The organism is Tuberibacillus calidus DSM 17572 (assembly GCF_000430685.1).
Lineage (GTDB): Bacteria > Bacillota > Bacilli > Bacillales > Sporolactobacillaceae > Tuberibacillus > Tuberibacillus calidus.
In genome coordinates, this window is sequence record NZ_AUMM01000003.1 from 114,830 (window position 1) to 172,500 (window position 57,671).

Sequence of the window (57,671 nt, forward strand, 5' to 3'; positions counted from 1 at the left end):
GTTTTCATTCCCTTTAGAAGCGGGGACTCTTTACGGGCTGCGCGAAAAGCGATAACGATTTCATGTTATAATAGATCTATTAAAAGAGAATACTATAGTAAAAGAAAATAGGGGGATTTATTTTGGATTTGTTTATCCCAGAGCAGGTTAATTTATATGACGAAATGCGAAAAATGGCGAAACGCCATCCGAATTCCGTGATTATTGAAGACTTAAGCGGGACGCTGACCTATGAAAAATTTTTGCTTGCTGTTAACGTGCTCAGTCGAAAAATCAAAGTGATGACGAGCCATGAAACGCGCGTCGGACTCTATTTGCCGAATGTGACGGGAACTGTTATTGCTCTATTTGCACTATTTAAAAACGAACAAGACCCGTGTATTCTAAATTTTTCGATGGGCGCGGAAACGATCGTCGATTGTTTGGAAACAGCGTCTTTGCGGACAGTGATCACCTCTCGGGAATTTATTAAGGTGGCTAATTTATACTCCGTGGTCGACGAGATGGAAAAAATTGTACGAGTTATTTATCTCGAAGACCTTAGGGATCAACTCACCTTAGGTCAAAAACTCGGCGGTTTAGCTGAAAGCAAGCTACCGATTTCGAAAAAACGGAAACAGGGTCATGTGATATTATTCACATCCGGAACAGAAACAAAACCCAAAGGCGTCATGTTGACGCATCGAAACATTTACGCCAATATCAAACAGGCAGTATCAACCGTCGATCTCACAGAGAAAGATCGTATTTTCAATCCATTGCCGTTGTTTCATTCATTTGGCTTGACTGTCGGGGCGGTATTACCTTTCATCACTAATATTAAAAGCTTTCTTTATCCATCACCGCTTCATTATAAAGAAATACCGAAAATGATTGGACAGGATAAAAGCACCATCTTTGTTGCCACCAATACCTTTTTTAAAAACTATGCCAAATTTGCTTCTCGTGAAGATCTTAAAACACTTCGAATTGTGGTGGCTGGCGCTGAGAAATTGACGAAGGATGTTAAAGATCTGTATGAGCGCGAGTTCGGTGTGACCCTTTTACAAGGCTATGGCACAACGGAGACCTCACCGATTGTCTCACTGAATACACCGACCCATCACAAAGAAGGATCGGTCGGCAAACTCATTCCACTAATGGAGTATAAATTGGAGAAAATTGAAGGGATCGACCACGGCGGCGTCTTACTATTAAAAGGGCCAAATGTCATGAAAGGGTATTTAATCCATGGAAAAGGTTTTGTGCCGTGCGGGGAATGGTATAATACGGGAGATATTGCTGACGTCGATGAAGACGGCTATCTTTATATCATATCGCGATTAAAACGCTTTGCCAAAATCGCTGGTGAAATGATATCGCTCAATAAACTCGAAGAAATGGCTTTGGCGTGTTACCAGCAGTCCGGCTTCTACGCTGTGAGCATCCCTGATCCTAAAAAGGGAGAAAAAATTATTTTATTTACGACTCACAGCGATTTGAGCGATAAACCGCTTAGAAAATATATAAAAGAACAAAAAGTCTCATCCTTATACATCCCTTCCAAGATTGAACCGATTGATGAAGTGCCGATTCTTGGAAGTGGGAAAGTCAACTATCGCGAATTGGAAGTCCGCGCCAAAGCAATGTTTTCTTAAAAAAGGCATGAAAACAGGTGCCCTAGTGAAGGCACCTGTTAGTTTTTTATTACCAAACATAAGCTGTACCGACAATAATCAAGAGGATAAACAGGACGACGATTAAGACGAAGCTATAGCCCCCGCCAAAGCCGCATGTTCCGCCAGCAGCACCAAAACCCATGAACAATCACCTCCTTCTGGAAGCGATAGTTCATCATACGCGAAAAAGACAACAGTGTGATGGACAGATGGTTCATTATGATCAAAATATATCTTTACCTAAAAGGCGTCTTACCGATGAAACGAAAATAGGTTTTTAAGTTCCAATCAATTGTTATCAAATGGAAAACGGGACGCCTGGTTGAAATAGCGTCCCGCAGTTTTTGAAATTAGGTTTTACATCTGACTAGAAAAAATCACCGATATCCATAAGCTCTTAAAATGATCCAAGATCGTATCGGCTGAGCCCATAATCTTTAATTATGGTTAATAGTTTTATAGCATACGTTGGGTCGGTAGAATAGCCGCCGTCTTGGATGCCATAGGCATACTCTTCCAGTGAGTGAGCATTTTTTAAATAGGTTTGATATCGCGGCTTCAAAAGTACATTGGCATGGTCGACTAAGCATTCGTAATAATTGTGATAGCGTTTAAAGCCAGCTTCAACGGTAATCTCTGTTCCATTTATGACCTCATGTGTGGTTAAATAAATGGTGCCAGCAGGGCCTGTCCCTTTAATGCCGAATAAATTTTTCCCTTCCCTAGCCAGTTGAGAAAGGCTTTGGCTTCCGCTTTCCAAAATAATTTGCGCAAGTGTAATCGAGGTCGGGATGCCCGTTGATTTTTCAAGCTGTTGGGCAGGGGCAACGAATAGGTGAATGACTGAGGGGATGTTTTTATCTTGTTTCAGCTGTCGTTCCCATTCGGCTAATTCCGCCCGATGTTGAGCTTCCAGTTGCTTGTAATGCTCGGCTTGTTTTAGATTGGACGATAACGCCTGAGTAATTTGGCCGGCTTGTTCTTTAAGCTGACTCAGCAATATTTGTTGTTTCGCTTGTTTACTTTTGAGGGTAGCCATAAGTGCTTCGAGATTTTGGAGATCTTCGTTCAGTTTGGCTAAAGTTTCCTTAAGTACCTTTTGATTTTTTTCTAGCTCTTTTTGATCTTTCATTTGTTTTTGTAAAATCGCGCGGTCTTGTTCGGCAATTTTATTGATGAAAACCATGCGGTTGATAAAATCGTAGAAATTTTGAGCATCAACGAGTAACTCCAGATAATCAATCGAGCCGCCGTTCATGTAGGCTGTGCGAGCGCGTTCTTTAATTAACTCTTTTCGATCTTGAATGCGCTTCTCAAGCATGGCAATATTATTTTTTAGCGTTTCAAGATTCTTTTTTTGAGTTTCGATATCATGACGTTTACTTAAAATTTGGTTATTAGATGCCTGAATTTGAAGTTCAAGCTCCTGAACTTGATGGCTGATGACTGATTGTTGGTTTTGATTGGCATTTAGTTCAGCTTTTTTATCTTGAACCTTATTCAGTGCTTCTTGGCGATGTTGTTGATCTTTCCGGATTTGTTGTTGCAGTTCACTGCCTGTGTCGGCAAATGCAGTCGGAGGTTGCAATAATAAAAGAGAAACAGAGGCGGCTAAACCAATTTTGACGAGTGAGCGCCCGTTCATGCGCAATACCTACAACCTTCTTGTAAATGACATCCGACTGCCGCCCCGACCGGAATACGGGAAAAATGGATCATGTTTATCACTCCCATTTCAAAGCCCATCCACGCTAATTATAACAAAGCCTTATTAACCAGCAGATTGAAAAACGGTAACATTTATATTGCAAAATGATGACGTTTAATAGATTAATAGGAAGTAAACTAGCAGACTGATCTGAAAAGCGTAAGGCATTCACCCTTAAAAATGAGAGGAGATCTGACACCGTTTCGGTTTATAATCTAGACGCAAAAACTTCATTGAAGAATAAAATGGGTCTAACCCTTAAAAGCTAGGGCAGACCCTACTTAAACATATGGTGATGAAAAACTGAGCGACTAACTATACGAATCGGGATGATAGATTTTTTCTTTTTTTGTCAAAATGGGACTCAGGGGTTTCCACTTCGGACGATTCCGTATCATTTGCCGGGCTTCCAGCTCATGAAATGATATGCTTTTTCAAATTGCGTATCATTTGGCTGATCGAACGGCCTCAATATAATATGCTTTTTAAATTTTTGGCCGAAATGCCGCCCAGTTATTACCATTTCTCGTGATTGCGTATCATTTGCGAGACCTCCGGCTCATAAAATGATATGCTTTTTCAAATTGCGTATCATTTGGCTGATCGAGTAGCCTCAAAATAATATGCTTTTTCTGTTTTTGGCTAAAATGCCACCCATTTATTACCATATCCTGCGACTGCGTATCATTTGCGCGTCCTCCAGCTCATGAAATGTCACGCATTTTCGTTATTGTTTGAAATATGGCCTCATTTTTCCTGTTTCCTGCCATTTCGTATCATGGTCAGGCCTCAATCTCGATTTATAATTCATCAAAACCATTTAAATCGCTGACTTTCGTGTATTGCCGTGATTTTTGCTCAAAGAAATCGGTTTTGGTATCTTCAAAATTATCGACATAGGCGCGAATCCATTTCATCGGATTTTCTGTTTTTCCTTCATAAAGGTCGCTCAATCCAAGTAATCTAAGCATTTTATTGGCACGGTATTGAATATAGCCTGCCATTTCGTCCATGTCGATGCCGGGAATTTTCGATAAAAGGTTCTGACTCCACGCCGTTTCTTGTTCAACGGCGTTAGCAAATTCCGCATAGATCCATTCGGCAAAAGCACTTGTATTATACGAAGGATTTTCGGCCAGTGTCGCTCGGAACAGGTCACTGATAAAGCGACCATGCTGGAGTTCATCTCTATTAATATAAGAAATCATCGTTGAGGTGCCGACCATTTTCTGATGTCTTGCTAGATGATAGAAAAAGGCGAAACCGGAATAGAAAAAGAGCCCTTCGAGGATGGCGCTGTAAACCATCGCTTGTAAAAGATGGGGGATGGACGGTTCTTGAGCAAAGGCATTATAGACCTCCATAAGGCGCGCGTTCCGGCGCAGTAAAATCGGATCGGTTCGGCCCAATTCAAAGGTTTCCACTTGTTTTTCGAAAGACACGACTGAAGAGAGCACATAGGCATAGCTATGATTATGCTCGCTTTCTTGATCGGCAATCGTCGCCATGATCGATTTCACCGAAGGATCGGATGCATAATCGGCGATGCGCATCGCAAGATCCGTCTGCGGTCCATCCAAGGTGGCAAGAAGCCCGATTGTTTTTAAAAATGCTTCTTGTTCCTCATTTGTTAACGCAGGGAATTGCTTGATATCATGTGTCATATCCACTTCGCCGGCCCGCCAAAATAACGAGCGGATCGTCTCGCGAAAATCATAAAAATGCGGATAGCGCAGGTCATTCCAGTTTAATATGCCGCTCGCCTTGCCGCCGAATAGGGCGGTGGCGCGATTTGGATTTTCAGGTGCTAAGACGCGGACACGATCAAGTTTTGTCGGCAATAGTCAGCCACTCCTTTCGTCCATTCATCGACAATCATCTCTTGGTCACCGCGCGGGCTTTGTTCGATTTTTAATGGCGGGAAGGGGGATGCGTAAAAACGTGCCAGTTTGTCGGCGGCGCGGCAAAAAAGCCCATCACCGCCGAATTGCGTATCCCCGGTTCCGAAAACAAAGACGGGATGGGGTTTGATACCGAGCTTTGCCACAAAGTCTTTGACGAGCTTTGGCGTCGAGCCTTTTACCCAAGTAAAACTGCCGATGACAAACGCATCGTATTCCGACGGATTAGGAAGATCCGTCAAGCGGGGGCGAATGCGATATAGGTCCCCATCCATCCCCATTTCAAGTAAACGTTTTTGAATGCCCTCTGCCACTTCCTCTGTATTTCCGCTGTAACTGGCATAACAAATCAAGACGCGCACCATTCACACTCCTCAATATCCGTTGCAGTAGAACGGACATAATATGTGGATTTTAAACCCGATTTCCAAGCTTCTAGATGAAGATCGAGTAAAATCTTTGCCCGAATGTTATGAGGCACATAAAAATTGAAAGAAATCGCCTGATCGATATGGCGTTGTCGTGCCGCATTTTGTCTGATGGATGCCCGTTGGTCAACGATATAGGCCGAACGCCGGTACACGTCATAGGTTTTATGGTCAAGGTCAGGTGCCGTGACGGGCAGCTTAAAATCTTTCTTTTCTTCATAGTAAAAAGGTTTAAAGATCGGATCAATCCCTGCTGTTGATCCGGCAATCACGGCGGTGCTTGAATTTGGGGCAACGGCCATTAAATAGCCATTGCGCATACCGCTTTTTTGGATAGCTTGCGCCAATTTTGTCCACTGTTCACGGTTTTTCCCGGTAAGATAGCCCCTTTCGCTGAAATACTTGCCGGTTTGCCAATCGCTTCCTGAAAAAGCGGGATAGGCGCCTTTTTCCTCGGCTAAGTGATGGCTTGCCCGGATGGCAAGATAAGCGATGCGTTCATAGAGTTCATCGGCAAGCTCGACAGCTCTTTCAGATTCCCAATGAATGCCTTTCAGCGCTAACAAATGGTGCCAACCGAATGTGCCAAGTCCAACCGCTCGGTATTTTCGGTTCGTCGCCATGGCTTGGCCGACTTCGATGGTATTTAGGTCAATGACATTGTCGAGCATCCGCACTTGAATCGGGATCAGCCGTTCGAGAACGCCATCGGGGACGGCCCGTCCTAAATTAATCGATGATAGATTGCAAACGACAAAATCTCCCGCCTTTTTATAAGTAATAATCGTGTCACCATCATGCTGTTCTTTGTATTGAATGGTGGGGGACATATTTTGCATAATCTCTGTACATAAATTGCTCGAATAAATCATCCCTAAGTGTTTATTTGGATTTTTGCGATTGGCTTCATCCCGGTAAAACATAAACGGGGTGCCGGTTTCCAGCTGGGATTTCATGATTCTTGCCATAATTTGAATCGCCGGAACCTTTGCTTTGGATAAACGCTTGTCACGGACGCACTGCCAAAATTTTTCCCGGAACGAACCTTCGCCTTTTTCCTCATCGTAAAAATCTTCCAGTCGAAAGCCCATGACACGCTTGACTTCATGGGGGTCAAATAAGTACCAATCCCCGCGGTTTTCCACTTGTTCCATAAACACATCCGGCAGGCAAACACCGGTGAATAAATCGTGGGCGCGCTGACGTTCATCGCCATTATTGAGTTTTAAATCTAAGAAAGCTAAAATGTCGGCATGCCAGACGTCCAGATAAACGGCAATCGCACCTTTCCGTCGCCCGAGTTGATCGACGCTGACAGCGGTATTGTTCAATTGCTTGATCCACGGGATGACGCCGGAAGAAGCGCCTTTAAATCCTTTTATCGCACTGCCGCGTGCGCGAATTTTTCCTAAGTAAACGCCGATGCCGCCGCCGCCTTTTGAAAGTCGGGCGACGTCAGTATTACTGTTATAAATGTCCACTAAAGAGTCCTCAACGGTATCAATGAAGCAACTTGATAATTGGCCGAATGAAAGGCCCGCATTGGCTAAGGTCGGTGTGGCTACTGTCATATAAAGGTTAGAAAGTGCCCAATACGCTTCGGAAACAAGAGCCGCCCGTTTTTCTTTAGGCTCGTCCTGCATTAAAAAGAGGGCGATGGTCAACCACCGTTCTTGCGGCAGTTCATAGACGTTTTTGTCATAATCCGTGGCGAGATACCGATTCTTCAGTGTGTGTAACCCTATGTAATCAAAAAGATCATCGCGCTCGGGTTTGATGAGTTGCGAAAGTTTTTCTATTTCTTCCCGGCTGTATTTTTCTAAGATGTTCGGGGAATAAATGCCTTTTGCGACCAACATTTTTTGCAGTTCATAGTAATCGCCGTATTTTTGGTCTTTATGATATCCTCGATTCTTGCTCGCTTCGGTATATAAGCGGTGAAGTTCGATGCGAGAAGCGACATACGTCCAATCTCGGCCCGCTTCATCGACGTTTTCCAGCGCCGTCAAAATGAGGTGATGCATCAGCTCGTCTTCGGATATGGTTTCATTCGCCGACAGCGCGCGCAAGTTTTTTTCCAAATACAATTCTTTGTCCAAGGCCGGAAAAGGGGCTGTCACTTCTTCAATAAAACGGGTAAGGCGCGCTTTATCCCAGCCATGTATCGGTCGGACTTCCATTACCATGATCTTTTCACCTTCCTCATCAATGGATCAAATAAAAAAATCCGCCTGGGGGAGGCGGATCAAACGATAATGAGAGGTATAAAAAGACACCGGTCACTATCGTTTCACCTTCTCAATCCCCGAAGAATGGAAACTCAGCGCAAACCAGGCAGGTCTCCTGACTCATGCTTCATCCTACTCGGAAGCCTTCCCACATCACGCGTGATGCAGTGGCGCCATCCTTTCGTCCGCATTGACAGTTGCGGGGACAGTTTCGGATTTTCACCGAATTCCCTATTAAGCCTTTAGCAGGCACCTGATTTGCTAGAATTCAATATATTGAGTTTTGTTTCGAAATAAGGCACTACATGTAGTGTGCTTTTATCTTATCATTAAGATCAGCGGTTGGCAACTCTTTTTTTCGTCTAGACGAGAGAAAGGTCGCGTTTAGCATTTTTGAGAAATCGTTAACTAATTGAGGATTCACAGGTCCGAAAGTTTAAACCCTTTTTGTTTTTCCCCATACCGTTTTTCAACATGTTACCAAACTTGATATCAATCTTATCGATGAAGGATAATATAAACTTAAGAGAAAGTGGGGTGATCTAATGACCAATCATAAGAAACCCAATCGATTAATCGCCGAAAAATCTCCCTATTTGCTTCAACACGCCTTTCAACCAGTAGATTGGTATCCTTGGGGAGAGGAAGCTTTTGCCAAAGCCAGAAGGGAAGATAAACCTGTATTTGTCAGTATCGGCTATTCAACATGTCATTGGTGTCATGTGATGGCGCGGGAATCCTTTGAGGATGAAGAAGTGGCGCAGCTTCTCAATGCGCATTTTGTCTCCATTAAATTGGACCGGGAAGAGCGCCCCGATATTGATGCCATTTATATGTCGGTTTGTCAGGCGCTGACCGGGCATGGCGGTTGGCCTTTAAGCGTGTTTTTAACGCCGGATCAAAAACCGTTTTATGCGGGTACATATTTTCCAAAGGAAAGCCGGTACGGACAGCCGGGATTTCTAGACGTGCTCGGAACGGTGGCGAGTGCGTACCACAAACAAAAAGAAGAAATAAACCGTTCAGGTGACAAAATCATCCATACATTAAAGCAAATGAAGGCCGACCATGCCCCAATAAAAGAAGATATCATCGACAACGCCTTTAGCGCGTTTCAAACCGGCTTCGATCCACTTTATGGCGGATTTGGTGAGGCACCGAAGTTTCCAGCACCGCATCAATTATTGTTTTTATTGCGTTACGGACGTTGGTATGAAAATCGCCGCGCCGTTGAGATGGTTGAAACAACATTAGAAGGCATCGCGAATGGCGGCATTCATGACCACATCGGCGGGGGATTTGCCCGTTATGCCACCGATCGTAAGTGGCTCGTTCCGCATTTTGAAAAAATGTTGTATGATCAGGCCATGTTGATGCTCGCCTACACGGAGGCTTGGCAAGTCACTGGGAATCCTCGCTGGCCGCGCATCGTTGAACGCATCCATCAATATGTCGTTCGTAACATGCAGGATGAAAAAGGCGGTTTTTATTCGGCGGAAGATGCCGATTCGGAAGGGGTTGAAGGAAAATTTTATCTTTGGACACCTCAGGACATTGCTTCTGCCCTCGGTGAAGAAAAGGCTCGTTTTTATTGTCACGTCTACGGCATCACTGAAAAAGGGAATTATAAAAGCGCCAATATTCCGAATCGTATCAGCCGGTCATTAACCGAAACGGCTCAAGAACAAGGGATGACGGTGGCGGAATTAGAGAAGAAACTGGACGTACTGAACGAAAAGCTTTTTCAAGTTCGGGAAAAACGCGTGCGGCCGCATAAAGACGATAAAATTTTGACAAGCTGGAACGCATTAATGATTGCGGCGTTGGCCACCGCAGGGCGCATTTTTAAAGAAAAAAAGTATGTTGACACTGCGCAGCAAGCCTTTCATTTTATTGAAAACACGATGTGGCGGAAGGACGAACTTTTTGCCCGCTATCGGGACGGTGATGTCAATATCCAAGGCTATTTGGATGATTATGCTTTTCTCATGTGGGCTTGCGATGCGCTTTATGAGGCCACTTGGCAGGCGGACTATGTTGTGAAAATGAAAGAGACCGCTGACCGGATGATTGCGCGCTTTTGGGATGAAGCCCATTTCGGATTCTTTTTAAATCAAGCCGATTCCGGCCTCGTTCTTCGACCAAAAGAAGTCTATGATGGCGCACTTCCTTCGGGAAACAGCGTCGCTGCGATGATGTTGTTGAAACTTGCCAGAAGGACCGGAAAAATGGACTATGAGGCCTTCGTCGATAAAATGTTTCAGGCATTTGGAACGGAAATTAATTCGTATCCCATGGGGTATGCCTGGTTTTTATCGGCTTATATGCTCGGGCGAAAGGGAACGAAAGAACTTGTGATTTTAACCGATGAAAAGACGGATGAACCTTTGGCAGGCGTTTTAAACAACGTTTATCTACCGGAGGTCATCCCGCTCGTAGGCCGCTCGGCAGATTTATATCGAATAGCGTCGTACACGAAAGATTTTACGTTAGTCAATCATAAAACCACGTATTACCTTTGTGAACATTTTGCCTGTCGAAAACCGACGAACAACGCAGATGAGGTCATCAAGGTTTTAACAACATGATGTGATGAAGTTTAGAATGGACATCGGATATCGCTTAACTTGCGATATCCGAGCTTTTTAATGTTGAGATTGGCTATCTTGGCGATTTGATTCGAAGTTTTTCGTAAGGTGGCTGTTTGTGAGAGTTGGTCAATCCTCCTGTTAATCGCTCCTCTCTCAAGGCGGAAAACAAAAACGAACGATCAAGATAAACGGTTCTTAATCGTTTTTATCGGTTTTCACGAAAATCTGCAGCTGTTATGATAGAAGGAGATGTAGTGAGAGGGGGAAGGGCGTTATTTGGTCTGACAGCCGAATGAACGCTTTAACATATGAAAGTACGTAAAAATATGTCCGAACTGTTGGATGAGCTGAAGCGAAATCCAAATGTCGTCCATTGGGAAACCATTCCTGAACAATCGGCAAAAACGGTCGATTTTCCCTTGCAAATGCATGACAAACTCGTGCAAGCATTATATAAAAGGGGCATCCGACAATTATATACCCATCAGGCGGACGCTTTTTCAACAGCCATAAATGGTGAACATCTCGTGACCGTCACACCGACCGCTTCCGGAAAAACGTTTTGTTATAATTTACCTGTACTCCAATCGATCCTAGAAAATCATCATACGCGTGCCCTTTATTTGTTTCCGACAAAAGCTTTGGCACAAGACCAGAAAAGTGAAATGAATGATATGATAGAGGAGATGGGGGTAGCGATCAACAGTTATACCTATGATGGTGATACCCCAGGTAGCATTCGGCAAAAAATCCGCAAAGCAGGACACATCGTTATGACGAACCCGGATATGCTTCATTCGGCTATATTGCCGCATCATACAAAATGGGTGTCGCTTTTTGAAAACCTTCGCTATGTCGTCATTGATGAATTGCATACATACCGCGGGGTTTTTGGCAGCCATGTCGCGAATGTCATTCGGCGGCTGAAAAGGATTGCGGCTTATTACGGAAGCCATCCGACATTCATTTGCACATCGGCAACCATCGCCAATCCGAAGGAACATGCGGAGTATCTGACGGGAACCACCATGAAGTTAATTGCCAATAACGGGGCGCCTTCCGTCAAAAAGCATTTTATTTTTTACAATCCTCCGGTCGTGAATCAAACGCTAAATATTCGAAGGAGCGCTTCCCTAGAAGTGCGGGAATTGGCGAAAACCTTCTTAGAAAATGATGTGCAAACGATCGTTTTTGCTCGAAGCCGGACGAGAGTGGAAATTTTACTAAATTATTTACAATCCATGAATGCCGGACGGAAGGAAAGAGCGGCGATCCGCGCTTATCGCGGCGGTTATTTACCCTCGGAACGACGGGAGATTGAACGTGGTTTAAGAAACGGTGAGATAAAAGGGGTCGTGAGCACCAATGCCTTGGAGCTTGGCGTGGATATTGGCGAATTAGAAGCATGCATTCTCACCGGATACCCCGGATCAGTCGCGAGCACTTGGCAACAAGCCGGCCGTGCCGGACGCCGGGATGATGAAGCCGTCATCGTCCTTGTGGCAACGTCCAATCCGATGGATCAATACATCATCCATCATCCGGATTACTTTTTTCATCGAAATCCCGAGGAAGCCCGCATCAATCCTGATAACATCATCATTTTGGTAGATCATATCAAATGCGCTGCTTATGAACTCCCTTTTCATGAACACGAAACGTTCGATGGCATCGATATCCATGACATTTGCACGTACCTCAGCGATCAGGATGTGTTGCATTTTTCAAGCGGCAGATGGTTTTGGATGAATGATGCTTTTCCGGCAAACAATATCAGCTTGCGTTCAGCTGCCCAAGACAATGTCGTCATCATTGACCAAACCCATACCGGACACAACAGAGTGATTGGTGAAATGGATCGTTTCGGTGCGATGACGATGCTTCATGAAGAGGCGATTTATATGCATCAAGGTGAGCAATATCAAGTGGAGACCCTTGACTGGGACGAGAAAAAAGCGTTTGTCCGTAAAGTGGATGTGAATTATTATACGGACGCCAATCTTGCTGTTCAACTTGATGTGTTGGAAGTCGATAAAATCAGTGAAGAAGCGCTTATCGAACGCGCTTACGGGGATGTCAGCGTGCGGGCGAAAGCGACATTGTTTAAGAAAATTCGCTTTGAAACACATGATAATATCGGTTGGGGGCCGATCCATTTACCGGAGGAAGAAATGCATACGTCTTCTGCTTGGATATCCTTCAAGGATAAACAGACATTTGCCGGAAAGGAAGCGGAAAATGCGCTTCTCGGCCTTTCCCATCTGTTAAAACATGCCGCCCCATTATTTGTGATGTGTGATGTGTCCGACTTGGAGGTCGTACCGATGATTAAGGCCCCTCATAACGGCCACGCTACGATTTTTTTGTACGATAAATATCCTGGCGGCATTGGGCTTAGTGAACGGATTTATGAAAAAATGGACGTCTTACTTCGGGAAGTTTACCAAATGGCGGTAAGCTGCCGCTGTGAATCTGGGTGCCCGTCTTGTATCGGCACAGACCTTGAGGGCGAGGCGCATGGGAAACAAACGATCATAAAATGGCTGAAAACGTTAATAGGTGACAAACATTATGTCTCTTAAAAAACAACTGGAAAGGTATAAAAAGCACCTGAATACGCCGGAAAAGGCGAACCCGGAAAAATCGCCGCATGCCCCCAATGACCGTTTAACCCGAGCCGTCAAGGAGGCGGCGCATGCGCTAGGCGCAGAGCTGCGAACGTTAGATGAGCAGATGATTTTAGTGCGAAAGACGCGTGTGCCGCTTACCGCCCTTCACGGGAGGCGCCCGCTTAAAGATATTTTTCAAGCGGTCTCCCTTTGGCAAACCGGACAGATTCGCCATCCATTATCGGCGAAAGGTCTAAACGCTCAGGACTTATTATTTTTTGATACGGAAACGACGGGGTTATCGTCCGGTGCGGGGCATATGATTTTTCTTCTTGGCTGCGGGGCGATACATGGGGATGAACTTATCATCACCCAATATTTTTTACCGGGACCTGGTCATGAAGCCGCTTTTTATTATCATTTTTTATCTGATGTGAAAGATTTGTCCAATTTAGTCACATTCAACGGAAAGGCCTTTGATTGGCCGCGCGTGAAAACGCGAGTGGCTTTTGTCCGTGATGCCGTACCACATCTTCCGGCATTTGGCCACTTTGATTTGCTTCATGCGAGCCGCCGGCTTTGGAAAAATCAATGGGATTCCGTGCGACTTTCTGTTGTGGAAGAAAATATTCTCGGGTTTCACCGTCAAAATGATATTCCAGGGCACATGGCGCCATTTCTCTACTTTGAATTTTTAAAAAGCCCCAAAGCATCACTTGTTGAAGGGATTTTCCGCCATAATGCGGACGACATCAAAACGTTATTATCGCTTTATAGCCATTTGACACATCTGATTCATTTTCACAACATTGATCCGCATGACGACGAAATATTTGCATTGGCAAGATGGTCATACGCTCTGGGCGAATATGCGACCGCCTTGGACATGCTCGATCAAGTTGAAGCAATAACTCTGACACCTGATACGGCCCGTTTCGTTCGCTTGCGTGCGGATTGTTTAAAAAAAGTGGGGAAACTAAAGGAAGCCTTAGAGATTTATAAAACGTTGGCAGGCCAACCGTGGGTGGAAGACCCTGCGGTATTGATTGAGTGCGCAAAACTTTACGAACACTTTTCCAAGGATTTCGAACAGGCTCTCTACTATGCGGAGAAGGCACATCAATTGCTTTTGAAAAAAACAGGCATGAGTCCAGAACGGTTACATAAAGTTAAATTGGATATCCAAAAACGGCTCAACCGGTTAAGGGAAAAAATCAACGTTTCCTAAGGGAAATTCTCGTTATTTATTCCCCGGGCAAGCGCAAAATTAGCCAGGAATCGCCACCAAATATTGGTGAATTTGTCATTAAAAATTGAAGAAATCCCTCTTTTGTCGAATGACTGTACATCTTATGATTAATACAGATGTTCGAGAAGGGGGTAGGCATCATGATACGACTTCTTGTTTATCTCTTCTTTATCATAATTGGTGCCGTATTTATTTTCATGAATAGCTTTTAATGATCGGTCCATATCGAAGCGATGAAGCGATCAATGGGCTTGATCGTTCGTTGCCAGCTAGTTATTAGAGTGGAGGATGGCGAGAAGAAGTAGTAATATCTATATAAAGAAAGTTCCTGGATTTATCCATTCGTGGACAGGCTTCATCGTAACGTAATATAAACCGATATAAAACATTGACAAGCTATAGGCAGTCTGAAAAAATAAAAATATTAAGGTTTTTTGAGGTGACGAGAATGGATGGTAAATTAACACAATTAACCGCCAAAGATATTTTGGAAAAAGATTTTAAAACGTCATTGCGGGGTTATTCACCGGAAGAGGTAGACCAATTTCTCGATATCATTATTAAAGACTATGAGACGTTAAATAATGAAATTGAACGGTTAAGGCAAGAAAACCAACGGCTACGCCAAGAATTAAGCAACTATAAATCGGAGAAACGCCGTCCATTTGCTGCACAAGGACAAACCAATTACGATATTCTAAAACGTTTATCCAACTTGGAAAAACACGTCTTCGGCAGTCGTCTACACGACTAGCCTCCTTAGTTTTACAATAATTTCCGGTTGAGCATTTGGTCGATGCTTGTTATAATAATAAATCGTGACGTGTTCATTCGCGTTCGGGTAATCGCGGCATTCCCACGGAATGTTGAGGAAAGTCCATGCTCGCACGATCTGTGATGATCGTAGTGTTCGTGCCTGGCGAAACCATAAGCCAGGGTAGTCCGGTTTTGACTGGGCTAACGGCTGGTGTACCGCCTAAGTCTTCGGATATGGCGGTAAACCTATAAAAGTGCCACAGTGACGAAGTTCCGTCGGAAACGGCGGAAGTGGAACGCGGTAAACCCCACGAGCGAGAAACTCAAATTTGGTAGAGGAACCCTCTGGAAGGAAACGAACGGAAGGAGGGACGGGCTACGGGCTCGTAGATAGATGATTACCGCCTGCGTACGAGGAGAAATCCGCAAGAGTACAATGGTACAGAACATGGCTTATAGAACGCGGTGAACACTAGAACGGACGCCCTCATGACTTGAGGGCTTTTATTATACATACTTTTAGTGAGCATCATGACCTGGGTTTTGATGCTTGCGACATTTGGACATGCTGATCGCTTTTAAATTTTCAAAGTAAAAATGGCGATGAAATGAATGTTACTCAAAAGCGCGTTGCAATATGTTATACTCAGATTAAGGGGCTGTCTAAATGGCGGCCTTATTTTTTCGGGATGAATGGAAAAAATGAGTAGAAATAGCGTCCGGAGGTTTTTACATGAATACGGCCCCTCTAAAAATCGTTGCGACAGCTGCGATGGGTATTGAGGCTATTGTGGCTGATGAAGTGAAAAAGCTTGGTTACACCGATGTGACGGTGGAAAACGGAAAAGTGTCCATTTACGGTACCGAGCGGGATGTGGCACGCTTGAACCTTTGGCTAAGAGCAGCCGACCGCATCAAAATTGAAGTCGCGTCATTTCCAGCGACAAGTTTTGAGGAATTATTTGAACGAACAAAGGCCATTCCATGGGCCGATTTTTTACCGGTTAATGCAGAATTTCCTGTCAGTGGCAAATCCGTAAAGTCGGGGCTTTATAGCGTCCCGGATTGCCAGGCGATCGTTAAGAAAGCCATTGTCGAAAGTTTAAGGAAGACATACCGCATCGATTGGTTTAAGGAAGACGGTCCGTTATTTAAAATAGAAGTGGCGCTTTTAAAAGATGTCGCCACATTGTCGATCGATACAAGCGGTAGCGGTTTACATAAGCGCGGTTACCGGTATTTCCATGGGAAAGCTCCATTAAAAGAAACGATGGCAGCCGCGATGATTTATCTCACGCGCTGGACGCCTGACCGGCCATTTGTCGATCCTTTTTGTGGCTCAGGGACTTTACCGATTGAGGCGGCCATGATTGGACAAAATATTGCCCCTGGTTTTAACCGTGATTTTGTTTCAGAAAACTGGCCATGGATCGATAAAAAAGTATGGGACGAGGTACGAACAGAAGCCGAAGATCTTGCCAATTACGATCAGCCGTTAGATATTTCCGGTTTTGACATCGATCATCGCATGGTGGAGTTGTCGATCGCTAATGCCAAAGAAATCGGTCTAAGTGAACTCATTACTTTTAAACAAATGCAAGTCAAAGATTTTCGAACGACCAAAGAATATGGGGTATTGGTTGGAAATCCTCCATATGGTGAACGGCTCGGGACGGATGAGGAAGTGCGCCGGCTTTATCAAGATATGGGTAAGACTTTGCTTCAATATGATACATGGTCCTTTTATTTTCTTGTCAGCCACCCGAATTTTGAAAAACTGTTCGGCAGAAAAGCGTCAAAGAAACGAAAATTGTATAACGGAAACATCCGCACGGATTATTATCAATTTTTTGGTCCGCTGCCACGGAAAAAAGGCGACATTTAGCAGGAATTTCCCCTCCGTTAAAAGAAATGAATCATAAATACATAAAAAAGGTTGTGGGAAAAATGGGGAAGATCCAAGATATAGAAAAACGGTACTTTGACCTTGTCAAAAAGATCAAGCATTATGAAGAAGCCCTTTCCTTAATGGCTTGGGATTTACGGACTGGTGCCCCAAAAAAAGGGGTAGATGGGCGGTCGGAAGTGATCGGAACGTTCTCTGAAGTGGTTTTTCAACTGACAACTTCAGCGGAAATGAAAGCTTGTCTCGATCAATTACGCGAGCCGGCCGTACAAAAGGAATTGTCGGAAATCACCCGACGGTCCGTGGAAAAAAGTGCGAAAGAATATGACCGACTTGTTAAAATTCCGGCGGATGAATTCAAAAATTATGTCATGATTCGCTCAAAAGCAGAAAGTGTTTGGGCGGAAGCAAAAGAGAAATCTGATTTTTCCATGCTTCAACCGTATCTTGAAAAGCTCATCGATTTTAAACATCGAATGGTCGATTATTGGGGCTATAAGGAAAATAAATATGATGCCTTATTAGACCAATATGAACCAGGGGTAACGACGGAGACGATCGACCGGGTGTTTGACGACCTCCGCCGGCAAATTATTCCGCTTGTTCAAGAAATTAAAGATGCTGAAGATCCGGAAAACGACTTCCTCATCGGGTACTTTCCAAAGGAGAAACAGCGGGAATTTTGTTCACATCTGTTAAAAGAAATCGGTTATGACTTTGAGGCGGGTCGCATCGATGAAACGCTTCACCCATTCCAAATCACCCTTAATCCCGGTGATGTGCGGGTGACAACGAACTATAACGAAAACGATGTTCAGTTTGCGCTTTTTGGACTCTTGCATGAAGGCGGCCACGCGCTCTACGAACAAAATATTTCCAAAGAACTGGCCGGAACACCGCTCTACGAAGGAACTTCGATGGGCATCCATGAATCCCAATCCTTGTTTTTCGAAAATTTTATTGGCCGCAGCCGTCCCTTTTGGCACCGCCATTTTGACACATTAAAAAATTATGCCGGTGGGCTGTTGGATCAAATCGACATAGAAAGTTTTTACCGGGCGATTAATGTGGCTGGACCGTCTCTCATCCGCATTGAAGCCGATGAACTCACTTATCCGCTCCATATTATCGTCCGTTATGAAATTGAAAAAGGATTGTTTAACGGGGATTTAAAGGTGAAAGATTTGCCGGGCGTTTGGAATGAAAAAATGGAAGAATATCTCGGCATTCGCCCTGAGCGGGATCGCGACGGCGTTTTGCAGGATATCCACTGGTCGGGAGGAGATTTTGGGTATTTTCCATCCTATGCGCTTGGCTATTTATATGCGGCACAATTCAAACATGCCATGCTGAAAACTGTGCCGAATTTTGATGATTGCTTGGCCGAGGGGAATTTGGCGCCAATTTTAAGCTGGCTATCTAAACACATTCACCAATACGGCGCGCTGAAAACACCAACGGAAATTTTGGAAGATGCCACGGGTGAACCGCTTAACGCGAAATACTTGGTGGATTATTTAACAAATAAATATAAAGACGTTTACCGCTTATAAGGTCATATACAGTGACAAGGGAATTTTTTGAAAAGAGGTTTAACACATGGCCATTCACTATCCGACAAGCGAGGAAATAAAAGATATTTTGCGCACCAAGAAACGGATTGCGGTCGTCGGTCTTTCCGCCGACCCCGCTAAGCCCTCGTATGAAGTGGCACACTATATGCTTACACACGGGTATGACATTATTCCAGTTAATCCGAATGTCGACCATGTATTCGGCATCCCATCAGTCCCAAGTTTAAAGGATATAAAGGGACATGTAGACATTGTAAACGTCTTTCGTAGACCTGAATACTTAATGGAAGTGGCCAAGGAGACGGTGGCGATTGGTGCGGATGTATTTTGGGCCCAGCTGGGATTAGAAGACCAAGAGGCCTTTGACTTTTTACAATCCAAAGGGATCACGACTGTTATGAATCATTGTATAAAAGTGGAACATATGAAACATATCGGTTAATGGGTTTAACCTGAAAGAAAAATTTGACTGGGCTTTACAAGAACAAATGTTCTGATATGATAGTAGATGGAAGGCGTTTGGAAGGGAGTTTTTAGATGGCAAACGCGGCATATACAGAAGATACAATACAGGTATTAGAGGGGCTGGAAGCGGTCCGAAAACGCCCTGGAATGTACATAGGTTCTACGGATGCCAGGGGACTGCATCACCTGGTTTATGAAATTGTTGATAACGCTGTTGACGAAGCGCTCTCCGGCTTTGGTAATGAAATCTATGTCACCATCCATGAAGATGATAGCATCAGCGTTCGGGATCATGGCCGCGGCATGCCGACGGGTATGCATAAAACGGGCAAACCAACACCGGAAGTGATCTTTACGGTGCTCCATGCTGGCGGAAAGTTCGGCAGTGAGGGTGGCTATAAAACAGCCGGGGGTTTGCATGGTGTCGGCGCTTCTGTCGTCAATGCTTTATCCGAATGGCTCGTCGTCACCATTACACGGGATGGTTTTAAATATCGGCAGCGCTTTGAACATGGCGGAAAACCGGTAACGACGCTTGAAAAGATTGGTACAGCGCGAGGAAGCGGGACGACGATCCATTTTAAACCGGACCCGTCCATATTCAGCGCGACCCGTTTTAATTTTGAAATTCTAAGCGAGCGGCTGCGGGAAGCGGCTTTTTTACTCAAAGGATTAAAAATCACCCTTGACGATTTGCGCACGGGTGTCAAAGAAACCTATCATTACGAAACGGGACTGGAAGCTTTTATCGATTATCTAAATGAAGACAAGGATACGCTGCACCCAGTCGTTTCTTTTGAAGGCATCCAGAACGGCATAGAAGTGGACATTGCCTTTCAGTTTAATGACGGTTATTCCGAAAACATATTATCTTTTGTTAATAACGTCCGCACGAAAGATGGCGGCACCCACGAATCCGGGTTTAAAACAGCGATGACCCGTGTGTTCAACGACTATGCGCGAAAAAGCGGCCTTTTAAAAGAAAAGGACAAAAACTTAGAAGGCTCCGATATTCGCGAAGGATTTACCGGCATTGTTTCCGTTCGTGTACCGGAGCACCTCCTGCAATTTGAAGGCCAGACGAAAGGCAAACTTGGGACGAGTGAAGCGCGATCTGCGGTCGATACTGTCGTGTCCGAAAAATTAACTTATTTTTTGGAGGAAAATCCACCGATCAGCGACATGCTGATCCGAAAAGCGATAAAGGCCGCACAAGCCCGGGAAGCGGCCCGTAAAGCACGCGAAGAGGCGCGTTCTGGCAAAAAAGGTAAGCGAAAAGAAGCCGTCTTGAGTGGGAAATTGACGCCGGCCTCATCCAAAAACCCGCAAAAGAATGAATTGTTTCTCGTGGAAGGAGACTCTGCAGGCGGAAGTGCCAAGCAAGGGCGTGACCGCTCTTTCCAGGCTGTTTTGCCTTTGCGCGGAAAAGTCATTAATACAGAAAAAGCGAAACTCAGCGATATTTTAAAAAACGAAGAGATAAATACCATTATTCATGCGATCGGAGCCGGTGTTGGTCCAGAATTCAACGTTGAAGACACGAACTATAATAAAATCATTATTATGACGGATGCCGACAATGACGGCGCCCATATCCAAGTTTTGCTTTTAACGTTCTTTTATCGGTATATGCGCCCGTTAATTGAAGCGGGGAAGGTTTACATCGCACTACCGCCGCTATACAAGGTAAGTAAGGGCAGTGGCCGCAAAGAAGTCATTGAATATGCATGGGATGATAAAGGTTTAAAAGCAGCCATCAAAAAAGTAGGGAAAGGTTATACGGTGCAAAGATATAAGGGCCTCGGCGAAATGAACGCTGACCAGTTATGGGAGACGACCATGAATCCTGAAACGCGGACACTCATTCGTGTCAAAATCGATGACGCCGCACGTGCCGAACGGCGCGTTTCGGTCCTTATGGGTGATAAAGTTGAACCGCGCAGGAAATGGATTGAATCACATGTCGCTTTCGGGCTCGATGAGGAAACAAATATATTAGAAAATGAAAATCTTACGATGACGGAAGGGGCGGCAAACCTTGGCTAATACCGAGAAACTTTTAGATTTACCGCTCGAGGAGGTCATCGGTGACCGCTTCAGCATTTACAGTAAATACATCATTCAGGATCGGGCTTTACCCGATGTCCGGGACGGCCTGAAACCGGTACAGCGCCGGATTCTTTATGCGATGTACCGGGATGGAAACACGAGTGATAAGCCGTTTCGTAAAGCGGCCAAAACCGTTGGGAATGTTATCGGCAACTACCATCCGCATGGAGATGTTTCGGTTTATGATGCGATGGTGCGCATGAGCCAAGACTGGAAAGTGCGGAATGTGCTGATCGAAATGCACGGCAATAACGGGAGTCTTGACGGGGACCCGCCGGCCGCCATGCGTTATACGGAGACGCGGTTATCTGCGATCGCATCAGAACTTCTGCGGGATATCGATAAAGAAACGGTGGACTTTATTCCGAATTTTGATGATTCGACAGAGGAACCCGTTGTTCTGCCATCGCGATATCCGAACTTACTCGTCAACGGTTCGACTGGGATTTCAGCAGGATACGCGACAGAGATTCCACCGCATAATCTTGGTGAAGTGATTGATGCCGCCATTTTGGTTATGGAACAACCCCATTGCACCATTGATGAGCTGATGCAGGTCGTCAAAGGCCCAGATTTTCCAACAGGAGGCATACTCCAAGGCCTTGACGGTGTCCGAAAAGCCTACGAAACAGGAAAAGGCAAAGTGGTTCTCCGAGGTAAAGCAGCGATTGAGTCGATACGTGGCGGACGCGAGCAAATCGTCATCACCGAACTTCCATATGAAGTCAATAAGGCGAATCTCGTGAAAAAAATGGAGGAACTCCGGCTTGACCGCAAAGTTGAAGGGGTCGCCGAGGTCCGCGATGAAACCGACAGGACGGGCACCCGCATTGTCATCGAATTGAAAAAAGACGCCGATGCGTCGGGCATCCTTAATTATTTTTACAAGAATACGGATTTGCAAATTACTTATAACTTTAATATGGTCGCCATTCATAACAAAGCGCCGAAGCAAATGGGACTTAAGCAAATCCTTCAGGCTTATATTGACTATCAGAAAGAGGTCATCACCCGCCGCACCCAACACGAGCTAGAAAACGCCCGTGACCGCCGCCATATCGTTGAAGGCTTGATCAAAGCGGTTTCGATCCTCGATGAAATCATTGCCTTGATTCGGGCATCGAAGGACAAAAAAGATGCCAAAGAGAATTTATCCACCAAATTTGGTTTTACGGAACGCCAAGCTGAAGCCATTGTGACTTTGCAACTTTATCGTTTAACGAATACCGATATTGTTTCTTTACAAAAAGAAGCAGATGAATTAGATTTTACGATTAAGAGACTTGAAGGGATTCTGTCATCAGATAAAAAGCTGATTAGCGTTATTAAGAAGGAATTAAAAGAAATTAAGGACCGTTATAGTGATCCGCGCCGAACAAAAATTGAAAAAGAGATCGAGGAAATTAAAATTGACCTTGAAGTAACGGTCGCTTCCGAAGATGTGAAGGTTGCCCTTACAAAAGAAGGTTACATCAAACGCGCGAGTCTCCGCTCTTATGCAGCCTCAAATGGGGAAGAGACGGGTATGAAAGATGGGGACCGCCTACTCTTTCAGGACACCCTTAATACAACGGAACACTTACTTGTGTTTACAAATAAGGGGAACTATCTTTATTTACCGGTTCATGAAATACCGGATAAAAAATGGAAAGAACTTGGACAACATATCGCGCAGATCATACCGCTTGCTGCGGATGAAGCGGTTGTTAGCGCCGTAAAAGTCAGTGATTTTTCGGCAGAACATTTCATCACATGCCTGACAAAAGGCGGGATGATCAAGCGGACAGCCCTCGAACAATACAAGGCTCAACGGTATTCGAAACCGCTTGTGGCGATCAAATTAAAGGACAACGATGAATTAGTGAATGCGTATTTAACTGACGGAACGATGAACATACTGATCGTCACGCGAAATGGTTATGGTCTCTGGTTCGATGAAGATGAAGTAAGCCCAATTGGTATTCGGGCAGCAGGCGTGAAGGCCATTAACCTCAAGGATGACGATGATGTCGTTTGCGGCCTTATCTTCCCAATCGGAGCTAACCCGGATCTCTTATTGGCCACCCACCGAGGGTCCGTCAAGAAGATGTCCATATATAACAGCTTGGAAAAATCGGTACGCGCACGTCGGGGCTTTGTCATGCTCCGCGAACTTAAAAAAGAACCGCACCGGATTTGCGGCGCATTGATCGTTGAGGACGGGGATCATGTCCTTTTGCGCACTGAAAAGGGGCATTCCATAGAAATCGCCATTAGTGATCTTCGTCATGTTGACCGTTATAACAATGGTTCATTTGTGGTTGACCAAGAGACGGACGGAGAAGTTGTCGATGTCTGGAAGGTCATTAAAGAGGAAGAATAACCCGTGAAAAGGTTGATTCATAAGGGACCGGGTGTTACACCCGGCCCGGGTATTGAGCCAACCTTTTATATTTATTCATTAAGTGAAGTTCACTGCGCTGAGTTCACTGCAATCTACAACGGTGACACCTGTAGCTGTGAGGAAAAAGGCAAGACCTTGTTTCTCATCAACTGTCACAAAGTTTGTCACCGTGACCGTCGCACCGTCAACGACAATGGAATCAACGGCCGTATTCGGGTCTGTCGTTAACAATTGTTGACAAATCGGACTTAATGATGGTGTTGACATAAGATTACCCCCCTTTTTTAAAAGGTCTGACTAATTAACGAAGTTCACCGCGCTGAGCTCCCTGCAATCCACAAGCGTGACCCCAGTATCCGTTAAAAAAGTTGCTAGACCTCGAGCTTCATCAAGATTTACAAAATTTGTTGTCGTTAAGGTGGCACCGTCTACAACGAGCGTATCCACTTCCTCATTGGGGTCAATGGTTTGCAGTTTTTTACATAAGGGGCTTAAAGCAGCCGCCAAAATGCTCACCTCCTTTAAAAGGAGTCAACATATTATATACAAGCGTGAAATACCCGAACTAGTTGACATGACCTATTATTTACAAAAATGGTTTTTTGATAGAATGTAAATGCCCTAAAAGAGGGACATTGGCTTATTTTTGCCCAAAATGCTTTTTACATGGCCCGCAACAACACGTTAAGACATACATCTATAGAAAGATTAAAAAAACGAGGTCATGCCTATGAACCGAATTTACTATAAATCAGGGTTGTTGCCACCGATATGTAAAACGAAAAAGCTCCCAACCATAAAGTCGCGGTCTGTTTATCGAAAACGCGAGGATAAAGAAAGCCTTCGTCTAAAAGCTAAGCGCTCGGAATCTCTTGAGCCATTTGAGCATCGCATCAATCTTGACATCAATCACTCGCTATTATCTGAACTCCCCCATTTCAACAGACAGAAAAAACAATTGGGGCAATTAATAGACACCTTTCACAAACATCATCGAAAAATATCACAAATCCGTTCAGCGCAAAAGAAAAGAGCGAAAGAGGTACGAAAGATTCGCGAAGTATTGAAAAATATCCAACAGAAACAAACGGAATTCACTTCAGAGCTGCAAATGATTCAGACTCATTATCGTGAGTTGTTTCACGCCCTTGAGAATATTACCAACCGATTGGATGTGACGCCATGGGAAAAAGCTTTAGAACGCCATTTTCAATCCATTGAGGATCGGGTAAATCATCAAGATTCTCGGATGAGAAAGGACATCCAGGATATCAAAACTGAAATTCAATCGTTTCGGTCGGAGTTTGATCGCATAAACCAATTGTATGAGGAGCAGCTCGAAGAGGAAAGGGAACAATTTCGCTTGATTGAAAAAAATCAGAAGGCACAGTTGGAGGCGATGAAATCCTTATTTGATGACAGCCGCTCTGTGCTTAATCAGAAGTTGTCACAAAATGAAAAGGAGCTAACAGGTTTGAAAGATTCCTTCCATTCATTGTTAGCGTCCCATGAGGATTTAGCTAAGCAAATGCAGGAGTATTTTGAAGCGGGGCTAATACCAGTCTTGAATCTTATGACAACGGGTAGCGCTTTAAAAAGCATATTGGTTTCCGGAGTAGCGATTCCGGTTGAGAAATTCCTGCATTTCGATAAGCACCGACACGTTGCCTTTTTTTTAACGGCGGAGCAAACGATGTTCATTACAGATATTAAGAATATACAAGGGATAGAATTTTAAAAATAATAAAAATACAAATTGCCAGTATTTGGAGTACGGAGTAAAATAGATAAAAAAATGGCCTGCTTGGAGGCGTGACATGGGGAAACATTTATCGGTGACACCCACGGATTGTTTCATTGACGAACCAATCACCGTGACAGTCAAACAGTTGCACCCTTTTGAAATCGTTGAGCTCTACACCGAGATGAGAGATAATTTCGGGGGTTATTGGTCGGCACATGTTATGGTGCAAGCAGATGTTAACGGAACGGTGGATCTTTCGAAGGCTATGCCGATTCTCGGTTCCTATTCCACACCAGATGCGATGGGGCTTTTTTGGTCCATGAAGCGAGACAGATTTAAGGACAACGGTGTGAGAACACCATTAAAACCTTTAAAAACGTTCGTTACACTCAGAAGAAACGGAGCAGTTGAAGAGATTGTGACCGTCACGAGACATTTGCTTCAACCTTCACTGATTCGGGAGGATGTTCGAGAAAACGGGATTGTCGGCGTTTTTTATCACCATGGTGACAAAAGACCGCGGCCAACGCTCATCGTATTGGGAGGCTCAGAAGGGGGATTGTGGGAAGGACAAGCAGCGCTTTTGGCAGCAAAAGGCTTTAACGCTTTTTCCCTCGCTTATTTCGGAATGAAAGGTCTACCATCACAACTTGTGAATATTCCTTTAGAATATTTTCAAAACGCATTAGAATGGCTTGCGCACCGCTCGAATGTTGATACCAATAGAATTGGACTGGTAGGAACTTCGAAAGGCGGGGAATTGGCATTGTTACTAGCTAGTCTGGAACCTAAAATTAAAGCGGTCGCCGCTTATGTTCCGAGTTCGGTCGTTCATATGGGGTTAGGTGAAGCCGATAACGGTCAAGCCCCATCTTCTTGGTCTTTAAAGGGAAAACCTTTGCCGTTTGCTTTTAATAAAGAAAAATCAAAAAAGCTTACAAATATGATTATGGACCAAAGAAACGCCGGTCAAATGATCAGTTATCGGGAGTGGTATAGAGTTCATGCCGAAGCGGCGTCTGAGGATGCCTTCATCCCGGTAGAAAAAATAAATGGCGCGGTTCTCGTGATATCTGGAGGAGACGATCACTTATGGCCATCTGCTCTTTTTGGCGAACAAGTGATAGAACGTTTAAGGAGGAGTCAATTTAAACATTCGTTTAAACATTGCCGTTATCCGAAGGCAGGTCATGCTATAGGATATCCTGGGATGCCAACAACCGACTCAACGAAGTTTGTTTACGGGTCGTATGACTTAAAGGCCGGCGGTACTTCTGAAGATAACTATCGAGCCCAAGCCGATGCTTGGCGAAAAACTGTTGCCTTTTTTAAAGAAAAACTGTAGGGCGTATAAAAGAGACGGACCATGTAAGGTCCGTCTCTTTTCGTTATTGATTTTGGTTTCCGAATCCACCCATGTTTTTGTTACGTTGTGACTGTTGATTTTGCTTACGCACTTGTTGAACATTCGTTGCGGAAGCAAATTCAGTGTTGTACTGAGAACCAAAGGCAGTATTTGCTGCGTTCAATTGATTTTTTACATTTTGTACGCTTTGCTGCAACTGTTGCAACTGATTAGCCGCTTGGGTTTCACGCTTGGCAAAGGTTTGAGAAGCGGTTTGTTGTGCGTTTTGTTGCTCTTGTTGGGCGAGTTGCTGCGCCGTTTGATTGATTTTGTTCAACTGTTGATTGATGCCTTGGTTCTTAAACTGGTTGTTCATCCGGAAACCCTCCGATAAAGATTAGTCTGAGGCTAACCTCCTTAGTTATTATGGATGATTCGCTCAAGATCATGCCGTTTATTATTTGGAAAAACCAAAATTCATTTGGATTTTTTTCTTGAAAACGACAGGACTTTATGTTAGATTAAAAACATCTACTTTAGTACTTTAGTTAGCTAATGTACCAGTGAATGAAAGAATAGCTGCTTGGGATGTGAATGACATGCTTTTACCGCTTGGAAGTGCAGATGAAATCGGGCCATCGGTGACGAACCGACATGTTGTGCTCGAGAAATTTCGGAAAGTAACAGCGGACAGAGGATTTAGGGAAATTGCCACACCTGTCGTGGAATATGCCTCGACGTTTATCCATCCATCTGTCGGTATGATGCTTCAAGATATGATGAAATGGTTTAATGCCCAAGGTGAGATTGAGGTGCTCCGTCCAGATTGGACGACAGCTATTGCTCGGGCATTAGGTGGGCGACCGATATCGCATCAAAAATGGGCGTATCAAGGTCCTATATATGACCTGCGAAAACCTGGACTTGAACGGCACCAAGCCGGCATTGAAATTATTGATTTACCGGAACTATTGGGAGAAGTGGAGTGTCTCTTGACGGCTGTTGCCTTTTTGAAAAACCTCAAGATCGGACCAGTTATCATTGAACTTGCCCACGCAGCGATTTTCGATCAGTTTGTTCAACCGTTAGGCTTAGAAGAGGAAACGAAAGAAAAGTTGCGAAAAGCGATGCACGATAAGCGCAAGGATGAAGTGGCTTCCCTTGTCACAAAATATGGCGATGCGGTAGCGGTGAACGCCTTCATGGATTTAATCGATGCGTACGGAACGAGCACCATTTTGGAGGTCTATCAGGAGAAATGGTGTGGTCAGCCCGAACGGCTGTCCGTCCTTAACCATTTAAGAAAATTAGTAGCCGTTTTACAGGATTGCGGTGTGGATGATGTTTTAATCGATTTGGGGAGCGTGAAAAAGATGCCTTATTATTCCGGAACCCTATTCCGCGGGTTTATCAAAGCAAACGGCAATGTTTGTTTTTCCGGCGGCCGTTACGACCCGCTTTATGACTATTTTGGGAAAAAGACGACGGCTGTGGGTCTTGCTTTTGATGTGGATGTTCTCGCGGACGAACTCCGACCGGAACCCAAACGGGAACGGATATGTCTTGTGGCGACCGAAGACACGTTGGCTCAAGCCGAAAAATTAAGGCAGCAATTTCCTAACGCCATCGTTGATATCCGTTTTTCTGCCGATGGCACATATGACCGCGTTGTATATGTAGAGAAAGACCCACAGAATGAAAAGGCGGTGGATGCACATGGTTCCTTGTATAGCCCTGAGTAAAGGTCGTTTGGAAAAAGCAGCTATTGATTTTTTTGAAGCCGAACCCCTCGTCGACAAAGGTCGAAAATTATGCATTGAGACAAATCGATATCGATTTATTTTTGCTAAAGGCATCGATGTTGCGACTTATGTGGAATACGGGATAGCCGATCTTGGAATTGTTGGTGAGGATATCTTATTGGAGTACCAACCGGATGTGTTTGATCTTTTTCCGCTTTCTTTCGGTCAATGTCGGTTTTCTCTTGCTGGAAAACCCGGGCACATCGTTACAGGTCCTAAAAAACGGATAGCCACGAAGTATCCGAATATTACGCTGAATTATTTTCGAAAAAGAGGTGAGTCCGTCGATATCGTGAAGTTGGAAGGGTCGGTCGAATTGGCCCCCGTGTTAGGGCTTGCTGATGCCATCGTCGATATCGTTGAGACGGGCTCGACATTAAAAGAAAATGGATTGGTCGTTTATGATGACATTCGGCCGATTTCAGCGCGTTTGATCGCCAATCGTTCCGCTTTAAAGGTGAAACGAGAGGTGTTGAAACCGTTGCTTGAACGTTTTCAGGAAAAGGAAGTGGGCGCATGATTGCGGACTATACGGTTCAAGAATTTAAAACCGCCTTTTTAAGACCATCTAAAAGAAGCGTGGATGAGGACGTTTTACGGGTTGCTGCTGATATCATAAGGAAAGTCCGGACGGATGGAGAGAAAGCGCTTCGGGAAATTGTTCGCGAGTTAGATGGTTTTGTTCCGGAACAATGGACAGTGAGCGATGCAGAACGCAAAGCAGCATGGGATAAGGTGCCGGAGGTGTTATTAGAGGCAATGGAAAAAGCCGCGGACAATATTCGCCGTTTTCACGAAAAACAGTTGCCGACATCACGTATCATGACAATGAGTGAAGAGCACCTCGCCGGGCAACTGTTCCGCCCGTTGGAGCGTGTGGCCATTTATGTCCCAGGTGGGACAGCTAAATACCCTTCCACTGTTTTGATGACCGCGATTCCCGCTGTCTTGGCTGGTGTTCGGGAAGTCGTGATGACAAGTCCTGTCGGAATTTCTGGGGTTATGGATCCAGCGCTGATTGTCGCCGCTGATCTTGCCGGGGTGAAGTCCATTTATAAAATCGGCGGTGCTCAAGCCATTGCTGCGTTCACTTACGGGACAGAAACGATTCCATCCGTCGATAAAATCGTCGGACCTGGGAACCGTTATGTGGCTGCGGCAAAAGCGCTTGTATATGGGGATGTGGGCATTGATATGATTGCTGGACCTTCAGAGGTGGCGATTATCGCCGATGACTCGGCCAACCCCGCTTATGTCGCAGCAGATCTTATCGCCCAAGCTGAACATGATGGAGATGCTCGTACCTTTTTGTTTACGGATTCGGCGTCAATTATTCTTGAGACGAAAAAAGAGCTGGAGAAACAATCCGCTCGCCTTCCCCGGTATGACATCATCAAAAGGTCATTATCCCGAAGAAGCGCGATCGTCTTGGTTGCCTCACTAAACGAAGCGTTTTCTCTTGTCAATGACTTGGCACCGGAACATTTGGAAATCCAAGTCAAGGATCCGTTGCGCTGGCTTGGAGCGGTTAAGAATGCCGGTTCTGTATTTCTCGGACATTTTACCCCTGAGGCGCTTGGTGATTATTTTGCTGGCCCCAATCACGTATTACCGACATCCGGTACGGCTCGCTTTTCTTCGGGCCTTTCAGTGGATGATTTTATGAAAAAAACGACCTATCTATTTTATTCGGAAAAAGCGCTGCGGGAAGCGGCGCCGTATGTGGAACGCTTTGCCCGCTACGAACAACTGGACGCTCACGCAGAAGCCGTTAAAGTGAGGGTGGAATCATGAGAGCGATGATTCGTGAGCTGACGCCTTATCACGTGAAAAACGCTGAAGGGTATACTTTGTTGGATAATAACGAAAACTTTCTGAACTTGCTTCAGGACATAGATCTGAACGTCATCAAACAAAACGTTGCCATCAATCGCTATCCGAGCGACAATGTCGATCGGCTGGTTGCGGCATATGCGGCTTACGTTGGACTACCGGCAGAGAATGTTTTGGCGGCAAACGGATCGGATGAATGGATTGCATTAATCTGCCAATTCGCCCTCGACCCAACCGATACCATGATGGTCGTCTCACCCGATTTTTCGATGTATGAAAAAAATGGCCGCTTGCTGGGGGCAACGGTTCAATCGATCGCATTAAACGAAGATTTTTCGTTACCGCTTCAGACTATGCTTCAAGAAATCGAACAATGGCGGCCAAAATGCTTGTTCTTATCCAATCCATGTAATCCCACCGGAAGACGATACGAGGTAAGCGACTTGGATACCCTCGCTATAGCGATGGCAAACGTTGGCGGTTATTTTGTAGTAGATGAAGCGTATATCGAATTTGCTGGTGGTTCTTATACAGAAAAAGCGATTCGCAATGAAAATGTAATCGTCTTGCGGACGGCTTCCAAAGCATTAGGAATGGCGGGCCTAAGGCTTGGCTTTCTCATCGCCAACCGCGAGCTCATTAATGACATTTTGCGCATCAAGCCGCCCTATAATGTGAATCAAATGTCCGCAGTCATTGGTGCGGCCATTTTAAGCCAACCTGGGTTGCTTCGAGAATCCCTCAAAAGACAAAAACGGCAAATCGAACAACTAAAAGTGATTTTGGAGGAATTCTCAAGCCGTCACAAAAAGGTTCAAATCTATCCGAGTCACACCAATTTTTTCTTAATGGAAACGCCGGATGCTTTGGATTTATACCAATTTTTAAATCGTCATAAAATCAGGGTTCGCGCTTTTGGTGACGGCCGATTGCGTCATTGTTTGAGAATATCTGCCGGCTCGGAAACGGAACTCACCGCATTGAAAAAATCCTTAGAGGAATGGAGTCTTTCGGCATGCGACAGGCAAGCAAACTAAGGAAAACTTGTGAAACAGCGATTGAAGTCACCTGTGATTTGGATGATGACACAACTATTGATATTAAAACCGGCATCGGTTTTTTTGACCATATGTTAACGGCTTTGGCTCGACATGGCCGCCTTGGCTTAAAAATTAAGGCTGAGGGGGATTTAGATGTGGATGGCCATCATACAGTGGAAGATATCGGAATTGTTCTTGGGCAAGCGTTGCGCGAGGCGTTAGGGGATAAAAGGGGCATCAATCGGTATGGGGCCTGTTACGTGCCTATGGACGAAACCTTAGCATTTGTGGCCGTCGACGTGAGCGGCCGGCCTTATCTCCACTTTGATGCGGAATTTAAAAATCCGAAATGCGGCGATTTTGATACGGAATTAACGAAGGAGTTTTTTCGCGCTTTTAGCAATCATGCCGGAATTACTTTACATGCCAAAATTTTGTACGGGGAGAACACGCACCACAAGATCGAAGCCTTGTTTAAAGCTTGCGGCCGTGCTCTCTGTGAGGCCGTTACCGTCAATCCCGCGATTCGGGGTGTGAATTCGACAAAAGGGATGATCGAATGATTGGCATCGTGGATTATGGCATGGGTAATGTCGCAAGTCTATCTAATGCCTTGCGTTTCCTAGGTTATGAACCTGTGGTCACCGATCAATCAGATGTTCTGGGGCGCGCTTCTCACATTATTTTACCCGGTGTCGGTTCCTTTAAAGCGGCGGTGGATGAAATGGATCAAAGAGGCTTGCGAAGCGTTCTAAAGGCGCTCGTTCAAGAAAAACCGTTACTTGGCATTTGTCTCGGCATGCAGCTCCTTTTTACAACGGGAACCGAAGGCGGAATTTCCAAGGGTTTGGACATCCTTCCAGGAACAGTTGAGAAATTACCGACCCATTTGTGTTTGCCCCATATTGGTTGGAATCCGCTCGATGTCGTTCAAGATGATGCCGCGTTCAGACCATTCCAAGGGAAAGCCGTTTATTTCGTGCATTCTTACGGGGTGAACACAAATGCAGAATACATCGTTGCGACGGCCGAGTATGGCCTACCGGTGCCAGCCATTGTAAGAAAAGGGAAGGTATTCGGCATGCAGTTTCATCCGGAAAAGAGCGGACCAGTCGGCTTAGCGATGTTAAAAATCTTTTTAGGAAATGAGGCAAAAGCATGAGAATCATTCCAGCGATTGACTTAATCCACGGCCGCTGTGTGCGTCTTTATCAGGGTGACTATAAGAAAGCCACCCAAGTCGCTGATGATCCGGAAGCACAGCTCCAACGCTTTATTGACAGTGGGGCTGAAATGGTTCATATCGTGGATTTGGACGGGGCAAGGACCGGGTTGCCGGAGCAACTACCACTCATTGCCGCCTTATGTTCCCAATCTTCCATACCCATTGAGGTGGGTGGCGGCATCCGCAATTTGCAAACGGTAGAACGGTATTTGGAAGCCGGCGTTTCTAGGGTTGTCTTAGGGACGGCAGCCATTGAAGATAAAGCTTTTTTGCAAACGGCTCTCACACAATATGGGGCTGCGGTTGCCGTTGGGGTGGATGCCAAAGAGGGTAAAGTCGCCACGCGCGGATGGGAAAAGGTCACAGAGACTGACTATTTACTTTTTAGTAAAGAATTGGAGACGATGGGAGCCCAAACGATTATTTTTACCGATATTGCAAAAGATGGCACGATGGCAGGTCCGAATCTCGAAGCCTTTCAGCGATTAAAGACTGAAGTCCAATGCCGGATCGTCGCATCCGGCGGCATTCGCCATATGGATGATATACAGGCTTTAAGCGACATCGGCATTGAAGAAGCGATTGTCGGTAAAGCCATCTATGAAGGGCGCATCGTACTTAGGGGGAGTCGGCGTTGATCACGAAACGAATCATTCCTTGCCTCGATGTCAAAGATGGGAAGGTGGTCAAAGGCACTCATTTTGTTTCACTTAGGGATATGGGTGATCCAGTAGCTTTGGCCAAGTATTATTCCGAAAATGGTGCGGATGAATTGATTTTTCTCGATATTTCCGCGACCAATGAGGGTCGCAGGACGATAGTGGATATCGTCCAAGAAACGGCAAAAAACGTATTTGTACCGTTTACCGTTGGCGGCGGGGTGCGAACCATCGATGATATGACAAGGCTTTTACAGGCTGGCGCTGATAAGGTTGGAGTTAATTCCGCAGCCGTCGAACAACCGGAATTAATCCGAGAGGCGTCTCTGCGCTTTGGCTCCCAATGTATTGTTATCGCGATCGATGCCAAATGGATGCCCGATGGCTCATGGCATGTCATGGTCCATGGTGGGAAAAAGGATACAGGGATGAACGCTGTTGAATGGGCGAAAACAGCGGAAAGACTTGGAGCCGGTGAAATCCTCTTAACCAGTGTGGATACAGATGGGGTAAAGACTGGGTTTGATTTACCGCTTTCGAAAGCTGTAACGGATGCGGTGGCGATTCCGGTCATTGCTTCAGGCGGTGCGGGTGCCCCTGAACATTTTGCGGAAGTATTCACTGAGACAGATGTTTCAGCCGCGCTTGCTGCATCCATTTTTCATGAGAAGACTTTTACGATCGAACAAGTTAAAAAGGTATGCCGACAGCAGGGAGTGATGATCCGTGAATCCTGATTTTTCGAAAGGGTTACTGCCCGCCATCATCATTGATGATCAATCTGGCGATGTTCTCATGCTCGCTTATGTTAACGAGATTTCTTATAAAAAAATGTTAGAGACAGGGGAAACGTGGTTCTATTCCCGATCGCGTCAAGCGCTTTGGCATAAAGGCGCCACTTCCGGCCATAAACAACGCGTAAAAGCGATCCAACTAGATTGCGACCGCGATGCGCTGATGATCCGCGTTGAACCCATGGGTCCGGCCTGCCATACGGGAGCGGACACGTGCTTTTATAATGAACCCATCTATCAAGATGTCACGAATGATGTTCGTCAACCTCCATCCCTCACCGCCATTCTTGAGCAAGTGATGAACGTGATTGAACACCGAAAAACACATCCTGTTGAGAAATCCTACACGAATTATCTATTCAATAAAGGCACGGATAAAATATGTAAAAAGGTCATGGAAGAGGCTGGCGAAGTCGTCATCGCCGCTAAAAACAAAAACGCGGACGAACTCATCCAGGAATTTTGCGATTTGTTGTATCACAGCCTTGTTCTTCTATCTAACGAGAATATCCCGTTTGATGCAATCAAACAGGAGCTTGCCAAACGCCATTTGAAAAAAGGAAATTTTAAAGGTGAGCGAGAGACGATCACTAACTGGTAAACCCACCGCATTGAGTATCTATGAACTTTTGGGAATGTTTTATATATCTTTGGAAAATGGGCACCTTAAGATTAAGAACCGTCTTAATTTGCACGATCAGAAAACTATACGCGCTTTAGTGAAAAATGAAATTTAAGTGGTAAGGGCGCATAACCCACTGTCTTGGGCTTCACCCCTTGCACAACATATCGGAAAACAGACGCTTACTGTTCACTCTTTGAGGTGAAACCATGCCATCATTTAAACAGGCTAGACGCCCACTAGCCAACGTGAGTATATGGGGAACCACTTACATCCATAAGCGCAATCCGTATATTGTCGCGCTCTGGTCGGCAACATTCCCGGGATTCGGTCATTTGTTGATAAACAAATATGTCAGAGGGTACTTTTTGATCATCTGGGAAATTTTCATTAACCAAAGCTCGCGATTAAATTTGGCCATGTCCTATACGTTTACGGGGGATATTGAAATCGCCAAAAGCGTCATTAATGTAAATGTCATCTATATGTATATTCCGCTGTATATTTATTCCATTTGGGACAGTTATCGCGCCTGTGTAGAGCTCAATAATCTTTATATCTTGTCAGAAAATGAACCCTCTCCGGTAAAAGCGCTCATTGTCAAGCCATTTGAAATTAACTATCTTGACAAGAGAAGCCCAATTATTGCTAGCCTATGGTCGATGTCCATACCTAGCACTGGTCAATTGTATTTAAATCAATTTGTTTCAGCATTTTTTACATTGGTTGTTACGGTTGTTTTTGTGTACCAGTCACATTTTATAGAGGGCATTCATTACTTATTGCTCGGGGATGTTCATCATTCAACCGCCGTATTGGACAGACAATGGATTTTTTATTTGCCATCGATCTACTTTTACGGGATATATGAATCGTATGTCAACGCGATTGAAAACAATAAGTTATTTAAAGCGGAACAAAAAATGTTTTTAAAAGAGAAATTCCCAGTAAAAGGTTTTAAATTTAAAGGGGCTAAGGTAAAGTAACATGCAGATATTTGCTGCCTTTGAGCAATCCATCCAATTAGAACTTGCCATCACAAATATACAAAAATTAGGGATTGATAACATTTACACTGTTCCATTGGACAGCGGCCCTGAGGATATTCAACTTCTTGATACGATCAACCGGTCGGACGGTTTATCGTTGTCGAGTGTCGGCATGGTGCTCGCTGTGTTTTGTTCTGTGATCGGTGCCGCGCGGGGTTTTGACCATCAATGGGGACCGATTGTTTGGGGAATTATTGGCGCCATTTTTGGCTTATTGGTCGGTTTTATCGGAAAAATGGTTTTCTATAAAGTGAAAATGAAAAAAATCCGCTGGGTGAAAGGAAAACAGCCTGACATTATATTGATTATAGAATGCGCCGATCATGAAGGACAGCGCGTGGAAAAGATGCTGTGGGAGCATGCCGCCATCGGTGTTGGAAAGGCCGTTGATGCTTGAAAAAGATGTATCACGTTTTGGATATTTGAATTAAACTATTGGGCTTTTTGGTGTGTGAATGATGCCGTATCTTTTTATATTTATTTCTGCCGTAACTTTATATACTTTTGTCTTCATGGTGCCGAAACAGCTTTCCAAAGCAGAAATGGTCCATACCACTTATTTTGCCATTCTGTTTGATACACTGATGGATGTATTTCTCGATTTGCATTTAGATCTGTACGGTTATTTTCAAAAGGGTGTCGATTATCAAACGCTTCTTGTTGTTATAGGCATCTTTCCGCCAATGAATATCCTGTATTTAAACAATTTCCCATATGGCCAATCCCTATGGGCTAAAGGGCGTTACCTCCTTATATGGAGCGTGATCGCGATTTTTTATGAATATTTAGCCGTCAAATGCGACTTGCTCTATTATCGAAAATGGTCGATATTTTACTCTGGATTATGTTATCCACCCATCCTTATCATTGCCGCCCTCAACCTGAAACTCCTCCGTTATCTCTCGGGAATTAGAAACTAGTTAACCATTTTTTTACTGGTAAGAGAGTATTAACGTTTGTTGGCTAACATTGAAGCAATGATGACTCTGCCTTCACATAAAAGCTTGGAAGAGCCAAGTTTTCTAAATCATTTCAGCGTTCACGCATTGCCCCTTGAGGCTCGTTGGGAAAGGTTGGTCATCGTCATAAGTCATGTGTTCAAGCATACACATCTTATGACGTTATTTTTTTGGCAAAAGAGGGTGATGCGTGTGGAATGGGTCGGTCAAAACGTCATCCGTAAAGATGCGTGGGATAAGGTGACGGGCCGCGCGAAATTTGCAGCGGACACCATGACGATGGATACATTATTTGCCGCCCTTGTGACAAGTCCGTATGCCCATGCGAAAATCCTTCAAGTCGATGTTTCTCAAGCTGAAGCGGTTCCTGGTGTTATTAAAGTGGTCACGGGAGAAGACATCGACATTTTAGTAGGTGAGGGCATTCGGGATCGTCCCATTCTGGCAAAAGACAAGGTGCGCTATTATGGGGAACCGATCGCTGTCGTCATCGCCGATTCACCAGATACCGCAAGACTTGCCGCGCCTTTTGTAAAAGCCGCTTTTTTGCCACTCCCTGTTGTTAATTCTCCACAGGAAGCGATTCAAGCGCAAGCCCCGCTCGTCCACGAACACCTTGACACCTACTATACGCCCAAGCATCTCCGCCCCATACCAGGTACCAATATCGCCCATCATGTCAAAATCAGAAAAGGGGAAGCAGACAAAAAGCTCCCAAGTTGTCCTGTGATTTATGAATCGCGTGTCTCGTTTCCACCCTCAGATCATTGCGCAATGGAAACACGAACGGCAACCGTAGAAATTCGACCAGATGGCACGGTTTGCGTGGAATCGTCTTCGCAAGTTCCCTTTATCATCAAAAGCTTATTCAGTGAGTTGTTTGATATTCCCCAAGACAAAATTGTCGTCACCACACCGCTCGTTGGCGGAGGTTACGGCGGGAAATCAGCGGTACAGTTAGAATTTATCGCTTATATTGCCTCACGTGCAGTGGGGGGCCAGAAAGTGATGCTAACGAATAGACGGGAAGAAGATTTCGTCACATCACCCGTCCATATTGGGCTCGATGCTACGGTGACGATTGGATGTGATGACACCGGCCGTTTTATTGCGATGAAAATCTCCTACTTGTTTGACGGCGGTGCCTACTCTGACAAAGCGGTTGATATTTGTCGCGCGGCGGCGATTGATTGCACCGGGCCGTATCGCGTCGACCATGTCTTTTGCGATGCCTATTGCTTATATACCAACCATCCCTATCCAACAGCGTTTAGGGGTTTCGGTCATCCGGAATTAACCTATGCTGTTGAGCGGTGTATCGACGGACTCGCCGAAAAACTGGCGATGGATCCGACAGTGTTACGCAAGAAAAATCTCATTCAACCGGGTGACACGACACCGACGCAAAGTTTACTGAATAAAAGCCGGATCGGCAACTTGACGGCTTGTCTTGAAAAGGTGAAAGCCCTGATTCGTTGGGATGAAGGGGACCGCATCGAAACGGAAAACCATACCATTCGCGCCAAAGGCGTCAGTTGTTTTTGGAAAACATCCAACATCGGGCCAAATGTCAGTTCCGGGGCATTACTCGTTTTTAATAAAGACGGCACCGTCCATTTGGATTGTGGGGTTGTGGAAATTGGTACCGGCTCGCGTTCCGTACTCGCCCAAATCGCCGCGGAACGCCTCGGCATTGACGTCAAAGACATCCACGTTGATATGACAATTAAAACGACCACCACCCCTGAACATTATAAAACGGTCGCCTCAAGAGGGTTGTGGATGGCCGGGCGCGCGGTTTTGCGGGCCGCTGACGATGCACTGTCCCAGCTTTTTCAAATCGCTTCGCAAGTTTTACGCGTTTCACCGGATGACTTGCGAGCGGAAGGCGGGTTTATTTTTTATAAACACGAACCTAGAAAACGCCTTAGTTTTCGCGAGCTCGCACACGGTTACCGGTATCCGAATGGAAATACAATCGGCGGGCAAGTGATCGGCCGGGGCAGTTTTGTATTGCCTAAACTCACTTTTTTGGATCCGGATACGGGTAAAGGGGATCCGGGACCGGATTGGACTGTTGGAGCCGAAGCGGTGGAAGTCGAGTTTAATCCGAAAGATGACACGTATAAAATTTTGCGGGCGGCTTGCGTCATTGATGCCGGTACTATTATCAATCCAATGTATGCCGAAGGACAAGTAAGAGGTGGCATGCATATGGGGCTCAGCTTCGCGAGCCGGGAAGGGTTTGTTTTTACGAAGGATGGTATCGTCATGAATAACCAATTCCGCACATATAAAGTTCTCCGTTATGGCGAAAATCCCGAATACCTCGTCGACTTTGTGCAAACCCCTTCAATGGAGACCGCTTATGGTTTGCGGGGGATTGGCGAGCACGGTGTCATCGGCATGCCGGCCGCATTGGCTGCCAGTTTATCAAAGGCAAGCGGCGTCTTTATCAATGAACTGCCCATCATCCCAGAATTAATATGGCGGTTGAAAAGGGGGAGGTGAAAGGGCTTGGCGATGGAGTATTACCGGCCCACGACGATAAAAGAAGCTTTGCAATTATATCAACAATTGTCTTATGCCGGGAAAAATCCGGCCTATATGTCGGGTGGCACAGAAATCGTCACATTATCCCGTTTTCATTTATTTCAAGCCGCTTCACTCATCGATCTAACGCATATACCGGAGACACGAGTTCACGATGTTGATGGAAACCACCTCGTCCTTGGGGCAAGCTTGACGTTAAATGAAATTAGTGAAAAAAATGGTTTTCCGCTTCTTGCCGTAACAGCGAGCCGCGTCGCTGATCATACGACACGGAATCACATTACGTTGGGCGGCAACATCAGCGGGAAAATCATTTATAAAGAAGCGATTTTGCCGTTACTCGTTTCCGACAGTCTGCTACTTATTGCCAGCTTTGAAGGGCTGAAAACGGTCCCCATCCATGCCGTTTTCCATAAAGAGCCCCACCTTTCGCCTGGGGAATGGGTCGTGCAAGTTTTGACGGAGAAAAATGCGGTGGATCGTCCGTTTTTCAGCGTCAAAAAGCGAAAAATTGACGTAATTGACTATCCGCTTTTAACGCTTACAGCTATTAAAGTGGATGGTAAGCTGCGCGTCGCCATATCTGGCCTCTGCGACTTTCCGTTTCGTTCGGTGGCCATGGAGCAGGTTTTGAATGACCCGTCACGCCCGGTGTCAGCAAGAATCATCGAGGCGTTAAAGGTTATTCCGGGAGACGTCCGCAATGATTGGATCGCATCGGCGGAGTATCGGAGGTTTGTGTTACAAACGACTTTAGAGGAAATGTATGCGGCATTGGGGGGAATGTAATGCTTCATGTGGGATCGCTCGAGAAAGTGCGACTTAACATTAATGGCCACAATCGATGGGTCACCATTAAGGCGAGCGAACGGTTAATCGATGTATTAAGAAATCGGCTCGGGTATACCGGTTGCAAACCGGGGTGTTTAAATGGTGATTGCGGCGCCTGTACCGTTTTAGTAGATGGTGTGCCCATGAAATCTTGCATGATGCTAGCACCTCAGGTTGTTGGTAAAGCGATCACAACCATTGAAGGGTTAGAGGGGACGGATGTTCAAAAAGCGTTCATTGAGCATAATGCCTTTCAATGCGGTTACTGCACCCCCGGATTCATTATGAATATTGAAGGATTGCTAGCGAAACACCGCCATGCAGATGAGGCAATCATTGAGGATTGGTTGCAATCCAATATCTGCCGTTGCACAAGTTATCAGGAAATGAAAGCGGCGATTCAAGACGTCTTACATAAGCGCGATCAGAACCATGAAGAGCTTGAATAACGGTTTTCCAAAAACCTAGAAGAATAATTTTAATAATATTTAAAAAGCTGAGTATATTATCTATAAAAAAGTTGAACACTATTGGACTTTAACAAAATGTTGTATGGATAGGGGGTGTTTCCAGCCGATGGTCGTGAACTTGCTTGAAGTAAAAAATCTCAAAACCTATTTTTTCACTGGTAAGAAGGTGCTTCCTGCTGTCGATAGCGTGAATTTTACCATACATAAAGGAGAGACCGTCGCCCTTGTTGGGGAATCCGGGTGTGGCAAGAGCATCACGTCGCTTTCCATCATACAACTCGTGCCTCAGCCCGGAGGAAAAATTGTTGAAGGTGAAATCATATTTGATGGCGTGGATTTAACAAAACTCTCAGAGAAAGCGTTGTGCCAAATTCGCGGCAAGGAAATTTCGATGATCTTCCAAGAGCCAATGACCTCTCTTAATCCGGTCTTAACGGTCGGTGAGCAAATCATCGAAGTGCTGGTGTACCATCAAAAAATGGATCGAAAAGCCGCACGAAAAAAGGCGGCGGAATTACTCGAATTAGTCGGTTTCCCGCGAGCCGAATCGGTGTTAGACGAATATCCGCATCGGTTATCAGGTGGGATGCGTCAAAGAGTGATGATTGCGATGGCTGTGAGCTGTCAGCCCAAACTCCTCATTGCTGATGAGCCGACGACGGCCCTTGATGTCACCATTCAGGCACAAATTTTAGAATTGCTGAAAGACTTGACGAAAAAGTTGGACATGTCCATACTGCTCATCACGCATGATTTAGGCGTCGTCTCGGAAATGGCGGAAAGAGTGATCGTCATGTACGCCGGACAAGTCGTCGAAGAAGCGCCAATTGAAGCCTTACTCAATTACCCTCTTCATCCCTATACTGACGGGCTAATCCAATCGGTTCCGGGGATTTCCGGTCACACTGAACGTTTAGCATCCATACCAGGAAATGTCCCGACACCGGATCGGTATCCCTCTGGCTGTCGATTTGCGCCGCGATGCAAAAAAGCTTTTGATCGCTGTTTTAAGGAAGCACCTGAATTAACCGATCACGGCGACCAACGCCGTGTGCGTTGTTTCTTATATGAGATGGGGGATGATACCCCTTGACTGCTGAAGTAAGACGTGATCAACAAAGCATCCAATCGGTGACTGATGGCGTTTTATTAGAAGTTCGCAATCTGAAAAAATACTTTCCCATAAAAACCGGCCTGCTGCAGAAAACGACGGGATACATCCGTGCAGTGGACGGTATAAGTTTTTATGTAAAAAAAGGGGAGACACTCGGCATCGTAGGAGAGTCTGGTTGCGGAAAATCAACAGCAGGGCGAACGATTATTCGTCTGTATGAACCAACGGAAGGTCAAATTATTTTTAAAGGTAAAGATATCAGCCGTCTTCCTGAGAATCGTTTGCGGCAACAGATCCGTCGGGACATTCAAATGATTTTTCAAGACCCTTACGCTTCGTTAAATCCAAGAAAAACAGTTGAGAAAGTGCTGAAGGAGCCGCTTAAAACCCATCGTTACTTTAAGATGAAATCAGAATATCAGGATCGTGTGGACGAACTCCTTACACTTGTTGGTCTTGATCCCAGTTATAAGAACCGATATCCTCACGAATTTTCTGGCGGACAAAGACAACGTATCGGCATTGCCCGTGCATTAGCGCTTAATCCCGATTTAATTATTGCTGATGAAGCGGTTTCTGCGCTTGATGTGTCTATACAGGCACAAATTATTAATTTGTTGCAAGACTTGCAAGCGAGGTTTCAACTCACGTATCTATTTATCTCTCATGACCTCTCTGTTGTCCGCCACATATCCGACCGCGTCGTTGTCTTGTATCTCGGACGTTTGATGGAATGGGCAGCAAAGGAGGATTTATTCAACCAACCGCTTCACCCCTATACCCAGGCCTTACTTTCGGCGGTCCCAGTCATAAGAAGAAAAGACGAACAGATCCGGGAACGGATTGTGTTACAGGGCGATTTACCGAGTCCGGCCGATCCTCCGACAGGTTGTGTGTTTCATACACGCTGTCCCATGGCGATGGACATTTGTCGAAAACAGGTGCCGCATCCGAAAGCCTATCGTCCCGGCCATTTTGTCGCTTGTCATCTTTATGACTAGGGTTTGGATAAAAAAAGGTGATCACTCGCAAAGCACTGCCGAGGGGGGTGAAAAGGATAGCACCAAATCATGAAAAACCTTTTTGAAGGATTTTTTAATTTTTAAAAGGGGGAGGACATTATGCGAGCATTTAGAAAGTGGCATAGGATTATTGTTTTTATTTTTATAGTGGCGCTTGTGCTTTCGGGCTGCAGTCAAAAAAATGCCACAACCGACACCTACAAGCAAACTGACGAAACATCGGGAAACACCGAAAAGCCGAAAGATGGGGGGAACCTCATTATTGGCACATCGGGTTCACCGACTTTGTTTAATCCTTATTATTCTGAAGATACCGCAAGTAGTGATATTGAAGGCATGATTTTCAATGGGTTGGTCACGGTGGATGAAAATCTGAATCCTGTCGGTGACTTGGCGAAAAATTGGGATATCTCCGATGACGGGTTAACTTACACCTTTCACCTCAAAGATAATGTCAAGTGGCAGGACGGACAACCTTTTACTGCCGATGATGTCGTCTTCAGTTACAGCATACCGATGAATAAAGATTATACTGGTCCGCGGGCTTCGGATTTTGAAAAAATTAAAGAAGTCAAGGCTCTTGATGAACATACCGTTCAAGTAACTTTAAAACAACCGTTTGCGCCATTCTTAACAAGCACAGCGGGCTATGGGATTTTGCCGAAACACCTTTTACAGGACGTCCCGATCAAAGAATTAGATAAGGCTTCTTTTAATACAAAGCAACCGATCGGTACTGGACCCTATAAGTTTGTGGAATGGAAGGACGGCCAATACGTCAAACTCGAAGCCAATAAAGACTATTATGAAGGGCGCCCACATATTGATACCGTTACGATTAAATTCATACCGGATGCAAACGCTATTCTCACGCAATTTCAAGCCGGTGATATCGACTATATGGCTTTACAATCGACCGATTTAGCGACAGGAGAACAACTCGTTAAACAAGGGAAAGCAAAAATCAAAACAACCCCCTCCCTTTCATACACTTTCATAGGCTATAACCAATTAAACCCGCTCTTTAAAGATAAAAAAGTCCGGCAAGCGTTGACCCACGCCCTCGATCGGGAAAAAATCATTCAAGCCGTGATGAATGGTGATGGTAAGATCGCCAACACCCCAGGATCCCCGCTGGAAAAATGGGCGTATAACCCGGATGTTCCGACTTTTGATTACGATGTCGACAAAGCTAAGAAATTGTTGGCAGAGGCAGGCTGGAAAGATACAGACGGTGATGGCATTCTTGATAAAAAGGGCAAGAAATTCTCCTTCGTCATAAAAACCAATCAAGGGAATAAAGTAAGGGAACAAATCGCCCAAGTCGTCCAACAAATGTGGAAGGAAGTAGGCATTGAAGCAAAACCGAAAATCCAAGAGTGGAGTTCCTTTATTAAGGATGTCACCGCGCCGACATGGAACTTCGATGCTTGTATCTTAGGTTGGGCGCTTGGCGTCGACCCAGATCCGTCAGATATTTTCAGTTCCAAAGAAATCGCTCAAGGCTTAAATTTTGTTCATTACAAGAATCCTGAATTAGATAAATTGATGGCTGAAAACACCAAAATTACAGACCGTGAACAGCGCGGAGAAATGATTAAGGAAATTCAAGCCGGCATTGCCGAAGATCAACCCTATACCTTCTTGTACTATGACAACGATCATATTATGTACAATCCGAAATTGCAAAATGTTCAACAACACCCATCCATTGCCTATTACAAAATTAAAGATTGGTGGATCAAACAATAGTCAACGTTGGAAAAGGGGGAAGGGCCCTTCCTCCTTTTCTTGCATTCTTTCAAGATGGGGGAGAGCCGGATGATCACATATATTATTCGCCGCATTCTCGTCTCGATTCCGCTTCTATTAGGGATATCGATCCTCTCTTTTTTGATCATTCAATTAGCACCTGGTGATCCAACTTCACTGTTCTTGGATCCGAATATTAAGCCGGAAGATCGTGAAGCCTTTATAGAAGCTTACGGATTGAATGATCCAGTTTACATTCAATACTTTCATTGGTTATGGCAAATTTTACATGGGAATTTTGGACAATCACTGATTATGCACGGCATACCGGTTTCTGAGCTTATTTTGGGGCGATTGCCAAATACATTGCTGTTGATGGTGAGCTCTGCGGTCTTGGCCTTTATCATATCCATACCATTTGGCGTTTTATCGGCAACCAAACCCTATACTTTAACCGATTACACCGTGACGACCGCTTCATTTATCGGTGTAGCGACACCTAGTTTCTGGATAGGCCTTGTGTTACTCATGTTTTTTGCTGTGAAATTTCCCATTTTCCCTAGCGGAGGTGTGGCGACACTGAACGCACCATTTAGTATTTGGGACCGCCTCCATCATTTGATATTACCCGCTTTTGTGTTAGCCGCTTCCGATATGGCCGGCTTAACAAGATATACGCGGTCAAGCATGCTTGATGTTTTGCGGCAAGATTATATTCGTACAGCAAGAGCCAAGGGGTTCAACTCGAGGAAAGTGGTGTATAAACACGGGTTGAGAAACGCTTTGATCCCCGTTGTCACGATTGTCGGCTTAATCATCCCGTCTTTCATCGGTGGCGCGGTCGTTGTTGAGAATATTTTTGGTTGGCCAGGAATCGGCAATCTTTTCTTAAATGCTGCCTTTCAAAGAGATTATCCCGTGATTATGGCGTTAACAATGATTTCCGCCACATTAGTCGTCATCGGAAATCTCATTAGCGATATCCTCTATGCGATCATCGACCCACGGATTGAGTATTAGGAGGGACATGTATGGCCGGACCAGAAAGGCTTACAAAGACTGTTCCTGGGAATGAAGGGATAAAACAAAAAAGAGAAACAATGTTTCGCATCACACTGCGTAAATTTATGCGAAATAAATTAGCTGTCGCGGGTGCGGTGGTCATTTTTATCGTTGTTTTGGCTGCCATATTTGCACCGTGGCTTGCTCCATATGACCCAGGACACCAATATCTCCTGGATAAGTTGGCAAAACCCGGCGGGAAATACCCCCTAGGAACGGATATGCTGGGAAGGGATACGTTGAGCCGATTATTATACGGAGCTAGAGTCTCCTTGCTCGTTGGGTTTGTATCGGTGGCCGGCATCATTTTTATTGGGACGATCATCGGTGCTATCGCTGGTTATTTTGGAGGTATTATCGATGCCTTGCTCATGCGTTTCGTAGATGTTGTCATTTCTGTGCCATCGCTTTTTTTGTTGATCACATTGGTGACCATTTTTCAACCGAGTTTAACAACGTTAATCATCGTTTTTGCCTTGTTTAGTTGGCCGGGAACCGCGCGCATCATTCGGGGCGAATTCCTCTCCTTACGTTCAAGGGAGTTTGTGCTGGCGGCAAGAACAATGGGGGTTAGGAGCTCAAAAATTATTTTTTCACATATTTTACCAAATGTTATGGGACCGATTATTGTTACAGCCACTTTGCAAATGGGTTATGTTATTTTAGCCGAATCCGCACTCAGTTATTTTGGACTCGGGGTGCAGCCGCCGACACCAAGCTGGGGAAATATGCTCCAGGATGCCCAAAACATCACCATTATGATCTCTGCTTGGTGGTATCCGTTGTTTCCCGGGCTTATGATACTTCTTACAGTCCTATCGTTTAATTTTGTCGGTGACGGTTTGCGTGATGCTTTCGATCCGAAGTCCATTGAATAGACAAATATTTAAAAATTCGTGTTAATCTATTATTCTATAAAAAAGGAGGTAAAAAAAGTGGTTGAATTCCCAAAACCTGATGTAGAAACCTTTTTACGCACTTTTTCCGTGCAAAATTTTGATGTCAGCCCTGATGAAAAGCAACTCGTTTTTAGTACAAATTTAAGTGGGCATTATAATTTATGGGCGATGGATTTGCCCAAAACTTTCCCTTATCCGCTGACTTTTCATAACCAAAGCGCCCATGCGCTCCATTATGCAGAAAACGGCAGTATGATCATTGCCGGCTTTGATTGTGACGGGGATGAAAATATTCAACTTTATGCCCTGTCACCTGAGGGCGGAGAACTAGTCCCGTTAAGAGAGAAAGAAAATGAACGGCATTTTTTCAGTTATTTGTCAAAAGACGGTCAACGCCTCTACTATACGGGAACGAAAAATAATCCTCGCTATCTAAATTCATATGTTTACGACATTGAAACAGGAGAAGAAACCATCCTTTTGGAAGGGGGTGACGCACCCACCTTACTCGAATCCGTTTCACCCGACGAAAAAAGTTTTGTCTATATCAAGAGTTATGGCAATACCCATTCGCTCGCATATGTATCGTATCATGGCGACATGATTCGTCTGACACCTGAAACCGACGCCCAGCATACGACGGGATCCAGCGTGTTTACCACAGAAAAAGATATCTATTTCTTAACGGATTACGATCATGATCTTACATATTTGGCGAAATTTGATGTATCGACAAAAGCGTTCCAAAAAGTGTTGGTCATCGAGAAGGAAGATTTTTCCCATCTTGTCTACAGCAAGAAGGATCAAGTGTTATATTTAGTCGGTTCCTACGGTGTAGAGGATCGTTTATATGCCTACGATTTAACGACTGGAGAATGGACGAAGCGGTCACTGCCGACGAGCGTGGTTGAAAAAATCATGGTTAAAGACAGTGGACATCTGTATATTTTGGCTCGCGGTGCCAGACGGCCACATAATATTTATAAATCTGTCGATGGCGGGCGTTCATGGGAAGAACTGACGCATTTCCGCGTACCGGGTATCAAAGAAGAAGAGATGGTAGAACCGGAAGTCATACGTTATCCTTCCTACGATGGACTTGAAATCGAAGCCTTGTTTTTTAAAGCGCACAAAGAAAATGATAATGGACATGTCATTCTTTGGCCGCATGGCGGTCCGCAATCGCTTGAGAGAAAATGGTTCAGGGCAGCCTTTCAATTTGCGCTCCATCATGGATTTTCCATTTTCGCGCCAAACTTCAGAGGTTCCAGCAATTATGGGCTGAAATTCATGAAGATGGTGGAAGGAGACTGGGGTGACGGGCCGCGCAGAGATATTCTTGAAGGTTTGGAATGGCTTTTCAAAAACGGGTATGCCGATAGACACCGCATGCTTTTGATGGGCGGAAGTTACGGCGGTTATATGGCCCTCTTGTTGCACGGCCGCCATGCGGACTACTTTAAGGCCGTTGTTGACATTTTTGGCGTCAGCAATCTCTTTACTTTTATCGAATCCGTTCCCGAACATTGGAAACCTTATATGAATCAATGGGTGGGGGATCCCGTTAAAGACAAAGAAAAATTAAAACGCTTTTCACCGATCACGTATTTGGACGGAATGACAAAGCCGATGTTTGTTGTACAGGGTGCCAATGATCCGCGTGTCGTCAAAGCGGAATCCGATCAAATTGTCGAGGCGCTAAGGGCTAAAGGCCGTCATGTGGAATACCTTGTGCTTCCGGATGAGGGCCATGGATTCTCGAAGAAAGAAAATGAAATCACCGTTTACAGGCAAATTCTTCACTTCTTTAAGCGGTTTATCTAATCGATGACTTGCGCTTATTTTTAGGCGTTTCCATTCATCTTAGAGAAAACGGGAACGGCAAAAACCTTCAATTGAGTGCAGAGAGAGCCACCGTTCCCTTATGTTGGAATGAAAAATCCTATACTTTTTAACAGAATAAAAAAATCATTTTTTATGTTGACAGATTGAATAACACGTGTATAATGAAAATCAATAAATAACGTCGATGACAAAGAGAGTAGTTATAGTCATCCTGGAAAGCGAACCGGGGATGGTGGAAGCCCGGTACAGGACCTGTAACGAAGCGCACTTTGGAGACGACATCCTGAATCACAGTAGGGATGTCCGGGAAGCTCCCGTTAAAGGCTTTGAGTTGGTTCCGGATCATTCGGAACAACAAGAGTGGTACCGCGGGTTGTGATCATTCAACGCTCGTCTCTTATAAAAGAGGCGGGCGTTTTTCATTTTTATACATAACAAAATCATACAAATATCGATGACAAAGAGAGTAACAGCATTCAATCTTGAACAGCGAGCCGGGATGGTGGAAGCCGGTACAAGGGGATGTTGTGAAGCGCACTTTGGAGATGGCTTTCTGAAACAAAGTAGGAAAGTCCGGGTCAATCCGTTATCTTATTGAGCGGTTCCGATGAACGGAACAACAAGAGTGGCACCGCGGGTTTATTTTAAAACTCGTCTCTTTAAGGAGACGGGTTGTTTTTTTATCATTTTTAGAAAACTGTATATTGGCAATATTAGGATTTATGAGATTATGGAGGGAATGCCATGGTGATCAAAGTAGGCATTATCGGCGCAAACGGCTACAGCGGGCTCGAACTCATTCGCCTTTTGTCCCATCATCCACACGTCAAGGTAGAGCGACTTATGGCACATTCAAGTGTCGGCATGACAATGGATCACTTAGCACCTCATCTTAAAACGGTATGTGATCTTCCTTTAGAGAGCGTATCCGTTCAGAATGCTGAACAACTGGACTGTTTGTTTTTTGCTACACCGTCCGGCGTCAGCGGACAATGGCTTCCGGAATTTGCTGACTTGGGCATCACATGCATTGATCTTTCCGGGGATTTTCGCATAAAAAATGCTCCTTTATATGAAAAGTGGTATAAAATGCCGCCACCCGATCAAAAGTGGCTCAAACAAGCCGTTTATGGTTTGCCTGAGTGGAACGAAAAAAACATAGCGAAAGCACAAGTAATTGCCAACCCCGGTTGTTACCCGACGGCCGCTTTGTTGGGGTTGATGCCTGCCCTACAGAACGGATGGATAGATCCCGACAACATTGTGATTGATGGAAAATCGGGCGTTTCGGGGGCAGGACGAAAACCATCCCTAACCACTCATTTTGGAGAAGTGAATGAATCGGTTTCCGCTTATAAAGTCGGGCATCATCAGCATATTCCCGAGATTGAACAAATGATTGAAGAATGGATTGGTCGTCCGGTGGCGATCAGCTTCACCACCCATTTAATACCCATGACAAGGGGACTGATGTGTACTATTTATGCGCCTTTGGCGGAGGAAGTAAGGACAGAAACTGTCATTGAAGCATACCAGGCATTTTATGCAAACCACCCATTCGTCCGCATTAGTGATGAGGGAACATTTCCTTCAACAAAACAAGTGTATGGATCGAATCATTGCGCCATCGGGCTTTATAGCGATGAACGGTCAAATCGGTTAACGATTGTCAGTGTCATCGATAATGTCGTCAAAGGAGCGGCGGGTCAAGCAATACAAAATATGAATCTCATTTACGGTTGGGAACAAACGACAGGCCTTGAGTTGTCGCCATTGTTTCCGTAAGCATCAAGGAGGCATGCAAAATGGGTAAAACAACTTTATTAAAACCTGAGAAAGAAAATTCCCCTTTTCACATTATGACTGAAGGTCACATCACTTCGGCAAAAGGTTATAAAGCGGGCGGTTTACATTGCGGCATTAAATATAAACGCCCGGATATCGGTTGGGTGTACTCCGAAGTTTCGGCAAATGCTTGTGCTGTCTATACGACGAATCGCATTCAAGCAGCACCCTTAGCTGTGACTCAAGATAGTCTTTCTCACGGTAGCTTACTACAAGCGGTCGTCGTCAACTCTGGGAACGCCAATGCGTGTACGGGTGAGCGGGGTTTAAACGATGCCTTTGAAATGCGGCGGTTAACCGCTGAACAATTTCAGATTCCGGAATTTATGGTCGCCGTCGCCTCAACCGGCGTCATTGGGGAAGTGCTTCCGATGGATAAAGTCATGTGTGGTATTAAGCAGTTTCATTTGAAGGAAGCCGACGTCGAGATGTTTGAGCGAGCCATTCTGACGACCGACACCGGAAGGAAACATGTGGCCGTTCAAGTTGTCATTGACGGAAAAACGGTCACGATCGGCGGTGCGGCCAAAGGCTCCGGCATGATCCATCCGAACATGGCGACGATGCTCGCGTTTATCACAACAGATGCCAATATCGATCAACAGGCGTTCTACCCGCTTCTAAGGCAAGTGACGGATCACACTTTCAACATGATTACGGTCGATGGAGATACGAGTACGAACGACATGGTCCTTGCTTTGGCAAACGGCTTAGCTGGCAATCAGCCTTTAAATAAAGACCACCCGCAGTGGGGGATTTTTCTAGATGCCTTCACCTATGTTGCTCAAACCTTAGCGAAAATGATTGCCCGTGATGGGGAGGGGGCAACCAAATTGATTGAGGTAGAAGTGAATGGCGCAACTTCCAAAGAAGCGGCCCGTCGGTTGAGTAAAGCGGTTGTTGGTTCCAATTTAGTAAAGACAGCCGTCTTCGGGTGTGATCCTAATTGGGGGCGGATTCTTTGTGCAGCGGGTTATAGCGGTGATCTCCTAGATCCAGATTCGATGTGCGTTGCGCTCGGTGGTATACCGATCGTTCAAAACGGCCTACCCGTTCCATTTGATGAGCATCAAGTCAAAGCAATCTTAAGGAGAGAAACCGTACACATTTCCATTCAACTTGGTGACGGAGATGGTGACGCGGTCGCATGGGGGTGTGATCTGACTTACGATTACGTCAAAATCAACGCTTCCTATCGAACATGAAGAAAGAAGGAAAAGGATGGAACCAATTGTTATAAAATGCGGCGGGAGTGTCATGGAAAATCTCCCTAAGGCGTTTTACCAAGACTTAAAAACCTTACAAGCAGAAGGGTACTCTCCGATTCTCGTTCACGGTGGGGGATCGGCGATTACTCAGCTCTTAACCCGCCTTGACATTCCAACAAACTTTCACGAAGGACTCAGGGTGACAACTAAAGAAATCTTGGAAGTTGTCAAAATGGTGCTTATCGGAACAACAAACAAAAAGCTCGTAACGAATGTGATCCAAGCCGGCATTATGGCAGTTGGACTTAGCGGTATTGATGGCTTTTTCATTCATGCCGTTTCGAAACAAGCTGCACTTGGGTGGGTTGGGGATGTCGTCAATATTCGGAGCGAATGGGTGCAACAATTCATTGAAAATGGTGTTATTCCGGTTATTGCGCCAGTCGGGATGGATGAAGCTGGGAACCACTACAATATCAACGCCGATTCGGTTGCTGCCCATCTCGCAAAAACCTTTTGTGCGCCGCTGATCTACCTCAGTGACGTCGAGGGGATTTTAGTAGGAAAAGACGAGCGTGAGATGGTGCTGAAAACATTGACCAAAAAAGAAGCAGAGCAGATGATCGCCTCTCAAAGGATATCTGGTGGCATGATTCCAAAAATCCGCAGTGCGCTAGAATGCTTGGAACACGGTGTTCCCGAGGTGGTCATCGCCAATGGGAGAGATCCTCAGGTGATTCGACATTATTTAAATGGAACGAGTTTCGGAACAAAAATCATACTTGGTGAGGAGGCCAAAACCAATGTCTGAAGCTGTGACAACTTCCTTCGATCCCATTATGGCCACTTATTCCCGTTTTCCCGTCACCATTATAAAGGGAAAGGGAAGTTATGTCTGGGATGAAGATGGCGACCGTTATCTCGATTATACGTCGGGGATTGCGACATGCAACTTAGGGCATGTTCCAGACACCGTTCAAGCGGCATTGCATGAGCAAATAGATGAGCTATGGCACTGTTCGAATTTATTCCACATTCCAAAACAAATAGAACTAGCCACCCTTTTGACGCAGAACAGCTTCGCTGATCAGGTATTCTTCTGCAACAGTGGTGCGGAAGCAAATGAGGCAGCCATTAAATTGGCGAGACGCTTTACCCACATGACCAAAAATAAAAATACAGGTGATATTGTCACGTTTACGCAAAGTTTTCATGGTCGGACGTTGGCAACGTTGACCGCGACCGCTCAAGAAAAAATCCAGGAGGGCTTCGCCCCGCTTGTTCCTGGTTTTCGTTATTTACCATTTAACAGCATGGAGGCACTTGATGCCATCACAGCCGAAAATACTAACGCAGTCCTCTTAGAGCTTGTACAAGGCGAAGGTGGCGTTATTCCGGCAGATGAAAAATGGGTGGAGGCGCTCTATCAAATTTGCCAAGCGGAAGGCATCCTCTTTATGGTTGATGAAATTCAAACAGGACTTGGCCGAACGGGAATGCTGTTTGCTTACCAACACTATGGGATTGAACCAGATATCATGACACTAGCTAAAGGGCTCGGCTCAGGTTTCCCGATTGGAGCGGTCCTCGCCAAAGGACATATTTCACAAGCATTCAGCCCAGGCGCGCATGGCAGCACATTTGGCGGAAATCCTTTGGCTTCTGCGGCAGGCGTTGCCACCATAAAAACGCTCCTTAAGAGCCGCGTGATCGAAAAGGGAGCAGAAAATGGTCATTATTTAAAAACAAAATTAAAAGCCCTTCAGCAGAAATATCCCGATGACATTCATGAAGTTAGAGGAAAAGGCCTATTGTTCGGGCTGGTAACCGAACAAAAAGCGAGTGATATTGTCTATTTGGCTTTGAAGCGACATGTCCTCATCTTAACGGCTGGTCCCCATGTGGTGAGAATTCTTCCGCCGCTTACGACAACGAAGGAGGAAATCGACCATTTTATAACCATCTTAGACAGCGTGTTTGAATCCCTTTAGAAGGAGGCATCAGCTTTGAAAAAAGGCTATCTTGTATTAGAATCTGGGGACATCTTTGAAGGCATGATGGTTGGGAGTCAGTCAGAGGCCTATGGTGAAGTCGTCTTTAATACAAGCATGACAGGTTATCAAGAAATTATCACCGACCCGTCATACGCCGGTCAGTTCGTCACATTTTGTTACCCATTAATCGGAAATTACGGCATTAATTCCTTTGATGATGAAAGTGATCGTCCGGCTTTATCAGGTGTCATTCTAAGTGATCTTTGTCTCACGCCGAGTCACTATTTATCGATGAAAACGATTGGAGAATATCTGGATGCATACGATGTGCCGTGTCTATTCGGTATTGATACTCGAACTTTAGTCAAAAAAATTCGGGAACAAGGAACGATGAAGGGCGTCCTGACGACAAATCCCGAGGCATCCATCCCCTCCTTGGACGTGAATTTAGTAGAAAAAGTGTCAACGAAAAGCATACAAGAATATGGCGACTCAGGCCCTCTTGTCATTTTGATAGACTATGGGCACAAAAAATCAATTGTCCAATCGCTGGTAAAGGAAGGATGCAAGGTGCTGGTCGTGCCGTTTACGACAACGTTTAAACAAATCCAAAGCCTTCATCCAGACGGCGTTGTTCTGAGTAACGGACCAGGCAACCCTATGACGCTTGCACCATTATTCCCTGAAATAAAGAAAATAACGGAAACTTATCCAACCTTGGGAATCTGCCTCGGCCATCAACTGATTGCCCTTGTGAACGGCGGGCGAACGAGAAAAATGCGTTTTGGCCATCGCGGTGGCAATCATCCCGTCAAAGAATTGGATACGGGGAAAGTATTGGTGACGGCTCAAAATCATGGTTATGTGGTGGATGATACGAGCATCAATACGGACGTTTTTTCGGTCACTTACCGCCATGTCAATGATTCCACGATCGAAGGCATGCGGCACAAGCATTTACCAATTGAAACCGTGCAGTTTCATCCCGAAGCTCATCCGGGGCCATCAGACACACACTATGTCTTTAAACGCTTTGTGGAAATGATCAAACAAACAGGTGGGATGCATCATGCCACGGCGAACTGATATCAAAAAGGTTTTGGTGATCGGCTCAGGGCCAATTGTGATCGGTCAAGCCGCGGAATTTGATTATGCTGGGACGCAAGCTTGCTTAGCCTTAAAAGAAGATGGAATCGAAGTCATTCTCGTCAATAATAATCCGGCAACGATCATGACGGATGACCAAGTGGCTGACAAGGTTTACATTGAGCCCCTCACCGCAGAAACGCTTACCGCTGTGATCGAAAAGGAGAAACCAGATGGGCTGATTGGCACACTCGGTGGACAGACAGGATTAAATTTAACGGTTGAACTCTATGATAAAGGCATTTTGACGCAAAACAATGTGCAATTGCTCGGCACGTCAGTCGAAGCGATCAAAAAAGGGGAGGATCGTGATGCATTCCGGCGCTTATTGATGTCGCTCGGTGAGCCGATCACTCCATCTAAAATCATCCATTCTTATGATGAGGGACTCGAATTCGCCAAGACAATCGGTTTCCCCGTCATCATTCGCCCTGCTTATACCTTAGGGGGATATGGCGGCGGTTTTGCTAAAGATGAAGATGAGTTATATGCGGTCATCAACAAAGGTCTTGAAGCGAGCCCGATCCATCAAGTTTTAATTGAAAAGAGTATCAAGGGTTGGAAAGAAATCGAATATGAAGTCATGCGCGATGCCAATGATACATGCGTCATCGTCTGCAATATGGAAAATATTGATCCGGTAGGCGTCCATACGGGAGATTCGATGGTCGTTGCCCCTTCACAGACGCTCTCAGACAGACAATACCAGTTGCTAAGAAGCGCCTCACTAAGAGTCATTCGCGCATTAGGTGTCGTAGGCGGCTGTAACATCCAATTCGCTTTGGATCCCAATTCGGATGATTACGTGATTATTGAAGTCAATCCGAGAGTTAGCCGCTCATCGGCTTTAGCATCGAAGGCAACGGGGTATCCCATCGCCAGGATCGCTGCCAAATGCGCGCTCGGCTACCATTTGGACGAAATCATAAACCCGATTACAGGCACAACTTTTGCAGCTTTTGAACCCGCAATTGATTATGTTGTCGTCAAGCTCCCGCGCTTTCCATTTGATAAGTTTCCGGAAGCTGACCGCCGGTTAGGAACACAGATGAAAGCGACCGGGGAAGTGATGGCAATCGATCGGACGTTTGAAGGCGCATTAAATAAGGCGGTTCGTTCCCTGGAACTCAAAACCCATGGTCTTTATGGGTTCGGTTTACAAGATATGACAAACGACGCCTTAACCGAGCATTTAGAGAACGCTTCTGATCTACGGTTGTTTGCTCTCGCAGAATGGTTCCGCCGCGGCTTTTCCGTCGCACAAGCTTATAAAATCACGGGTATCACGCCATGGTTTTTGGAGAAAATTAAAGGATTGCTGGACTTCGAGAAATCCCTATCCGATTTTACTTGGGACACATTACCGACGAAGATGTTACTTGCGGCAAAACGTTTAAATATCAGTGATCAATGGCTTGCGGCTATTTTTGACGTTGACGAAAAAACGGTCAGACAGAAGCGATATGACCTAAACTTAAAACCGAGTTACAAATTAGTGGACACATGTGCCGCTGAATTCCGGGCCGAAACGCCATATTATTATTCTACTTGGGCTGGATCTTGCGAAGTTGAAGTCACTCACAGACCAAAAATACTTGTTATCGGTTCAGGACCCATCCGCATCGGCCAAGGTATCGAATTTGATTATTGTTCGGTTCGTGCAGCACTCGCGGCCAAGCATAAGGGATATGAAACGATCGTCATGAATAACAACCCGGAGACGGTCAGCACGGATTTTTCCATCGCCGATAAGCTTTATTTTGAACCGTTAACGACTGAAGATATTTTACATGTCATTGAGAAAGAAAATGTTTCAGGTGTGATATTACAATTTGGCGGACAAACGGCGATTAACTTAGCTAAGGACTTGGAAGAAGCCGGTGTCCACGTCTTTGGAACCGGTGTTGATGCGATCGATCAAACCGAAGACCGAAAACGGTTTTATGAACTTCTTGAAACCTTAAACATCCCGCATATTCAAGGGGCGACCGCCCATCATTTTACCGAATTGCGGCAAGCGGTTAAAAACTTAGGTTTCCCGGTTCTTATCCGTCCTTCCTATGTGATTGGCGGCCGTTCAATGGTCATCCTTCATGATGAACATGAACTGGCGCGCTATATCCATGACAACAGCGAAGAGGTGGAATGGCCGCTCCTCGTTGACCGGTACTTGCAAGGTATTGAATGTGAAGCAGATGTATTAAGTGATGGTGTTGATGTATTCATTCCGGGGCTTTTTGAACATATCGAGAGAGCCGGTGTGCACTCCGGGGACAGCATCTCCATATTCCCGGCAGCGACCATACCCGATCCATTGAAAAGGATCATCGTTGATTATACGGAAAGAATCGCCCGAGCCTTGGAAATTAAGGGGCTTATGAATATCCAATTTGTCATTCATAATGGCACAGTCTATGTGCTTGAAGTGAATCCCCGCGCTTCGCGAACCGTTCCGATCGCAAGTAAAATCACAGGGATTCCACTGGTTGATCTAGCAGTAAAGGTGCAATTAGGTGAGCGTTTAAGAGAGCAAAAACTTCCTAAAGGTTTGCTACATGAGATGCCTTATTTTTCGGTTAAGGTTCCGGTTTTTTCGGCGAACAAATTGACAGGAACGGATCCCGCGCTTGGCCCTGAGATGAAATCGACGGGAGAAAAACTTGGGTTAGGCTTTTCGGTCAAGGACGCTTTTCAAAAAGCGCTTGGCATCTCGGATGGCTTTTCGCCTTATTTTAAGCCGCGTGATTCAACGGTCGTCTGTTCGATCGCTAATCGCGACAAGCCTAAAGCGCTTCCTTTAATAAGAGCCATCCATGAATCGGGATACGCCATTTCCGCCACCGCGGGGACAGCTCGATACTTACGTCGTTTTGGTATACCAGCTCAAGAATTAACGTCTTTTGATGATGTCCGGGAAAGGGTGTTTAGCGGAACTTGTTGCGCCATATTGAACATTCCAACAGAAGGTAAGCGCCCGCATACATTCGGCTTTCAATTAAGGGCGCTTGCTACAGAACATCATATCCCTCTTTTTACGTGTATCGAGACAATGGAACTTATTTGGAAATACAAACCGGATAAAGAAAATCATGAACCTTTTGTTTTACCGCTCGCGAGTTATCGCATGAGAACATTTCAAAACGCCTAAAGGGAGTGTGACACTTTGTACAAAGGATTCGTGAATCAACCCGATTGGGATGCTCTGGATTGGACGGAAAAGGATTTTTTAACGATTGGTCAATTCGGTTCTGAGCAAATTTTATATTTATTGGACCAAGCTTTGGAAATGAAAG

At 45.1% G+C, this 57,671-nt stretch carries 48 protein-coding genes, 1 other RNA gene, 1 riboswitch and 2 other annotated features (1 of these 52 cut by a window edge); of the genes, 41 read left to right on the forward strand and 8 right to left on the reverse strand.

Going from position 1 to position 57,671, the window contains the following annotated elements; all coding sequences use genetic code 11:
- Positions 1-122: 122 nt before the first annotated feature.
- Positions 123-1,637 carry an AMP-binding protein gene (locus H532_RS0100710; protein WP_027723858.1) on the forward strand — a complete coding sequence of 505 codons (1,515 nt, stop codon included), beginning with the start codon at positions 123-125 and terminating at the stop codon, positions 1,635-1,637.
- A 49-nt stretch (positions 1,638-1,686) separates the two neighbouring features.
- On the opposite strand, the gene H532_RS19755 is transcribed toward H532_RS0100710, so the two are convergent.
- The 5 genes from H532_RS19755 to H532_RS0100740 all read right to left on the reverse strand — a co-directional run bounded on the left by H532_RS19755 (position 1,687) and on the right by H532_RS0100740 (position 7,881).
- Complete coding sequence (locus H532_RS19755; RefSeq protein WP_081412252.1) at positions 1,687-1,800, reverse strand: YjcZ family sporulation protein; 114 nt, start codon at positions 1,798-1,800, stop codon at positions 1,687-1,689.
- A 255-nt stretch (positions 1,801-2,055) separates the two neighbouring features.
- A complete protein-coding gene (locus H532_RS19370; RefSeq protein WP_245566381.1) occupies positions 2,056-3,303 on the reverse strand; it encodes a glucosaminidase domain-containing protein in 1,248 nt (415 codons plus the stop codon).
- A gap of 863 nt (positions 3,304-4,166) precedes the next feature.
- Positions 4,167-5,207: a ribonucleotide-diphosphate reductase subunit beta gene (locus H532_RS0100730; protein ID WP_027723859.1), complete on the reverse strand. Its 1,041-nt coding sequence runs from the start codon at positions 5,205-5,207 to the stop codon at positions 4,167-4,169.
- Entirely contained in the window at positions 5,174-5,632 is a 459-nt protein-coding gene (locus H532_RS0100735; protein WP_038111197.1) for a flavodoxin, read from the reverse strand. Before H532_RS0100735 ends, H532_RS0100730 begins: the two co-directional genes overlap by 34 nt.
- On the reverse strand, positions 5,617-7,881 hold the full coding sequence (locus tag H532_RS0100740; protein ID WP_027723861.1) for a ribonucleoside-diphosphate reductase subunit alpha: 2,265 nt from the start codon (positions 7,879-7,881) through the stop codon (positions 5,617-5,619). Before H532_RS0100740 ends, H532_RS0100735 begins: the two co-directional genes overlap by 16 nt.
- Before the next feature lie 130 nt (positions 7,882-8,011).
- Positions 8,012-8,195, reverse strand: a riboswitch (cobalamin riboswitch).
- A gap of 273 nt (positions 8,196-8,468) precedes the next feature.
- Between H532_RS0100740 and H532_RS0100745 the strand changes: the two genes are divergently transcribed.
- From H532_RS0100745 to parC, 10 genes are all read left to right on the forward strand, one after another.
- A complete protein-coding gene (locus H532_RS0100745; RefSeq protein ID WP_027723862.1) occupies positions 8,469-10,511 on the forward strand; it encodes a thioredoxin domain-containing protein in 2,043 nt (680 codons plus the stop codon).
- A 311-nt stretch (positions 10,512-10,822) separates the two neighbouring features.
- Positions 10,823-13,096, forward strand: a complete 2,274-nt coding sequence (locus tag H532_RS0100750; protein ID WP_027723863.1) for a DEAD/DEAH box helicase — start codon at positions 10,823-10,825, stop codon at positions 13,094-13,096.
- Positions 13,086-14,351, forward strand: a complete 1,266-nt coding sequence (locus H532_RS0100755; protein WP_027723864.1) for a ribonuclease H-like domain-containing protein — start codon at positions 13,086-13,088, stop codon at positions 14,349-14,351. Before H532_RS0100750 ends, H532_RS0100755 begins: the two co-directional genes overlap by 11 nt.
- A 469-nt stretch (positions 14,352-14,820) precedes the next feature.
- Positions 14,821-15,126, forward strand: a complete 306-nt coding sequence (gene gpsB / locus H532_RS0100760) for a cell division regulator GpsB (protein WP_027723865.1) — start codon at positions 14,821-14,823, stop codon at positions 15,124-15,126.
- 79 nt (positions 15,127-15,205) lie between these two features.
- An RNA gene (gene rnpB, locus H532_RS19760) (RNase P RNA component class B) lies at positions 15,206-15,589 on the forward strand.
- 272 nt (positions 15,590-15,861) lie between these two features.
- A complete protein-coding gene (locus H532_RS0100765; protein ID WP_027723866.1) occupies positions 15,862-17,013 on the forward strand; it encodes a THUMP domain-containing class I SAM-dependent RNA methyltransferase in 1,152 nt (383 codons plus the stop codon).
- Between the two features lie 62 nt (positions 17,014-17,075).
- Entirely contained in the window at positions 17,076-18,587 is a 1,512-nt protein-coding gene (locus H532_RS0100770; RefSeq protein ID WP_051263045.1) for a carboxypeptidase M32, read from the forward strand.
- Positions 18,588-18,633: 46 nt separating this feature from the next.
- A complete protein-coding gene (locus H532_RS0100775; RefSeq protein WP_027723868.1) occupies positions 18,634-19,050 on the forward strand; it encodes a CoA-binding protein in 417 nt (138 codons plus the stop codon).
- A gap of 95 nt (positions 19,051-19,145) precedes the next feature.
- A complete protein-coding gene (parE, locus tag H532_RS0100780) occupies positions 19,146-21,119 on the forward strand; it encodes a DNA topoisomerase IV subunit B (protein ID WP_027723869.1) in 1,974 nt (657 codons plus the stop codon).
- Entirely contained in the window at positions 21,112-23,544 is a 2,433-nt protein-coding gene (gene parC, locus H532_RS0100785; RefSeq protein WP_027723870.1) for a DNA topoisomerase IV subunit A, read from the forward strand. The genes parE and parC overlap by 8 nt, the downstream gene beginning before the upstream one ends.
- A 78-nt stretch (positions 23,545-23,622) precedes the next feature.
- Here the strand turns inward: parC and H532_RS0100790 are convergent, their stop codons facing one another.
- Both H532_RS0100790 and H532_RS0100795 read right to left on the reverse strand, forming a co-directional pair.
- Positions 23,623-23,832, reverse strand: a complete 210-nt coding sequence (locus H532_RS0100790; protein WP_027723871.1) for a hypothetical protein — start codon at positions 23,830-23,832, stop codon at positions 23,623-23,625.
- Between the two features lie 30 nt (positions 23,833-23,862).
- Positions 23,863-24,072, reverse strand: a complete 210-nt coding sequence (locus tag H532_RS0100795) for a hypothetical protein (protein WP_027723872.1) — start codon at positions 24,070-24,072, stop codon at positions 23,863-23,865.
- Positions 24,073-24,295: 223 nt separating this feature from the next.
- Between H532_RS0100795 and H532_RS0100800 the strand changes: the two genes are divergently transcribed.
- Both H532_RS0100800 and H532_RS0100805 read left to right on the forward strand, forming a co-directional pair.
- Complete coding sequence (locus H532_RS0100800; protein ID WP_027723873.1) at positions 24,296-25,303, forward strand: hypothetical protein; 1,008 nt, start codon at positions 24,296-24,298, stop codon at positions 25,301-25,303.
- 79 nt (positions 25,304-25,382) lie between these two features.
- Positions 25,383-26,654 carry an acyl-CoA thioester hydrolase/BAAT C-terminal domain-containing protein gene (locus tag H532_RS0100805; protein WP_027723874.1) on the forward strand — a complete coding sequence of 424 codons (1,272 nt, stop codon included), beginning with the start codon at positions 25,383-25,385 and terminating at the stop codon, positions 26,652-26,654.
- A 43-nt stretch (positions 26,655-26,697) separates the two neighbouring features.
- On the opposite strand, the gene H532_RS20760 is transcribed toward H532_RS0100805, so the two are convergent.
- Complete coding sequence (locus H532_RS20760; protein WP_038111200.1) at positions 26,698-27,030, reverse strand: gamma-type small acid-soluble spore protein; 333 nt, start codon at positions 27,028-27,030, stop codon at positions 26,698-26,700.
- A 223-nt stretch (positions 27,031-27,253) separates the two neighbouring features.
- On the opposite strand from H532_RS20760, the gene H532_RS17500 reads away from it, so the two are divergent.
- The 28 genes from H532_RS17500 to argF form a co-directional block, all read left to right on the forward strand.
- The gene (locus H532_RS17500) at positions 27,254-28,396 is read left to right on the forward strand and encodes an ATP phosphoribosyltransferase regulatory subunit (protein ID WP_051263046.1); all 1,143 of its coding nucleotides are present in this window, start codon (positions 27,254-27,256) and stop codon (positions 28,394-28,396) included.
- Positions 28,371-28,976, forward strand: coding sequence for an ATP phosphoribosyltransferase (gene hisG / locus H532_RS0100825; protein WP_027723876.1), 606 nt, complete (start codon positions 28,371-28,373; stop codon positions 28,974-28,976). Before H532_RS17500 ends, hisG begins: the two co-directional genes overlap by 26 nt.
- Positions 28,973-30,250: a histidinol dehydrogenase gene (hisD, locus tag H532_RS0100830; RefSeq protein ID WP_027723877.1), complete on the forward strand. Its 1,278-nt coding sequence runs from the start codon at positions 28,973-28,975 to the stop codon at positions 30,248-30,250. The genes hisG and hisD overlap by 4 nt, the downstream gene beginning before the upstream one ends.
- Complete coding sequence (locus H532_RS0100835; protein ID WP_027723878.1) at positions 30,247-31,326, forward strand: pyridoxal phosphate-dependent aminotransferase; 1,080 nt, start codon at positions 30,247-30,249, stop codon at positions 31,324-31,326. Before hisD ends, H532_RS0100835 begins: the two co-directional genes overlap by 4 nt.
- Entirely contained in the window at positions 31,305-31,892 is a 588-nt protein-coding gene (gene hisB, locus H532_RS0100840) for an imidazoleglycerol-phosphate dehydratase HisB (RefSeq protein ID WP_027723879.1), read from the forward strand. The genes H532_RS0100835 and hisB overlap by 22 nt, the downstream gene beginning before the upstream one ends.
- The gene (hisH, locus tag H532_RS0100845; protein ID WP_027723880.1) at positions 31,889-32,491 is read left to right on the forward strand and encodes an imidazole glycerol phosphate synthase subunit HisH; all 603 of its coding nucleotides are present in this window, start codon (positions 31,889-31,891) and stop codon (positions 32,489-32,491) included. Before hisB ends, hisH begins: the two co-directional genes overlap by 4 nt.
- Positions 32,488-33,192: a 1-(5-phosphoribosyl)-5-[(5-phosphoribosylamino)methylideneamino]imidazole-4-carboxamide isomerase gene (hisA, locus tag H532_RS0100850; protein WP_027723881.1), complete on the forward strand. Its 705-nt coding sequence runs from the start codon at positions 32,488-32,490 to the stop codon at positions 33,190-33,192. Before hisH ends, hisA begins: the two co-directional genes overlap by 4 nt.
- A complete protein-coding gene (hisF, locus tag H532_RS0100855; RefSeq protein WP_027723882.1) occupies positions 33,189-33,950 on the forward strand; it encodes an imidazole glycerol phosphate synthase subunit HisF in 762 nt (253 codons plus the stop codon). The genes hisA and hisF overlap by 4 nt, the downstream gene beginning before the upstream one ends.
- On the forward strand, positions 33,940-34,608 hold the full coding sequence (gene hisIE, locus H532_RS0100860; protein WP_027723883.1) for a bifunctional phosphoribosyl-AMP cyclohydrolase/phosphoribosyl-ATP diphosphatase HisIE: 669 nt from the start codon (positions 33,940-33,942) through the stop codon (positions 34,606-34,608). Before hisF ends, hisIE begins: the two co-directional genes overlap by 11 nt.
- A gap of 230 nt (positions 34,609-34,838) precedes the next feature.
- The gene (locus H532_RS0100865; protein WP_027723884.1) at positions 34,839-35,615 is read left to right on the forward strand and encodes a hypothetical protein; all 777 of its coding nucleotides are present in this window, start codon (positions 34,839-34,841) and stop codon (positions 35,613-35,615) included.
- A 1-nt stretch (position 35,616) separates the two neighbouring features.
- Positions 35,617-36,075 carry a hypothetical protein gene (locus H532_RS0100870; protein ID WP_027723885.1) on the forward strand — a complete coding sequence of 153 codons (459 nt, stop codon included), beginning with the start codon at positions 35,617-35,619 and terminating at the stop codon, positions 36,073-36,075.
- Positions 36,076-36,136: 61 nt separating this feature from the next.
- A complete protein-coding gene (locus H532_RS0100875; RefSeq protein ID WP_051263047.1) occupies positions 36,137-36,598 on the forward strand; it encodes a CBO0543 family protein in 462 nt (153 codons plus the stop codon).
- A gap of 225 nt (positions 36,599-36,823) precedes the next feature.
- Positions 36,824-39,148: a xanthine dehydrogenase family protein molybdopterin-binding subunit gene (locus tag H532_RS0100880; protein ID WP_038111234.1), complete on the forward strand. Its 2,325-nt coding sequence runs from the start codon at positions 36,824-36,826 to the stop codon at positions 39,146-39,148.
- A 12-nt stretch (positions 39,149-39,160) separates the two neighbouring features.
- On the forward strand, positions 39,161-39,979 hold the full coding sequence (locus H532_RS0100885; protein ID WP_027723888.1) for an FAD binding domain-containing protein: 819 nt from the start codon (positions 39,161-39,163) through the stop codon (positions 39,977-39,979).
- Positions 39,979-40,470 carry a (2Fe-2S)-binding protein gene (locus H532_RS0100890; RefSeq protein ID WP_027723889.1) on the forward strand — a complete coding sequence of 164 codons (492 nt, stop codon included), beginning with the start codon at positions 39,979-39,981 and terminating at the stop codon, positions 40,468-40,470. The genes H532_RS0100885 and H532_RS0100890 overlap by 1 nt, the downstream gene beginning before the upstream one ends.
- Before the next feature lie 127 nt (positions 40,471-40,597).
- Positions 40,598-41,584 carry an ABC transporter ATP-binding protein gene (locus H532_RS0100895; protein WP_027723890.1) on the forward strand — a complete coding sequence of 329 codons (987 nt, stop codon included), beginning with the start codon at positions 40,598-40,600 and terminating at the stop codon, positions 41,582-41,584.
- Positions 41,585-41,613: 29 nt separating this feature from the next.
- A complete protein-coding gene (locus tag H532_RS0100900; RefSeq protein WP_027723891.1) occupies positions 41,614-42,606 on the forward strand; it encodes an ABC transporter ATP-binding protein in 993 nt (330 codons plus the stop codon).
- A gap of 120 nt (positions 42,607-42,726) precedes the next feature.
- Entirely contained in the window at positions 42,727-44,379 is a 1,653-nt protein-coding gene (locus tag H532_RS0100905; RefSeq protein WP_027723892.1) for a peptide-binding protein, read from the forward strand.
- Positions 44,380-44,448: 69 nt separating this feature from the next.
- On the forward strand, positions 44,449-45,399 hold the full coding sequence (locus tag H532_RS0100910; protein WP_027723893.1) for an ABC transporter permease: 951 nt from the start codon (positions 44,449-44,451) through the stop codon (positions 45,397-45,399).
- Between the two features lie 11 nt (positions 45,400-45,410).
- Entirely contained in the window at positions 45,411-46,319 is a 909-nt protein-coding gene (gene opp4C / locus H532_RS0100915) for an oligopeptide ABC transporter permease (RefSeq protein ID WP_027723894.1), read from the forward strand.
- 57 nt (positions 46,320-46,376) lie between these two features.
- Positions 46,377-48,164 (forward strand): alpha/beta hydrolase family protein, encoded by a 1,788-nt coding sequence (locus H532_RS0100920; RefSeq protein ID WP_027723895.1) that lies wholly within the window; start codon positions 46,377-46,379, stop codon positions 48,162-48,164.
- A 196-nt stretch (positions 48,165-48,360) separates the two neighbouring features.
- Positions 48,361-48,586 (forward strand) — a binding site (T-box leader).
- 44 nt (positions 48,587-48,630) lie between these two features.
- Positions 48,631-48,847: a binding site (T-box leader), on the forward strand.
- A gap of 82 nt (positions 48,848-48,929) precedes the next feature.
- Positions 48,930-49,970 (forward strand): N-acetyl-gamma-glutamyl-phosphate reductase, encoded by a 1,041-nt coding sequence (gene argC, locus H532_RS0100925; protein WP_211231942.1) that lies wholly within the window; start codon positions 48,930-48,932, stop codon positions 49,968-49,970.
- A gap of 20 nt (positions 49,971-49,990) precedes the next feature.
- Positions 49,991-51,235, forward strand: a complete 1,245-nt coding sequence (gene argJ, locus H532_RS0100930; RefSeq protein ID WP_027723897.1) for a bifunctional ornithine acetyltransferase/N-acetylglutamate synthase — start codon at positions 49,991-49,993, stop codon at positions 51,233-51,235.
- A 16-nt stretch (positions 51,236-51,251) separates the two neighbouring features.
- Positions 51,252-52,049 (forward strand): acetylglutamate kinase, encoded by a 798-nt coding sequence (gene argB, locus H532_RS0100935; protein WP_051263048.1) that lies wholly within the window; start codon positions 51,252-51,254, stop codon positions 52,047-52,049.
- The gene (locus tag H532_RS0100940) at positions 52,042-53,229 is read left to right on the forward strand and encodes an aspartate aminotransferase family protein (RefSeq protein WP_027723899.1); all 1,188 of its coding nucleotides are present in this window, start codon (positions 52,042-52,044) and stop codon (positions 53,227-53,229) included. Before argB ends, H532_RS0100940 begins: the two co-directional genes overlap by 8 nt.
- A gap of 15 nt (positions 53,230-53,244) precedes the next feature.
- Entirely contained in the window at positions 53,245-54,318 is a 1,074-nt protein-coding gene (locus H532_RS0100945; protein WP_027723900.1) for a carbamoyl phosphate synthase small subunit, read from the forward strand.
- Complete coding sequence (carB, locus tag H532_RS17505) at positions 54,302-57,526, forward strand: carbamoyl-phosphate synthase (glutamine-hydrolyzing) large subunit (protein WP_051263049.1); 3,225 nt, start codon at positions 54,302-54,304, stop codon at positions 57,524-57,526. Before H532_RS0100945 ends, carB begins: the two co-directional genes overlap by 17 nt.
- A gap of 15 nt (positions 57,527-57,541) precedes the next feature.
- Positions 57,542-57,671 carry the 5' portion of an ornithine carbamoyltransferase gene (gene argF, locus H532_RS0100955; RefSeq protein WP_245566379.1) on the forward strand. It continues 842 nt past the right edge of the window, so 130 of the gene's 972 nt are visible here — the first part of the coding sequence; it begins with the start codon at positions 57,542-57,544; its stop codon lies beyond the right edge, outside the window.

Excerpts from the sequence above, each read along its gene's own strand:
- H532_RS19755 (WP_081412252.1), bottom strand. The coding sequence starts at position 1,800 with ATGGGTTTTGGTGCTGCTGGCGGAACATGCGGCTTTGGCGGGGGCTAT.
- H532_RS19370 (WP_245566381.1), bottom strand. The coding sequence starts at position 3,303 with ATGAACGGGCGCTCACTCGTCAAAATTGGTTTAGCCGCCTCTGTTTCT.
- H532_RS0100735 (WP_038111197.1), bottom strand. The coding sequence starts at position 5,632 with ATGGTGCGCGTCTTGATTTGTTATGCCAGTTACAGCGGAAATACAGAG.
- H532_RS0100740 (WP_027723861.1), bottom strand. The coding sequence starts at position 7,881 with ATGGTAATGGAAGTCCGACCGATACATGGCTGGGATAAAGCGCGCCTT.
- H532_RS0100745 (WP_027723862.1), top strand. The coding sequence starts at position 8,469 with ATGACCAATCATAAGAAACCCAATCGATTAATCGCCGAAAAATCTCCC.
- H532_RS0100750 (WP_027723863.1), top strand. The coding sequence starts at position 10,823 with ATGAAAGTACGTAAAAATATGTCCGAACTGTTGGATGAGCTGAAGCGA.
- H532_RS0100755 (WP_027723864.1), top strand. The coding sequence starts at position 13,086 with ATGTCTCTTAAAAAACAACTGGAAAGGTATAAAAAGCACCTGAATACG.
- gpsB (WP_027723865.1), top strand. The coding sequence starts at position 14,821 with ATGGATGGTAAATTAACACAATTAACCGCCAAAGATATTTTGGAAAAA.
- H532_RS0100765 (WP_027723866.1), top strand. The coding sequence starts at position 15,862 with ATGAATACGGCCCCTCTAAAAATCGTTGCGACAGCTGCGATGGGTATT.
- H532_RS0100770 (WP_051263045.1), top strand. The coding sequence starts at position 17,076 with ATGGGGAAGATCCAAGATATAGAAAAACGGTACTTTGACCTTGTCAAA.
- H532_RS0100775 (WP_027723868.1), top strand. The coding sequence starts at position 18,634 with ATGGCCATTCACTATCCGACAAGCGAGGAAATAAAAGATATTTTGCGC.
- parE (WP_027723869.1), top strand. The coding sequence starts at position 19,146 with ATGGCAAACGCGGCATATACAGAAGATACAATACAGGTATTAGAGGGG.
- H532_RS0100790 (WP_027723871.1), bottom strand. The coding sequence starts at position 23,832 with ATGTCAACACCATCATTAAGTCCGATTTGTCAACAATTGTTAACGACA.
- H532_RS0100800 (WP_027723873.1), top strand. The coding sequence starts at position 24,296 with ATGAACCGAATTTACTATAAATCAGGGTTGTTGCCACCGATATGTAAA.
- H532_RS0100805 (WP_027723874.1), top strand. The coding sequence starts at position 25,383 with ATGGGGAAACATTTATCGGTGACACCCACGGATTGTTTCATTGACGAA.
- H532_RS20760 (WP_038111200.1), bottom strand. The coding sequence starts at position 27,030 with ATGAACAACCAGTTTAAGAACCAAGGCATCAATCAACAGTTGAACAAA.
- H532_RS17500 (WP_051263046.1), top strand. The coding sequence starts at position 27,254 with ATGCTTTTACCGCTTGGAAGTGCAGATGAAATCGGGCCATCGGTGACG.
- hisG (WP_027723876.1), top strand. The coding sequence starts at position 28,371 with ATGGTTCCTTGTATAGCCCTGAGTAAAGGTCGTTTGGAAAAAGCAGCT.
- hisD (WP_027723877.1), top strand. The coding sequence starts at position 28,973 with ATGATTGCGGACTATACGGTTCAAGAATTTAAAACCGCCTTTTTAAGA.
- H532_RS0100835 (WP_027723878.1), top strand. The coding sequence starts at position 30,247 with ATGAGAGCGATGATTCGTGAGCTGACGCCTTATCACGTGAAAAACGCT.
- hisB (WP_027723879.1), top strand. The coding sequence starts at position 31,305 with ATGCGACAGGCAAGCAAACTAAGGAAAACTTGTGAAACAGCGATTGAA.
- hisH (WP_027723880.1), top strand. The coding sequence starts at position 31,889 with ATGATTGGCATCGTGGATTATGGCATGGGTAATGTCGCAAGTCTATCT.
- hisA (WP_027723881.1), top strand. The coding sequence starts at position 32,488 with ATGAGAATCATTCCAGCGATTGACTTAATCCACGGCCGCTGTGTGCGT.
- H532_RS0100865 (WP_027723884.1), top strand. The coding sequence starts at position 34,839 with ATGCCATCATTTAAACAGGCTAGACGCCCACTAGCCAACGTGAGTATA.
- H532_RS0100870 (WP_027723885.1), top strand. The coding sequence starts at position 35,617 with ATGCAGATATTTGCTGCCTTTGAGCAATCCATCCAATTAGAACTTGCC.
- H532_RS0100875 (WP_051263047.1), top strand. The coding sequence starts at position 36,137 with ATGCCGTATCTTTTTATATTTATTTCTGCCGTAACTTTATATACTTTT.
- H532_RS0100880 (WP_038111234.1), top strand. The coding sequence starts at position 36,824 with ATGCGTGTGGAATGGGTCGGTCAAAACGTCATCCGTAAAGATGCGTGG.
- H532_RS0100885 (WP_027723888.1), top strand. The coding sequence starts at position 39,161 with ATGGAGTATTACCGGCCCACGACGATAAAAGAAGCTTTGCAATTATAT.
- H532_RS0100890 (WP_027723889.1), top strand. The coding sequence starts at position 39,979 with ATGCTTCATGTGGGATCGCTCGAGAAAGTGCGACTTAACATTAATGGC.
- H532_RS0100895 (WP_027723890.1), top strand. The coding sequence starts at position 40,598 with ATGGTCGTGAACTTGCTTGAAGTAAAAAATCTCAAAACCTATTTTTTC.
- H532_RS0100905 (WP_027723892.1), top strand. The coding sequence starts at position 42,727 with ATGCGAGCATTTAGAAAGTGGCATAGGATTATTGTTTTTATTTTTATA.
- H532_RS0100910 (WP_027723893.1), top strand. The coding sequence starts at position 44,449 with ATGATCACATATATTATTCGCCGCATTCTCGTCTCGATTCCGCTTCTA.
- opp4C (WP_027723894.1), top strand. The coding sequence starts at position 45,411 with ATGGCCGGACCAGAAAGGCTTACAAAGACTGTTCCTGGGAATGAAGGG.
- argC (WP_211231942.1), top strand. The coding sequence starts at position 48,930 with ATGGTGATCAAAGTAGGCATTATCGGCGCAAACGGCTACAGCGGGCTC.
- argJ (WP_027723897.1), top strand. The coding sequence starts at position 49,991 with ATGGGTAAAACAACTTTATTAAAACCTGAGAAAGAAAATTCCCCTTTT.
- argB (WP_051263048.1), top strand. The coding sequence starts at position 51,252 with ATGGAACCAATTGTTATAAAATGCGGCGGGAGTGTCATGGAAAATCTC.
- H532_RS0100940 (WP_027723899.1), top strand. The coding sequence starts at position 52,042 with ATGTCTGAAGCTGTGACAACTTCCTTCGATCCCATTATGGCCACTTAT.
- carB (WP_051263049.1), top strand. The coding sequence starts at position 54,302 with ATGCCACGGCGAACTGATATCAAAAAGGTTTTGGTGATCGGCTCAGGG.